Genomic DNA, 57671 nt, shown 5'->3' with positions numbered 1-57671 from the left:
TGAGTCGGATATATGACCCACTGAAACAGTGGAAGCTCTCACCGATGGATTTACAATCACGCCGACGCTGGGAAGACTACACCAAAGCAAAAGAGACCATGTTCGAGCGCACTCATATCCCTGAAGCACCATGGTGGGTAGTTGAGGGTAATAACAAGAAGCGCGCAAGACTAAACTGTATCGCTCATTTACTTGAGCAAATCCCCTATAAAGAAGTACCGCGCGATGAGATTGAGTTGCCCGAACGCAAGCGCGATGATGAGTATTACCGCGAGCCAATTCCCGATGATATGTACGTGCCACCGCGCTATTAGCCAAATGTATGCCTGTATAATCAAAATATTCTAAAAACGCGACGGTATTGCTGATATTAATTTTTTGTAGCCTCTGTCTGCGCAGGCACAGCAAGCAAGAAAAATTGATATCAGCAGTGCATGATGTATCGATATTACTTTTCACTCACTATAGTTGACAATATTGGATCATATATTGTCAACTATCAATCTCTTAAATGAATTTTAACATGAGCTATTGAGCCTTGAATTTCAATAGCTCTAGTACTTTATCCTCACCAAGCTGATCAATTAAAGCTTGCAGTTGGGTAGTGGAATCAGCTTCATCTTTAGCGTCCGCTCTAAACTCTGCTATATCCTTACCTTTCCTTAAAGCATCTAAATAGTCTGCCCACTTCTGCATCATATTGCTACGGTCATCAATGTACTCAAATCTCCCATAAGCGGCTCCGTTAGGGTCTTTAGTTGTATGACCTAATGACATCTCTACAAGCACAAGCGGATACTTTAAATGCTCTTGTAGGATGGTCTTCGCTGTAGCTCTAAAGCCGTGAGCACAATGAATGTCTTTGTAGCCCAAATCTTTTAAACGCTTATTCGCTGTCGCATCAGAGATGATCTGATGCTTTTTGGCTGTCTCACTGTAGAAGACAAATTTAGTATGACCATTGATTTGCTGCTGCGCGCGTAAGATAGCTACTGCTTGACGAGGTAGGGGCACGACCATGTCCTTGACCATATTTACCTTGCCTTGGCCTTTTAAAGGCTTTAACCGCCACCTACCAGCCTCTAGATCTAAGTCAGCCCAGCGCATACGGCGTAGATCACCATTGCGAACAAAGATTATCGCTAATAGCCTAAGGGAGTTGATAGTATTTGGATCACCTTCTATAGTCTCGATATCACGTAGTAGCTTAGCTAAATCTTTAGGCTTAGTGATGGCCGGACGATGACCATAGCTAGACTTAGCCAACTGGCTCTTAATAAGCGCCGCAGGATTGCTACTACAGAAGCCTCGTGCCCCAGCATAGACAAACACATCACTGGCAATGCCAGCACAGCGTTCAGCCTTGTCTGTGGGCTTACCATCTTTGTTTAATGAGTTGGCTTGAATGTCTAACAGGACTTCAAGCATTTTGGGAGATGTGATATCGCTGATTGGCTCATCACCAATATATTTGCATATAAGATCAAGACGACCTTTCTTACGAATGAGGGTGTTGCTCTTCTGAGTCTGATCTAAACTGTCAAAGTACTCCCAAGCAAAATGATTGAAAGAATTTTTAGTTTTACTAATAATACTTTTCTTTATTTCTTCACGATGGAGTTTTGGGTCAATACCTTTGCTTAACAGATCTTCATACTCACGCCAAACCTCACAGGCACGAGCATACGAGATACTCGGATATATACCGATGGAGATAATACTTTGTTTGGGGCTTGAAGGTGGGTAGTAGCGATACATCCATGATTTGGTTCCAGTAGGACGCACCATTAAGAAGAGTTTGGGATGATTTTTGATAGCAACGAAGTACTTCTTATCTTCAGGCTTATGACTGCTAATGCTTCGGTCTGAACTGATCGCTTTTCTTTCCATATCCTAGGTCTCCATGAGTAGACTCAAAACTCGGTATACTTGACAGTATACTCAAAGTGCATGGATTAGGATAGATTCATAGGACAGTATAGAACACCAGATACAACAAAGCCCCTGATATCAGGGGCTTTAGCTGTTCTATAAGATAGTATAGGACTATGTAATGGTACCCGGAGCCGGACTTGAACCGGCACGCTATTGCTAGCGAGGGATTTTAAATCCCTTGTGTCTACCAATTTCACCACCCGGGCAAAAATTGTTTTATCTTTAACATAAGCTAGCTGATAGACCGTCTAGTTACTAGATAAGTGCTCGCTATTATAAGCGGTTATGCTAATAATGCAAGCCAAAATTAACGTAAAGTTAATAAATAATTGGAGGCTGGAGTCGGAATCGAACCGGCGTTAACGGAGTTGCAGTCCGCTGCATGACCACTCTGCCATCCAGCCAATCAAGGTGGCCTATATTAGCAAAAATATAATAAATTACAAGTCATTTTTTTGATAAACGCTCGTTATTTATTAGATTAAGAGTATTTAAGCATTATTCATGTTTATTTGAACCATTTAATCAAGCATATGCGCGCCTCGACAAGCTATTGCTTAGCGAGGTGTGTATAAAAAATAATACAGTCTAAGCTGTTAAATAATGTCTTTATTATTACGTTGGGCTTTTTTGATGTCGCGATAGGTGGCGGTGCAAATCAATACCAGCACCCCCAAGGTAATCGCTGGCCAGACTAAAATATATAATCCGTAGATAAGCGTGCTATCCATGTTGTCTCCTTATAGTATTCATTGATAGGTAACACTTAGCAAGTGACTTGCTAGGTGTTACCAGATATCCGTCAGGGCTACTGTTATTTAGCTCTTTGTTATGGGTGCTACTTTGGGCTTTTTATCGTAGTCACCAACACGTTGTTTGATCAGATCAAAGTCGAAATGTTCATCACCCATGAGACTGACGACCACACAAACGATAGTACTGGCACCGTAAGCGGTCAGTGAAGCGAGTAGGATCATGTACTGGCGTAAGAATCCAGTCGCAAACATTAACATCAGCACCAAGGTAATAGCAGCCGCGCCCATGCCAATCTTACGACCTAAGAAACCAAATACCATCAGACCGATGACCACCGCGCCACCGACACTGGCTAAGATTTCAAAGAATAGGGCGGTGATGCCAACAATAGGTATCAACTCAAAACGCGCTACACAGAATAATAAAAGTCCGACAATCACTGCTGAGGTAAAGGCGACGTTGGTCACACGATTCCAGAATACACTGGCGATGACAGGGAAAACAATTGCACCCCATAAGGCACCAACAAATACCAGCATCACTAGAATATCAAGCTTGAAGCTGGCAAAGATGAGTCCCGCTGCCGTCGCGACAATCATCGTGCCACGACCGACGAGCATCATAGTTTTTGGCTTGATGCCACCTTTTTTGGCGATATTTTTGGCATAAACATCAGCCATCATGATGGTTGATAGCGCCGACAAATCCGAGTCAGCCGTTGAAGATAATGAACCAATGACCAAAATAAAGAATAAGGCAATAAAGACCGGATGCAGGTACATACTGACCATTTGTGGAATCAAGTTGTTCATATTGCCATCAAGTGGTTCGATGCCAATGGTCAAAGCCATTAAGCCAATCATACCAAGCCCAATGACGATACCGGCATAACCGACTGTGGCGGTAACAAATGTCGCCTTAATTTTAGTTTTATCAATGGCAAATAAGCGCTGGGTAATGGTTTGATTACCGATAGCATAGGCCAATACTGCGACAAAATAGGGTGCACCTTGCTGAAAAAAGGCTTCAGAGGAAAAGAAATCCTGCTGCTCTAAGGTCAAATTCGATAGTCCGCTGACCATCACTGCAGGACCACCCATGGAGAATAGTACCGCTGGAATGATGATGACACCAATGGCCATCAAAGCGACCAATTGGGCAAAATCAGTAAAGACTGAAGCACGAAACCCTGAGGTTAAGGTATAGCTCAATACCCCGACACCCGCGATAATTACCCCTGTTTGGAATGATAATGGTGACAATACTGACACCAATGCCCCAGCAGCGGTAAAGTTGACCATCAAGCTAATTAAGCTGCCCATAAGGTTGGATATGGCTAAAATTAATTGGCTTGATGAGCCGTGGCGGGCGTGGATAAGCTCACCTAAAGTGTGACCGTTGGGAGCAAGCTCACGAAAGCGCATCCCAAAAGGGTAGATGAACAAAATCATCAGCGCGCCCCAAAAGCCGTAATGTATCGGCCCTGATACGCCGTATTTATAGCCAGAGGTGGCAGCGGCATAAAAGGAAGCGGCCCAAATCCAGGTGGCGGTCATACTTGCCGCGCCCATACCGAAGCCAACACCGTGACCTGCAACCATAAAACCAGTGGTAGATTCTTTGTCTTTTTTGATTAATAAAGATAAGAGATAGGTACCGCCGTAAAACGCGACCAATAATAAAATAATGGTGAGCGCCGAAAATTGGAACAATGACTCAGTTTTCAAATTCATACCTCGCAATTGTTTTAAATGAGTAAAAGTTAAGCGGTATTGATTACCCCTTAACGGTTAGAAATAGATTTGTGCCTACTGCAGTAGGTGTTATGACAATAGAACTTATAAAGCACATTAATAGAGCGCATACGATTCGCGCATATCAATAGCGATGACACAAATTGTCATGACAAATTAATAATAAAGTGAGGTGCAGCTGCCTATGGTAGTGGGGGTTGTTGACCACACTAGTAATAAATAAAACAATAGCGGCAACTCTCAATATGCGTCTGTTAATGGCTTAGCCATTACGCTGTCAAGTATGCATACTCGATAGTAGCTGGATGCTAAAACAGACTCATATACCATGTCCGCTTAGCAAGATACAGATAAGCACGAGACCATAATATCTTGGCCTGAGCTAAATTTAGACAGCTTTATCAGCTGAAATAAGCAACGTTTTGGATAGCGTTTTATCCAATCATCGCATGTGACGCATTGTCCGTGTTCATCATCTCAAATAAAGTTATTCGTTATAATCAACGAAAATTACTTACTATTGATAAATAAAACTACAGCCATGTTAAATGTATGTAACATGTTCGTGCACTAAGAGTAACCTATTATTTACGTAATCTCAAATTTATCCATAGATAGACATGCATTAGCCATCACTAAACGCTCATGCTCATAGAGGGAGAGAGAGGGCAAACAACTGATTTTAATGGAATATATAAGATAGGGTCGTGCTAAGGAAGAGATGAAATTAATAGGATGAAGTTTGTTGAATTGGGAGGATAGAGAACCGCCATGTTTTAAAAACCAGAGTAATAAGTCACTCTATTATCACGTAAAAATCCTGCCAACCCCAAGCCATAGCGCTCTGCGACACACACGGCAGTGCTAGTGGGTGCAGACATACCGACCAACCAAGGTATTTGGCTACGAATGGATTTTTGTACCAGCTCGATCGATAGGCGCGAGGTCATCACTACACAGTCGACATCTACTTTGTGTCGTAGTTGCCAGCCAATGAGCTTGTCGAGGGCATTGTGACGGCCGACATCTTCAAAGAGATGTAAGTGTTGCCCTTGCATGGTTGCCGCCGCATGAACAGCGCCTGTTAGTTGATGGGTATGTTGGGTCGCATCTACTTGTGCGCGTATTTGCAATAGGTAGTCAAAACTTGGCATCGCAGCTTTGTTTCTAACACTATTTTCGGGTTGATTTTGACTTTTATCATGAAATCCACTTGCCAGATTAGTTTCTAAGTCACTCTTTAAGTCTCTTTCTAAGTCTCTTTGAAAATGCTCTTGTGAATGGTTATTTGATTTATAGCCACTTAGGTCAGGCAACGCTTGGGTCAAACCTGTGATACCGCACATACCGCACCCTGTACGCCCTGCCAGCTGCCGCCGTTGGGCTTGGATGCGCTGATGACTGCGCTGATTTAAAGTCAATTCCACCACATAAATATCGTAATCCTGCAGCTGTGCTAAGGTTTGCTCAAAGGAACCAGCCGTATCATTTTCATCCATTGAGTCTTGAGTAAATCTTTGATAGCTTGCCATATCTGTCAGCTGGGTCACTTCCCAGTCTAATAAGTCATGGCTGTGTTGAATCAAACCTTCGCTGAACAAAAAGCCTATCGCTAGATATTCTAGCTGATAAGGGCTTGCCATCAATACTGCATAATGAATGCCGTTAATGATAATAGAAATCGCTGCTTCTACGACCAAATTTGCTGATTGATCTTCAATATACGCTTGCTGGCTACCACCTGATTCTATAGGTGCATAGTAATATTTTTGTACCAAATGCGCGCGCGATAGTGGTGTCACAGTAGATTCTGCCGTCGCTTCAGACATATCGACAGCTGAAGCTTGAGTGTTTAATTTAGCCATTATAAGTGCTGACAGCCTTTTATCATTGTTGACATAACCCACCTTTCATCTTGCAAACTATCTTAGGCAGAAGCTGCCAACTCGCCTGCATTGACGCGCTCTAAGGCCACGGTAACAGACTTGTAGGCAGGGATATGAGAGTCTGGCGCATGCGTGTCCAAATCAAACAAGTCATTACATTCAGGATAATAGGTAGCCACAGCGTTGGCGGCGATATCCATGTCGGTAAGTATCAAAGGTCCCAATGTGCGTTGCTCACCATGGCTGTCTTGACGCGACACCATAACATGATCGCCTTTTTGCCAACCCAATCGTGTCATTTCATCAGGATGCATAAACAACACATCACGGCGCTTGGTCTGACGATAACGGTCTTGATAGCCAAATATCATGGTGTTGAATTGATCATGGCTCCGTACACTGGTTAACTGCCAGGCCTTTTGGCCCGAGTGGTGACTGTCATCAGTATTTTGCGCATTTTGGGCATCAATTTTAAATGCGGACGTTTTCTCTGACATTTGGCCTGCGACATAAGTAATCGGATACTTTGGTACTTCAAACTGCGCTTTGCCGCTATCGGTGTTCCACACGCGATGACGAGCCGCATGATATAAATGAAAGCCGCGCTCAGCCTCACGGATACGCACGTTGAAGTTCTCAAAGCCATCGATAGCTTGGGCGATATAATCACGAATCAAGTCAAAGTCTTCTGCCATCGCTTGCCAAGGAATGGCTGAGTCAGAGCCAAACATCTGGGTTGCAATATCGGCGACTATCTGTGCTTCAGATTTTAGCGTATCGCTGATGGGCTTGAGGCTACCTTGAGTGGGTACTATCTGACACATTGAATCTTCAATTGTGGCAAACTGCTCACCTTTAGCCGTGATTAAGTGTTCGGTACGACCGACACAAGGTAGAATGAGGTTATTTTCACCCGGATACAGCATGGTTTCGTTTAGCTTGGTGCCAACAAAGACGTTAAGCTTATTTTTGGTCAATGCTCGTTGGATGTTATTTGAGTCAGGCGCTGCAACCGAGTAGTTGCCACCCATACTAAAGAAAGCCTTAATATCACCTTGTATCATCGCTTTTGCCCCTGCAACGACATCAAGACCGTTGTCTTGTGGCATTGGGTGCTCGAACACACGTTCTAGGCTATCAAGTAAGCTTTGCTTGGGACGCTCATGAATACCCATGGTGCGATCGCCTTGCACATTGGAGTGACCCCGCACAGGTGACGCACCCGCACCGTCAATACCTATCATACCCATCAACAGTAGCAAATTGGTAATCATAGCGACATTGTCATCGCCCTGCACATGCTGGGTTATGCCCATACCCCAAGTGCAAATAGTCGCTGGACTGGCGGCCACCAGCTTAGCAAGATTAATAATTTCTGCTTGAGAAATACCGCAACCAAGCTGAATATCTGCCCATGATTGTTCGGTCAACCACTGTTTCAATGGCTCAAAACCAGAGGTATGGGTTGTAATAAAGTCAGTATTAATTTTATCATTCTCAATCAGCCATTTAGCCAAACCCGTCAGTAGAGCCGCATCACCACCGATTTGAATTTGAACGACCTCATCGACCATGTCATCACTCTGTCCTGCCGCCATATGAGTTGGTTTTTGCGGGTTTCTAAACTTACTTAAGCCTTGTTCACGCATAGGATTTATCGAGATGATTCGACATCCTTGCTCGTGAGAGTGGGCAAGCATCTCAAGCATACGGGGATGGTTGGTTGCCGGGTTTTGTCCAAACATCAATATCAATTTGGCTAGCTCAAAATCCTCTAGTTTCACCGTCGCTTTACCGATGCCTAATTGCTTGCCAAGCATGACCGAGGTTGGTTCGTGACACATGTTAGAGCAGTCTGGTAGGTTGTTAGTACCAAAACAGCGGACGAATAACTGAAACATAAAGGCAGGCTCGTTAGTGACGCGACCTGAGGTATAGAACAGTGCTTCGTCAGGTGAATTAAGCTGTTCCAACTGCTCAGCGACATGCTCATAAGCGGCTTGCCAAGAGATGGGTAGATAATGATCTTGCGTGGCATCGTAGTATAGCGGTTCGGATAATCGACCGATATGTTCTAACTCATACCCTGACCAACCTTGTAGCTCTGTGACCGAGTGCTTGGCAAAAAACTGTGCATCTGCACGGGTAGACATGGTTTCACTTGCCAGCACCTTGATGCCTGTCTCACAGACATCTAGCGCTTTGTGTGACTTGTGATCTGGCCATGCGCAGCCTGGACAATCAAAGCCACCCTTGGGTTGATTGCTGTTTAATACGCTCAAGCTACCACGCAAAAAAGCCTTATAATCCATGAGTTTGCGAGTAGAGGCAATCAGAGCAGGCCAACCAGCAGCAGGATGAGTATAAACAGGGATTTTGCGCATGGCAGACCTCATAGATAAATAGCGATAAGAATAATAAGTAGGTTTTGATATAGGTATTGATATAGCAACTATATAATGACTGACCAAAACTTGGTAGGATCATTAACTATTGATAACAAAAAACGCCTGCTATTAAACAGGCGTTTTTATATTTAGCTCCAAAGTATCTGCTAAATTATTTAACTCAATATTAAGCTATCATCTTCAACTTTTTCGCCGCGTGTTTGCTCAAACATATCAAGTAAATCATGCACTGTCATATCTTTACGAATATCACCAGCGACATCTAGTACGACTTGCCCTTGGTGCAGCATGACGGTACGTGTGCCATGTGCCAATGCTTGCTGCATTGAGTGGGTGACCATCATGGTTGTGAGCTTATTGTCAGTCACAATCTTATCCGTTAACTCTAAGACAAAAGCAGCGGTTTTAGGGTCAAGGGCAGCAGTATGCTCATCTAGCAATAAAATCTTAGAAGGCTGTAAAGAGGCCATGAGCAGACTGACTGCTTGGCGCTGACCACCGGATAGTAGACCCATACGGTCGGTTAGACGGTTCTCTAAGCCCAATTTTAAAACGGCCAGTTTTTCGCGAAACAAATCACGGTTATTCTGATTTAGCGCAAAGCTCAGACCGCGTTTGCCACCACGTTTATAGGCCAATGCCATGTTTTCTTCAATGGTCAGAGCTTCACAAGTTCCAGCCATTGGGTCTTGAAAGACACGCGCGACCCAATGAGCGCGTTGATGGGCAGTTTTCTTAGTGACATCAATACCATTTAATAAAATTGACCCACTATCGACGCGCGTGGTGCCGCTTACAGCGTTCAAAAATGTCGATTTACCAGCACCATTGGTACCAATGACGGTCACAAATTCACCATCAGCGATGTTTAGATTAATACCACGCAGTGCAGGGTTTTCGATAGGCGTGCCCGGGTTAAAGGTCAACCGTAAATCAGTGGCTTGCATCATAATCGTTATTCCTTATTGTCTCTTCAAGCTTAATACGGTTATTTACCGTCTGTATTGGCTGTCATTGAACGCGAACTTTGCGTGATAAAAACTTGGTTTTCGCTTTTGGTAATACCAAAGCCAATACCACGAGTAGAGCGGTAATCAAGTTTAAATCTTGCGGGCCAAAACCAATACTACGCAGCGTGTCGCTCGATAGCGCGACCTGAATAAACAGCTTGTATAGTACCGCACCGACGATGACCGCAAAGGTAATGAGCCAGATACGTTTGGCAGGAATGATAGTCTCACCGATGATAACGGCTGCTAGACCAATGACAATAGTACCAATACCGATAGAGATATCTGCGCCACCTTGGGTCTGCACAAACAACGCCCCTGCAAGTGCAATTAGGCCGTTAGAGACGGCCATACCGATAATGGTCATCCAAGAGGTATTAATGCCTTGCGCTTGGGCCATACGGAGGTTTGAACCAGTTGCACGCATAGATAGGCCAGTTTCAGTGCTATAAAACCAATCTAAGAATAACTTGGCAAGCAGTATGACCACACCAATAATCAGACAGCGCATCCAATAGCCGTTGCCATCTGTCACTAAGGTACTAAATACCGTGGTTTCACCCAGTAGTGGCAAGTTCGGCGCACCCATGATGCGTAGGTTGACAGAATATAGAGCGACCATCACTAAGATACTGGCAAGTAGTTGCAGGATGCCAAGTTTGACGTGCAACCATGCAGTGACGATACCAGCGACTGAACCTGCTAGCATACCAAAAGCGCATGCCAACCATGGATTGACACCAGCGACGATAGAGATGCCCGCGACGGCGCCGCCTAATGGAAAGCTACCATCAGCGGTCAAGTCAGGAAAGTCGAGGGTGCGGAATGAGATCAGCACACCAAGTGCCACTAGGCCATAAATCAGACCACTTTCAAGCGCACCAAAAAAAGCAATTAAAGACATAAGAGATCAATAAGTCATAACCAAGCGTTCAGCAATGCATGTTCTGATCATTAATTCATAAAATAAATAGCGTATAAACGCGCACTTATCTATAAATCTAACAGTCAGCTTTCGCTAAACGGCTAAGCGGTGAATTTAACAGATTAAGCAATCTGCGGTTAGGGTAAACCAAAACATATCACGATGAAAAACTATCATAAGCTACCTTGGTTCAAAGCTTTTATTCATAAATATTAGAGATTTAGATACTGCACAATGACTGTATAAGCAAACACGACCTTATAAGCAATGCCTTAAATAAAAAGCCATTAAGCAACAACCAGTCAAACCAGCACTGCTTAAACAAGAAGCCCAGCCTACTGACTCATAGCTGGGTTTCTTGTTTAAACATTTGGCATCATAGCCTGACGTTAAGCGATAAAATTTGATTATATTATATAGTCAAATTATCGTTTACCTAGCAGCTGCTAATAAAAGCCAAGTATAAAGGTGCGCTATTCTACCACTTCTTTTGCTTTATCGATAACTGCTTGTGGCAAAGTAACGCCTTGTTCTTTGGCATGATTTGGACTGACGTACAAATCAAGCATTTGCGGCGTATAGACAGGGATAGCGTCCGCTTTTTCACCATTTAGGATGCGTACCACGATTTTACCAGTTTCGCGGCCAAGATCGTAATAGTTTACGCCTAAGGCAGCAATCGCGCCGCGTTCAACCGAGCTGGTATCAGACGCAATCAGTGGGATTTTGCTTTCTTTAGCGACTTGATATAGTGACTCATAGGCCGATACGACATTGTTATCGGTTGAGGTATAGATCATATCGACCTTACCTTCGAGGCTACGAGCGGCCATGGCAATATCAGTACTACGCTGAGCAGGCGCTTCGAGGACATTGATACCTAGTGGTGTCAGTTTCTCTTTTAAGTTTTTTAAGATAATTGTTGAGTTAACTTCGCCCGGACTATAAACATAGCCGACGTTCTTTAAGCTAGGAATGATTTGACGCATCAATTCGATTTGTGGCTCATAAGGCAGTGCATCAGAGCCGCCAGTGACATTGGTACCAGAGCCATCTAGTTTTGTGACTAGTTTGGCTGCGATTGGGTCAGTGACTGCCGAAAATACTAAAGGAATGGTGCTAGTCGCCGCAGCTACTGACTGCGCTGATGGCGTACCAATCGCGATGATAACATCTGAATTGTCTGCGACGAATTGCTTGGCAATCTGTCCTGCAGTCGCTGTATTGCCTTGGGCGCTTTGGAAGTTCACCGTTAAGTTTTCACCGTCCTTAAAGCCGGCCTCATTAAGCTCATCGATGACGCCTTTGCGCACATCATCAAGTGCTGGATGCTCAACGATAGCAGTGATAGCCACCGTCTTCATTTCTGTGGCAGTATCGCCATTGGCGGCAGCATCAGTGCCGCTAGCATCTTGCGCTGGTTGATTACAGCCAGTCAAGATAGCGGTACAAACGCCGCCTAGTAGTAGCGCCTTACTAAAATTAAAACGTCCAAAATTTTGATACAACATAGGTCTCACTCCTGAAAATAATAATGTGTCCGTACATTATTTAATAATTAAAAATTAAGGGCAGCTGTCTATACAGATGGCTGACTGTTATTTGTCCGCACTCTGCGCTTTTTCGTCGACATTAATGGCATTTTTTAACAAGTCATCTGTCAAGCTCACCCCTTGCTCTGCCGCGTGTTTAGGGCTTGCGTACAAGGTTAAGGTATTCATCACTTCAGGCTTGATCGTATTGATCGCTTCGCCATTTAATACGCGATAGACCATTTTGCCCGTGGTACGGCCAAAGTCATAATCGTTGACACCTAGCGCCGCTGTCGCACCGCGTCTCACACTAAACTCGTCTGAGGCAATAACCGGAATATCAAGCTCATTGGCAGCACCAGCCATTGCTTCAAACCCTGACACAACGTTGTTATCTAATGAGGTATAAATGACATCGACGCGACCAGCAAGACTACGAGTCGCCATCGCAACGTCAGTTGGGCGATTGGCTGTCACATCTAAGATTTTCAGACCACGCGCTGGTGCGAGTTTTTTAAGCTGATTGAGCACCACTACAGAATTGATTTCACCTGGGCTATAGACGTAGCCAATGGTTTTTGCATTGGGTACAATCTTTAGAATGTTGTCTAACTGCGGCTCAATCGGTAACTCGCTTGATAGTCCTGTCACATTAGATTGGATAGGCACGTTGTTTTCATTAATGAGCTTCGCTGCGACAGGATCAGAGATAGCCGTATAAATAACCGGAACCGTTTTGGTTGAGGCCACAATTGATTGGGCAGAGGGCGTCGAGATTGCGACGATGGCATCGGGATTGTCTCCTGCAAACTGCTTGGCAATCTGTCCTGCTGTCGCTGTATTACCTTGGGCGCTTTGAAAGTTGACCGTTAGGTTTTGGCCTTCGACATAGCCATTATCAGCCAGCTCATCAATGATACCGCGGCGCATCTCATCTAATGAAGGATGCTCGACGATTTGCGTGATGGCCAAAGTCTTGGCGGGCTTATCGGTATCAGCGACTGCACTCTCACTATTGGAGGCAGTGTCGGTAGAGTTTGAGCAGCCAATCAATCCAAGGGTGGCGCTGATAGCAGCACCATAGAGGCTTAAGCGTAAAGTAGAAGCAATAGTCATTATTATAGTAACTCATCGGTTATATCAATCATAAAAACCACACCAACATTCTCGGATTCGTTAAAACTACTCAGGGTAGTGTTTGGATTCGTCTTCGCTGTGTTTGATTTTTACAGATAGTATTGGAAAATGCAGGTTAGCCGAGTCAATGCTATGTTGATGCCAAGATAGCAGGCTAACAATAAGGTAATCGTTCCGTCGATCATTATGTTCATATTATGACAGTAATGTAAGTTATCGCAATAAAAAATTAAAGCGTATTCGTCACCCGTATTATTCAGCCATATAAGGATGGTTTTACTGAGCAGCTTCTGCATCTTTATGCTAGGGTCTGTTGAGCATTCAAATATGGTACTGGTAATCGCTTGCACTTGGTTTGCTTGTATCGAAATTATTGCCATTCCACTATCTATATAAATGACATAAAAAAAGACGCTACTTAGGGCGTCTTTTTTTATATTTAATCTATCGCTTAACTGTCAATCGAAGACCCGCCATAAACTACGAAATAGCCAGCCAATCACATAAAGAGGAATCTCTAGTATGTCGATAAAGTACAACCAATCCCAGATACTCGAAGGCTCTGAACGACGGTTACGCCGTGACTGTTTGATATCTGTGGTGATAATAAATAACAACGCGCTGATAACACCACTAGCAATGGCTATAAATAGTGCCGTTATATCTTCGATAAAATACCAGTAAACCAGCAAGCCTACTGTTAAATAAAGGAGAATATCTGCTAACAATCTCAGCAATACCACTATCATTCTCCAATATTTCGTGCATCAGCCATGTTAATTAAGCAAGCACATCACCAATGACGCAATCATCAGGCAAGGTAACGACCGTTAAGCCTGTCTTTGGATTGCCAGTTGATAGCACCATGCCTTCTGAGACACCAAACTTCATCTTACGCGGCGCAAGATTGGTCACGCAAATGACCTTTTTATTCAGTAATTGCTCAGGCTCATAAAACTTACGGATACCGCTGAATACATTGCGCGGCTTGTCTTCGCCAACATCTAGGGTGAACTGCAATAGCTTGTCCGCGCCTTCGACATGGTTACACTCTAAGACGTGCGCGACTTTCATCTCAACTTTGGCAAAGTCTTCGATACCGATATAGTCAGCCTGCTCATTATCACTACCAGTATTAGCCTCTTTCGCTGAGGGAGTGTTTTTCTTTGCTGACGTATTATCAGCATTAGCAACTGGAGTCGCAGTTTGAGCCAAAGATTCCTTTGACGCTTCAACCATCGCTGCGACGTCTTTTTCTTCGATACGCTGCATCAACGGTTTAAACTTATTGATTTTATGACCAAGCAACCATTGGTTACGGCTAGCAAAGCTTAGATCGTCAATGTTCAAAAACGCTTTAGCGTTGGCGGTTAGCTCAGGCAATACTGGCGCAAGATAAACCATTAATTGACGGAAGATATTAATCGCGACCGAGCAAACATCTTGAACTTCTTGCTCTGCGCCTTCGACCTTAGCAAGCGCCCATGGTTTTTTCTCATCGATATATTCATTGGCTTTATCAGCACATTGCATAATCAAACGCATGGCACGCGAGAACTCACGGTTTTCGTACGCGGCGGCAATTTCATCACCCGTTTTGGTGATGTCTTCTAATAAGTCTGACTCTACGCAAACCTCCGACAGCATACCGTCGTATTTTTTCACTAAGAATCCAGCACTACGACTGGCAATATTGACCACTTTACCAACTAGATCAGAGTTAACCTTTTGCATGAAATCTTCTAAATCAAGGTTGATATCCTCGACTTTATCAGACAATTTACTAGCAAAATAATAACGCAAGTACTCAGGATGTAAGTGATCAGCATACGTTTCGGCTTTAATGAAAGTACCGCGCGACTTACTCATTTTTTCGCCATTGACCATCAAGAAGCCATGGGCAAAGACGCCGGTCGGCGTACGCAGCTCGCTACCCGCTAGCATCGCTGGCCAAAATAGCGCATGGAAGTAAACGATGTCTTTACCGATGAAATGATAAACCTCGGTCTTATGCTCGTTTTCTTGCATCCAATAACGATCAAAATCTAATTCGTTTTCAGTACCTTTGCGCTTATCACACAAGTTTTGAAAGCTCGCCATGTAACCGACCGGTGCATCGAGCCAAACATAGAAGTACTTGTCTGGCTCATCGCTTGGGGTATCTGGAATTTGGAAACCGAAATAAGGTGCATCACGTGAGATATCCCAGCTGGTCAGGCCAGCGTCAAACCATTCTTGCAATTTATTAGCGACCGATGTTTGCAAGCGATTGTCACTGCGCGTCCAATCTTTTAAGAATTGCTCAAATTCTGGTAAATCAAAGAAATAATGCTTAGAGGTTTTTAGAATGGGTGTGGCATCAGACAACGTCGAGTATGGATCTTTGAGATCTGTCGCGTCATAAGTCGTGCCGCACACTTCACAGTTATCGCCATATTGATCCAGCGCACCGCATTCAGGGCAAGTACCTTTGACAAAACGATCCGCTAAAAACAACTGCTTTTCAGGATCAAATAATTGCTCAACGTCTTTAGTACTGATATGTCCAGCACTACTAAGACGACGATAAATCAGCTCAGAAAAATGCTTGTTTTCTTCTGAATGGGTGGTGTGATAATTGTCGAAGTCAATCAAAAACTTAGCAAAGTCCGCTTCATGCGAAGCTTTAACCGAGGCGATTTGCTCTTCGGGTGTTACACCATTGGCTTCTGCTTTGAGCATGATAGCCGTACCGTGTGCATCATCCGCGCAGACATAAGTGACCTGATGGCCTTGCGCTTTCATCGCACGCGCCCAAATGTCGGTCTGAATATATTCTACAAGATGCCCCAAATGGATATAGCCATTGGCGTAGGGCAGCGCACTGGTTACTAGAATCTCACGCACTTTTGTCACCTATATTTTTATATAAACGGGTTGGTTATCAAACGTCTTGAGCGCTTTATGGCGAGCGGACGCGATATTATCAATACTAAAGCTTTTAAAATTTCTAAAAAAGGAAAAACCAAAAAAGTGTGCCTATGATACCGTAATTCGGCCAAATTTGTGACATTCCTCAGTAATTAATACGTTAATCAATATAATCATTGGCTCTATTATGCCGATAGATTTCTATGCATTTATCAGGTGTCAATAACCTATTTTATTTAAAGAACATAGTCGTAAAGCGGCGATAAAAAACCCACCAAGCAATCTGCCAAGTGGGTTTTGAATTTGCACATTAAAACTCATCGATATTCAAAGCTCAAGAAATTGCTTGAAGCTTAAACGGTTTCTAAAATGAGCCAAACATCGTCCCTAGAATAATAACCGCGACTACCGCAATTAATGGAATAATCATCGTGACCATCGCAAGATTCAAGTAGGATTGCTTATGGGTCAAGCCACAAATCGCGAGTAGGGTGATGACCGCACCACTATGAGGGAGCGTATCCAAACCACCCGCTGCCATGACAGCAACACGGTGCATCAGTTCTGGATCAATACCAGCGGCAACCGCCATTCTTAAATAATCTTCACCCAACGTCGATAGGGCAATACTCAAACCACCAGAAGATGAGCCAGTAATACCAGCAAGGGTGGTCATCGCGACCGCTTCTGAGATAAGTGGGTTATCAGGCGTTAGGTTTAAGATGCTGTCACGAATAATAAGAAAGCCTGCCAATGAAGCAATGACCGCGCCGTAACCCACTTCTGAGGCGGTGTTAAAGATGGGCAACATCGAATCATAAGTACCACGGTTGATGGTTTTTTGTAGATTATTCCAATGACCGATACGCATGACTATCAATACGATAATAGCCACTACCAATGAGATAATAATAGACCACAGCCCCAGCGAACCGGCGATATTTAAATCCGGAAACTGAGCTTGTAAGCCGCTAAAGTCTAGTGAAGGGAACACTGCATAAGTTAATAAAGCGTTTAAAGCGATGACCAGCACCAATGGAATCATTGCGACCATAAATGAGGTGTGATGCGTATTTAGCACTTCGGCTTCTTTTTTGGCTGCACCAACGCCGCCTACATCCTCTTCGTCATGCTGACCGTAGCCTTCACCCGCTGCATTGGCTTTTCTGGCCCGTGACTGTAGCCATAACCAACCACAAATAAACATAATCGTACCGCCGATAATACCCAAAATAGGCGCGGCAAAGACGTTAGTATTATAATAAGGAATCGGAATGGCATTCTGAATGGCTGGCGTGCCCGGCAATGCGGTCATGGTAAAGGTAAATGAACCTAAGGCAATCGCTGCTGGAATCAAGCGCTTAGGAATATCAGCGGCTTTAAACAAATCTTTGGCGATTGGATAGATAGCAAATGCTACGACAAATAACGAAACGCCGCCATAGGTTAAGATAGCGCAGACTAAGATAACCGCTAGAATAGCTTTGCTGGCACCGAGCTTTTCGACCACGGTATTGGCAATCGCTGTCGCCGCGCCAGAGTCTGCCATCAAACGCCCGAACAGCGCACCCAATAAGAAGATAGGGAAGAACTTAAGTAGAAACCCACTTAACGCACCCATAAAGACATCGGTATAGGCGGGAATACTACTTAAAAAATCCCCTGATAAAAATACCGCTAAGGTCGCCATAATCGGTGCTAATATCAGCACAGAATAGCCGCGATAAGCAAAAAACATCAATAGTAATAAAGTGATGACAATAGCAAATGTACTCATCATGATCCGCCCTCCTTGGCAAAGTTCAAGCATCGAGTATGCAGCGCATATTGACATGGGTCAATAAAATTAATCAAAATATGCAGTATTCAATATTTTATTAAACATAAATCTAGACTGCTGTCATAGTGAATGAGGATGTCTTAAATGACGGCGCTGGCGCGTAAGTTCTTACCGTTATTCTCTTCTCGCTAACACAATAATATGGTAACTTAGCATAAGTCTTTTAGTCATGATATATCGATAGGATGTGTATTAGTATAAAAGCGAAGATAAGGAGTGGTTTTGATAACGAATAATCAATGATGATTAACGTTAATAACAAAAATGAGACTTGCAAGGAGATAAGCATGAGTCAATCAAAAGTATATAGCAGTGCCGCAGACGCGATGAAAGGTATCATTAACGATGGACAAACGCTCGCTATCGGTGGCTTTGGTCTATGTGGTATTCCAGAAGCGTTAATTGAGGCCTTGCGCGACAGTGGGGCAAAGGATTTGACCTGTATCAGTAATAACGCTGGTGTTGATGAGTTTGGCTTAGGATTGTTATTGCAAACCCGCCAGATTAAAAAAATGATTTCCTCTTATGTGGGCGAAAACAAAGAGTTTGAACGCCAGTATTTAGCAGGTGAACTAGAAGTTGAGCTAACACCGCAAGGGACTTTGGCTGAAAAATTACGCTCAGGTGGTGCTGGTATCCCTGCGTTCTACACGGCGACTGGCGTCGGTACGCTCGTCGCCGAAGGCAAAGAAACGCGTGATTTCGACGGACGTACTTATATACTTGAACATACATTGCGCGCTGATGTATCGCTCATAAAAGCACAAAAAGCAGATAAAGCAGGTAATTTGATATTCAGTAAAACCGCGCGTAACTTCAATCCAGACTGTGCGATGGCTGGCAAAATTACTATCGTCGAAGTAGAAGAGATTGTAGAAACAAGCATGCTTGACCCTAATGAGATCCACCTACCTGGTATCTATGTGCAGCGTATCGTATTAAATAACAATCCTGAAAAGCGTATCGAAAAAATCACAACCAAGGCAGTCGAAGGCGCTTAGTTAAAGGTTTTATAGAAATAATTTTAAATAGTTAGATTAACAATAGAACATTGTCATACTATTGCTAAAAATTTGAGTAGCAAGGAAAACGAGTGAAAGTACTACCTCTAGTAGACTAAATGAGTTTGACACCGCCAATCATATTTTTTGGGGTAGTTATAAAAATAAGGAAGTTACCATGGCATGGACAAGAGAGCAGATGGCGCAGCGCGCCGCCAAAGAACTACAAGACGGTTATTATGTCAATCTAGGGATTGGCCTACCGACCTTGGTCGCTAACTATATTCCTAAAGGTATGGACGTTTGGCTACAGTCAGAAAACGGCCTGTTAGGTATTGGCGAGTTTCCAACCACTGATAATGTGGATGCAGACTTGATCAATGCCAGTAAGCAAACAGTGATTGCAATGCCTGGAGCCAGTTATTTTAGCAGCTCAGAGTCTTTTGCGATGATTCGCGGTGGCCATGTCAATCTTGCGATATTGGGCGCAATGGAAGTGTCAGAAAAAGGGGATTTGGCCAACTGGATGATTCCCAAAAAAATGGTCAAAGGCATGGGCGGCGCAATGGATTTGGTCGCTGGCGTGCAGCGCGTGATTGTATTGATGGAGCAAGTCAATAAACACGGTGAGCCAAAAATTCTTGCCAATTGTGAGCTGCCATTGACTGGTCAAGGGGTGGTCGATCGTATTATCACTGAACTTGCCGTATTAGACGTCACTGATAGTGGTTTGAAATTGGTCGAGCTGGCAGAAGGTGTGAGCTTTGATGAGCTACAAGAAAAGACGCCAGTGAGCATTGCTCAGTAGGAGTCTGTAATAAAGCTATTTAATAAAGGACTATAAAATATGGCGACCCAATTACATCAGGATTTGACCGGCAAAGTAGCGTTAGTTACAGGCGCTGCCAGTGGCATTGGCCGCGATATCGCTGAGACTTATGCTCAAGCAGGCGCCGCAGTGGGTATTGCTGATATCAATCTTGACGCCGCTCAGAAAACCGTCGATGCCATCGAAGCGGCTGGCGGGCGCGCCCTCGCTATCGAAATGGATGTCACCTCTGAGACTGCGGTAAACGCGGGCGTACAACAGTTGGTCGATAGCTTTGGCGGTATTGATATTCTCGTCTCCAATGCTGGTATTCAAATCATCGACCCGATTAACAAAATGTCGTTTGATGATTGGAAAAAAATGCTCGCTATTCATCTAGATGGCGCATTTTTGACCACCAAAGCTGCTGTACAGCATATGTATAAAGACGATAAAGGCGGTACGGTCATCTATATGGGCTCGGTACACTCGCACGAAGCTTCACTATACAAAGCGCCTTACGTCACTGCCAAGCATGGTCTATTGGGGCTGTGTCGTGTGCTAGCAAAAGAAGGCGCTGAGCACAACGTACGCTCGCATGTGATTTGCCCTGGCTTTGTCAAAACACCGTTGGTCGAAAAACAAATCCCGCAGCAAGCAGCTGAAAAAGGCATCAGCGAAGAGTCAGTGGTGAATGACATCATGTTGGTCAATACCGTCGACAAAGAGTTTACGACGGTTGATGATATTGCGCAGTTAGCGCTATTTTTGGCAGCCTTCCCAAGCAATGTATTCACTGGTCAATCTATCGTTGCCAGTCATGGTTGGTTTATGAACTAGGACGTGTCCTCAATTCCAGCGATTGTATCTAAATGGGCTAAAAATGGCTAAATTTTGCCAAACATCGTCAAATAGCTGATTAATATCCCGATATTATTTCCGCTATTTTCCTCACTTGACTGCAATTTATCTCATTTTTATGAGCATTTTTAAAATGAGAACACGCCTTAGCTGAATGACGGATTAATAGGTTTGTTCGGGCGCTTTGATTGGTTTAAGAATCATTGGCTTGCTAATAAAAGCCCATTGCCTTAGCATCTTGTTTATATTAATTGGAGCCAATTAGATTGGCTCTTTTTTGTGAGTATTTGCTGCACCGTTTTGGGTTGCACGGAGTAACATGATGAATAATAAAGACCTTGCAGAGACTTTTGCAACCAAACTAAGCCGTGCCATCGAGCAGCAGCAATTCGAGCAAGCGATTAATCAAGTGCAAGAGTTGCGCCCCATTGATATCGCGGATGTGCTTACGCTCATGGCATCTAAACTTGCTTGGCAGCTGCTAGAACGTTTGCCCAATCGTTCTACGGTATTTGCTTATTTAGAGCCTAATATTCAAGTCGCTATGGCGCATGAGTTTCCTCGCGAAAGTATGGCAATACTAGTGGGCGAGATGCCCGCAGATGAACGCACTGATTTATACAAACATCTAAATCAGGATCAGCGTGATGCCTTATTGCCAGCATTAGCACAGGCGCAGCGTGAAGATATTCGCAGGCTTTCTGCCTATGAAGAACGTACTGCTGGGGCGTTGATGACATCTGACTATGCAACGTTAGCGGCGCATATGACCGTCACTGAAGCATTAGCGGCGCTACGATTAGAAGCACCTGATGCCGAGACCATTTATCATACTTATGTAATTGATGATGAGCGTAAGTTGTCAGGGGTAGTGTCATTACGAGCATTAATACTAGCCGCTCCTGAACAATTAATTAATGACATTATGCTGAGCACTGTGGTCTCTTGCAATGTCAATGACGATCAAGAAGATGTCGCCAAAGTTGTGGCTCGTTATGACTTGATTGCCCTGCCAATTACTGATGACCATGGCGCTTTGGTCGGTATCGTGACCCATGATGATGCCATGGACGTTGCCAGCGATGAGGCTACTGATGACTTTCACAAGTCGGGTGGTGTCACGACGATGGTTGGCAGGCTTAAAGATGTCAGCATTAAAGTGCTGTATCGTAAGCGCGTATTCTGGCTAGTGTTTTTGGTATTTGGAAACTTGCTCTCTGGCTTTAGCATTGCTAACTTTGAAGAGGTGATAGCAGCCAATCTAGTGCTGGTATTTTTCTTACCACTACTGGTAGATAGTGGCGGTAACGCCGGCTCTCAGTCTGCTACGTTGATGGTGCGTGCGCTAGCGACGGGCGATGTCGTCATGCGTGATTGGCTCTCGCTATTAGGACGAGAAGCCATCGTCGCCCTGATGCTGGGTGCGACGATGGCCGTTGCTATCTCTATCATCGGTTATGTGCGCGGCGATGCTATTGTGTCACTGGTGCTCGCGCTTAGTATGATGTCCGTAGTCATGATTGGCTGCGTGATTGGCATGAGCTTGCCTTTTGTATTGAACAAAATAGGACTTGACCCTGCCACTGCCAGTGCACCGCTGATTACCTCAGTGTGTGATGCTTCTGGCGTGCTGATTTATCTGTTTATTGCTTCACAGTTTTTGTCTATAGGATAGCGCACGGCAAACGGTCGCAGTAGCGCAAATAGTAACACCTGATACCAAGCTCGGTCTTACTGGCGTTGTGGTTTTTTTATACTTGTAATTCAGCTACACTGTCACGATAAAAGGTTTGGCCAAAAAGCTTATGGGCTATAATATTTATCCTATGCGCTACAGTATTCACTGAGTTGTTTGACCATACCCACCCACTTGTATAGGCAGTAACGGTAGCTATGTTTAACTTTATGAAGAAAAAAACCACTCACAATGAAACCCCGCAGCAAAAAGCAGAACGCGATAGTGCCGTGGACAAGGTACTGCTCGGCTATGAAGTAGGCACTATCAGCATTGCCACTATGGTCACGGGTCTTGAGCGCGACGGCGATCAGCTCACTTTAGATTTGCGTCTACCTGTAAATAGTAATCCTGAAGCCATTCAACAAGAGCTTGGAAAGCTGCTCTATCCGCACGGTATCAAAGCGATCCATATGAACGTCCGTCTGCCAGCACCAGCGAAAGGGACAGGGTCAAGCTTACCGAAGGCCATGCCCAAGACCACCAATGCAATGGACGCCCAGAATCAGTCAGCATCAAAGCCTGATAGTGGCACTAAAACTGATACTGCTGCCGAACCGCCGATTACCAAAGCCGCGCCGACACAAGCATCATTGACAGCGCATCCGCGTATTCGCCATATTATCGTGGTGGCGTCGGGTAAAGGTGGTGTTGGTAAATCAACGACTACCGTGAATATCGCTTTGGCATTACAAAAGCTAGGCAACCGTGTTGGCGTGCTCGATGCTGATATTTATGGTCCTAGTATGCCAACCATGCTGGGCGTAGATAATGTCAGACCTGAGCTAGAAAATGAGCAGTTTATTCCTATCAATGCGCATGGCATGGCGATGTTATCGATTGGTAGCTTACTCGATGGTGACAATACGCCTGTCGCGTGGCGTGGACCAAAGGCTACTGGGGCGTTGATGCAGCTCTATAATCAAACCAATTGGCCGCAGTTAGATTACTTGGTCATTGATATGCCACCGGGTACCGGTGATATTCAGCTCACGCTAGCCCAGCGTATCCCCGTGACTGGTGCGGTGATTGTCACGACGCCGCAGCATATCGCCTTACTTGATGCGCAAAAAGGCATTGAGATGTTTAACAAGACTAATATTCCGGTACTTGGTGTGGTTGAAAACATGGCGCTGCATACCTGTAGTAATTGTAATCATACCGAAGCCATCTTTGGTACAGGTGGCGGTGAAAAAATCGCTGAGCAATACCATGTGCCGCTATTGGGACAACTGCCGCTTGCCAGTGGTATTCGTGCACAAGTAGATAAAGGTGAACCAAGTGTTTTGGCAGATGATGAGTTTGCGCCGTACTATCTAAACATTGCTAAAAATATCGAAGCCAATATTAGTAAGTTTGCAAAGCCTGTCGATGATAAGCGTATTTTTTAATGGTTTTCTAATGGCTCTTAATAGTGCTAATGGCTTTTATTAATAGCAAAATAGCCTAAGCATATAAAGTTTGAAAGGCTTGAATTTTAAACGGGGAATAGTATGAGCTTATTGATTTATCAACGTCATTTAGATGATACTCCAAAGCAATACAGGCTCTTAAAATTATTCCGCCCGCCGATATACGTGATTGAGCTCTCTAACAATCAAGCGAGTGCCGTTTGCTACTATAAAGATGGCAGTAGCAAACGCTATGAAGTCCATGCGGATTTCAGCAATCGCCGACTGGTGATTGCTGATTTTTTTAAAGCGGTACAAGCGATGACTGATCTACTGCTTAAATTTCCCAAACATCCATTTGGCATCAGTGCTTTTGCCATAGAAAATGTGACTGAGGAGCTGGCAGATGGATTGACATTCATAGAGATTAAAGCCATTAGAGAAACAGTTTGGGCAGCATCAGGACAGGCAAAAAGAAGGATTATAGGTACCACCGTCAGCTACCAAGGACAGGTAGTCTCTCAATGAACCATGGCTAGGATGCCTCAATCATGAATCAAAGTCGCAACGACCAAAACCAACAAGACTCATCAGCCAGCTCAAAACCAATGATACTTGATCAATTGATCCAAAACGGTCAGCCTATTTTTGGCATCTTTGCTCAAGTCAAAAGCATCAATTATCTGGATTATCACAGTTATCTTATTTCGCAAAAGTCCTTATCCAATTGGCGCAAAGAACTAAAAGCCAATCAATTCTGCTTTATTCAAATTATTCAGCCGCCGTATCGAGTCTGTTTAGCAGTAGCGACCATTAAGCTGGCGACCAGTGCCTTTGTATACCTTTATAACGATGAGACTGGTGAGCTGGAGGTATGTGAAGCCTTGCAACCTTTGACTCGCCATACGCAACTACAAGGTGATTGCTATCAAGGGCAAATGGTATTTACCCATGCCAAACTGACCGTTACTTTAGATTTTATGCCTGCACAAGTTAAAGTAGTGCTGGACAGCCAATACCTTGCACTCCATGCAACATTAGCACGGCAATCACAGCCACTTGCTATCTGTACACCAACGGGCAGACGCGGCTGGACGTTTACCCAAAAAGAGCCATTAACCGCTGTATCTGGACATATACTCGTTAAGGGCAATTCAAAATTTAATGCTGATGCTGTTGGTGCTTCCGACACTCAGGCTCAGCAAATAGACTTTACTGACACCACTATAGCCAATCTAGATTGGACACTTGGCTATATGCGCCACGAGACCAATTGGTTTTGGAGCTGTATTAATAGCTATTTGCCAGACCGTCGTCATTTTGCCCTAAATCTAGCAATGGGCGTCAATGAAACAGGGGTTAGCGAAAATGCGTGCTGGCTGGATGGGCATATTTATTATTTACCGTCTGTGATGTTTGTCCGTGATGGTTTAAATTTGCCAGCTAATGAGCAAGATGATAATGCTAAAACCATAGATAATACGCGACAGCCTTGGCGTATTTATCATCAAAACCTCGGTTGGAGTAATGTAGATATTGATTTAACCTTTACACCGATTAGCGTCTATAAGAAAACCGATAACTTTGGTATGCTTGCCAGTATCTTCGAGCAATGGCTAGGCTTTTATAGCGGTGAGATTCGCATCAAAGATGAGGTGATTAAGATTGATAAGGTAATGGGGTTAGCGGAAGACCATTTTGCTAAATGGTAGATTGTAAAATATAAGGTGAGGATCATTAGGTTATGGAACGTATTCATTTTAAAGTCGCCATTGCTCTATAAATTGAGCCTTCAATTCCGTATAATCGTCGCTATCAAAATACGATTCATATCATAAATTTTATTTTATAGCTGCTAAGGAACAACAATGTCTATCAAGTCTGACCGCTGGATTCGTAAAATGGCTGAAGAACACGGCATGATTGAGCCGTTTGAAGCGGGTCAAGTACGTTTTAATGATGCAGGCGAACGTTTGGTTAGCTACGGCACCTCAAGCTATGGTTATGATGTACGCTGCGCGCCTGAATTTAAAGTTTTTACCAATGTTCATTCAGTGATTGTAGATCCAAAAAACTTTGATGAAAAAAGCTTTATTGATGTCATTGGTGACGAGTGTATTATTCCACCGAACTCGTTTGCGCTAGCACGCACCATGGAGTATTTTCGTATTCCGCGCGATGTATTGACCATTTGCCTTGGTAAATCAACGTATGCGCGCTGCGGTATCATTGTGAATGTGACGCCGCTTGAGCCTGAGTGGGAAGGGCACGTGACTTTAGAGTTTAGTAATACTACCAATTTGCCAGCGCGTATTTATGCGGGTGAAGGCGTGGCACAGATGTTATTTTTTCAAAGCGATGCCGATGATGTTTGTGAGACCAGCTATAAAGATCGCGGTGGTAAATACCAAGGTCAACGCGGTGTGACACTGCCAAGAACATAATCGCCAAGAGCTAATTGCCAAGAGCTAATCGTTTGAAAGCTATTAATCTTTTAGACTGACAATAAAAAAGCTGGACGTATTCAATACGACCAGCTTTTTTATGCGTTACGGTTTATTCACTGCATCTTTATTTTAAGACTTTTAAGCCCGCTTTATTATCACGCTTTGGCTTGGGTGCGGCTGTTGGACTTTTCTTAGCAGCAGCAGTCGAATCTTCTTCAGGCTGATAGTTGTCATATTCATTCGGATCAAAAAACATCCCTTGCGAGTTCTCTTTAGCATAGATACCGAGCACCGCTGTCAGTGGTACCCAGATCTCTTGTGACACACCGCCAAAACGCGCACTGAAATGTATATAGTCATTTTCCATACTCATATTACCAGTGGCGCGGCTGGCGATATTTAAGACGATACGACCGTCTTGCACGTGTTCGGTTGGGATTTGCACATTTTCAGCTGTCGCATCGACCATCAGATAGGGCGTCAGAGCATTGTCTTCTATCCATTGGTATAGCGCGCGTACCATGTAGGGACGGGTTGGCGTAATAGAGGTGGTTTCGCTCATCTGATGATTTCCTATACTAATGATTTTTTATAATTAAAAAATAGTTATTTCAGCAATTTATCAGAGGATAAATGCTACTGAATGTCTGTTTCACTGGTACCAATTTTAGGACAGTTTTTTAGACTTGTCTAATTAACGCACGCTTTTTTTAAAACTCTCACGCTCAAAGACACGCGTTTGATAGTCAAACAACGGACGACTGATAGCGCGCGGCAGTTCGATATCCATCTCCTCAAGCCGCCATAATAAAGGAGCGAGCAGCACATCACACCAGCCAAACTCATCCGCCATAAAGTACGGCTTATGAGCAAACAGTGGGGATAAGGTAATCAATGAATCAGCCAATTGTTTTTTTGCCAATGCGGCTTGTGCTTTGTTAAAGCTGTCTGGATGCGTAAGCAGTCGCTTACCGAGGACCAGCCAATCGCGCTGAATACGCCAGGCCAGCTGTCGAAACTGTGCTCGCTCTTGCGGGGTGTCAGGTAGCAGTTTGTTGGCATGATAACGTTCTTCAAGGTATTCAAAAATAACGTTAATCTCATAGAGTGCAATCTCACGCTGTTGCAGGACAGGCAAGGTATGATAAGGGTTGAGCTCGGTCAGATCTTCAGGACGCTCAGAATGCAAACGTGATAAATAATAAGCGAGCTTCTTTTCTTCAAGCAATAGGCGCACCACATGACTGTCGTAGCCGTCATCAGCATATAAAATCAGCTGACTACTTGGAATGTCATTCGCATCAATCATGAAAGCCTAATGTTAATAGTGAAGGCTGTCATCGTAAACAAAGTCGCTGTGTTTATCAAGGCAACTCGCGTAAATGTTGCTGTTGAGCGCCTTATTTGTCTGCTTTCTTGAGGTTTTATTAGGATAGTAAAACAGTAGTGCATAAAAAAGCACTACCGAAGTAGTGCTTTATATCATGCTCAATTTTTATACCATCAACTTCTATTTATTTTACGTCTTTCCAGAACTCTTTATTGAGCAAGTAAACTGGGATGAGTAGGACCAATAAGAAGATAATGACGAAGAAACCAATCACTTGACGGTCGTGACGAGCAGGTTCGCCCATCCACGCCATAAAGTTAACCAAGTCACCAACTTCAGATTCAAACTCTTCTTGGCTCAACTCTTCTTGCATATTATGCAATACGTGAGGCATCGCTGCATTGGCCAGTACTAAGTTGTTTGCACCCCAAGGACGGCTTGGATCTTCATAGAACGATAGTAGGTAAGTATATACCCAGTCGTCGCCACGTAGACGTGTCTCAAGTGATAGATCAGGAGGCGCTGCGCCAAACCAAGACGCTTGAATCTCAGGATCTATCTCAGCAGTAATGTGGTCACCGATTTGATCGGTAGTAACCATCAAATACTTTTCAACCAACTCAGGCGGTATCTCTAAATCTTTGGCAATGCGCGAATGACGAACGTACTTGGCTGAGTGACACCCAGCACAGTAGTTCATAAAGATCTTCGCGCCGTTTTGTAGTGAGCCCTTATTGGTAAAATCAATAGGAGCTGTACTACAAGCCAGGTGTTCATCAACGCCATCTGCATTGGTGAATGTACCGCAGCCACTGCCTGAAGCCATTGCCGTACCAGCAGTCAAGGTTAATGCCGCGCCTAAGCCTAGACCAGCTAGGGATTTAATTAGCGTGTTCATTAGTGACCTCCGGTAACGCGTTCTGGTGGCTGTTTACACTTCTCAATCGCAGTGTAGAAAGGCATCAGTAAGAAGAACAAGAAATATAGAATCGTGAATACACGAGCCATGATGGTTGCCGTTGGTGTAGCAGGCGTCGCACCCAAGTAGCCCAATACAACAAAGCTAATAGCAAAGACGGTCAGCGCAATCTTAGATAATATACCTTTGTAACGTATAGAGCGCACAGGAGACCTATCAAGCCATGGGATCAAGAACAGTACGGCAATCGCACCACCCATCGCGATGACACCGCCAAGCTTGTCAGGAACCGCACGTAAAATAGCGTAGAACGGCGTGTAGTACCATACTGGTGCAATATGTGCTGGTGTTTTCAGTGAGTTCGCTGTCTCAAAGTTTGGTGGCTCAAGGAAGAAACCGCCGCCTTCTGGGAAGAAGAATACCACTGCAAAGAAACAGATAAAGAACACTACGATACCAACCATGTCATGCACAGTGTAGTACGGATGGAATTCGATACCGTCTAATGGCACACCATTTTTATCTTTTAGCTTCTTAATATCGATGCCATCAGGGTTGTTCGAGCCCACATGATGCAATGCTACAATATGCATGAATACTAAGCCTACCAGTACTAATGGAATAGCAACAACGTGTAGCGCAAAGAAACGGTTTAGAGTAATACCAGAGATGATATAGTCACCACGTACCCATTCAGCAAGGCCATCACCAATAACAGGTAGAGCTGCAGGTAAGTTCAAGATAACCTGAGCACCCCAGAATGACATGTTGCCCCAAGGTAGTAGGTAACCGAAGAAACCTTCTGCCATAAGTGCTAGGTAGATACCCATACCGATGAGCCAGATAAGCTCACGAGGTTTTTGGTATGAACCATATAGCAAGGCTCTAAACATATGCAGGTATACAACGACGAAAAACGCAGATGCGCCGGTTGAGTGCATATAGCGAATGAGCCAACCACCTTTTACGTCACGCATGATGTATTCAACAGACGCAAATGCCCCTTCGGCACTTGGGTTGTACATCATCGTAAGCCATATACCAGTCACCAATTGGTTGACCAGTACGACCATAGATAACACGCCGAAGAAGTACCAAAAGTTGAAGTTTTTTGGTGCGTAGTACTTGGACATGTGGTATTCATAGGTTTCGGTCGCAGGAAAGCGCGCGTCCACCCAGTGCATGATTTTTTTACCCATACTCATATTAAGCCTCCCCAACCGTCAAGATGGTACCATCCATGTTATATTCTGGGATAGGTAAGTTAAGCGGTGCTGGAACGCCACTAAAGACGCGACCTGCTAAATCATACTTAGATCCGTGGCAGGGGCAGAAAAATCCGCCATACCAGTCATTACCGCCTAAATCAGCAGCACCAACATCAGGGCGATAGTTCGGCGCACAGCCCAAATGCGTACACACGCCTTCAACAACCAACACAGCTGGTTCTAAAGAGCGCGTAGGATTCGCACAGTATTCAGGTTGTAATGATGCACTAGAGTCAGGGTCAGACAGCATTGGCTTGACTGACTCTAATCCTGCGATCATCTCTTCGGTGCGCTTAACCACATAAATAGGTTTACCACGATATTTGATGACAATCATTTGTCCATCTTCGATAGAACCGATATCTTGGGTAACAGCCGCCCCTGCAGCTTCAGCTTTTGCGCTTGGCGTCCAAGAACGGACAAAAGGTGTCGCCACTGCAGCTACCCCAGCTGCACCAATCGCGGCAGTCGAGGCAATAAGAACTCTACGGCGTTGTACATTAACGCCTTCGGCATGGCTCATTAATACTTCCTCCAGGTGAATGAAATGGGATTATCCCACACTGGGTTTGTGGCTTAGAGAATATTGGCTTAAAAATATAGATACAATATCAAGCCACTTTAGCTGTGCCTAATTTTGCTAATTGTTGCTATTCTAAGCTATTTTGGTCATAAAATAAATTATTGCGTTAAAAATAAAGCAACCTTGATAGGGCATACTATGCGGTTGAAGCGGATGATTCGTGCCAGATGGCGTGAATATCGACGTGTCATTACCGTTTTTATACCAGCAAGGTGAGTCAGTGTGATGACCTTATAATTAATAAGGGTATTCAACAATAGCGAATGATACTTGAAATTGAGGTAATGTTCACTAACTTTCAGTCCCTAATCTCTATGTAAGTAGTCGTAAAGCAATTATCACCACACTATTAATAGCATGTAATAGCATGATGATAATTTTTGTTCCCTTAAAGACCAACGTCACAATGAAAATTTAATCTCTCTATCCATTGCGTGTGTTTATTAAAGCATCTATTAAAGGTAGGCTTTAGCGATTCACATTAGCCTTCAAGTGTGCTCCAACGCTCAAGCTTACTCATCATCTCATCTTCAATCACCAGTAAACGCTCACTAGCCGCTGTTGCCGCATCGAAGTCTTTAGTAAACCACGAGCCATCAGCCAATTTTTCTTGTAGCGCATTTTGTTCAGCTTCAAGCGCCGCAATCTCTTTTGGCAAATTGTCCAACTCACGTTGTTCATTATAGTTGAGCTTTTTAGCAGCTGTATTGGGTTTGGCAGCTTGAGTAGGCTTATTAGCAGGTTTATTGTTCGTGGCACTGTTATTTGGCGACCTAGCAGCACGTGTGGCTTCTTCACGGTTTTTTTGTACCAGATACTCTTGATAACCACCGACGTACTCTTTGACGATGCCTTTGCCTTCTTCATCAGTATCGAACACCCAGGTAGAGGTGACGACATTGTCCATGAACGAGCGGTCATGGCTAATCAGCAAGATAGTACCGTTAAAGCTGCTAACCGATTCTTCTAAGAGCTCAAGGGTGGCCATATCCAAGTCGTTGGTTGGCTCATCAAGTACCAAAATATTGGCAGGCTTTAGCAACTGCTTGGCAAGTAGGACGCGGTTACGCTCACCACCCGACAATGCTTTGACTGGCGTACGTGCACGCTCTGGGGCAAACAAGAAGTCTTGTAAGTAGCTCATGATGTGAGTTTTGCGGCCACCCACTTCGACGAAGTCAGAACCTTCAGAGACGTTTTGCGCGACACTGGCTTCTAGATCTAACTGATCACGTAGCTGATCGAAGAAGGCGATTTTTAGGTTAGTGCCTAGCTCAACGCTACCTGTTTTGGTCACTTCATCGTCAGACATATCGAGTAGGGCTTTAATCAACGTGGTTTTACCAGCACCGTTGGGACCAACGATACCAATCTTGTCACCACGCATAATCATGGTACTAAAGTTATCAACCAGTACGTTGCCATCATATTCCAGATGCAAGTTTTTAACCTTACAAACCAGCTTGCCACTTTTTTCGCCTTCACCCATAGTGATGTTAACGTTACCGACTTGCTCACGGCGACCGCTACGCTCTTCACGCAGTGCTTTTAGCTCACGTACACGGCCTTCGTTACGGGTGCGACGGGCTTTGATGCCTTGGCGAATCCAAACTTCTTCTTGGGCCAGTTTTTTATCAAAGTTGGCATTGTTTTTTTCTTCAGCGAGTAACTGTAGCTCTTTTAGTTCTTGATAGCGTGCATAACCTTTAGCACCTTGAGTGACGTCATAGCTTGTCAGCTGACCACGGTCAAGCTCAACAATACGCGTCGCGAGCTTATTGACGAATGCTCTATCATGGGTCACGAATAACAAGGTCAATCCTTGCCAATCTAACAAGAAGCGCTCTAGCCATTCGATACTTTCGACGTCCAAATGGTTGGTCGGCTCATCTAGTAGCAAGACATCAGGCTTGGTAACCAGTGAGCGCGCGAGTAGCACACGGCGCTTACGACCACCAGATAGCGACGATAAATCATCTTCTGGATCAAGTCCCATGGTCGTAATCAGTCGCGTGGCATCACGCTCTAGATCCCAGCCATGTACTGCATCGATATCATGCTGCAAGTTCGCCATATGCTCACAAGCATCCATATCGCCATCGGCACACATATCGACCTGCTTATTATAGTCAATCAGCAGATCCGCGGTGCGACGGCTACCACCCATGACGATATCTAATATACGGCCACTGGTTTCGGGGACGTCTTGTTCTAGCATAGCGACACGCATACTACTGTTGGTAATAATCTCACCGCTGTCAGGCTGCAACGAGCCATTGATTAACTTAAACAGCGTGGATTTGCCTTCGCCATTGCGACCAATCAAACACACGCGCTCGCCAGCATCGATTGCAAAATCAATACCATCGAGGACGGGAGCGACGCCAAATGCGAGGTGAATATCTTTTAGATGTATCAGTGCCATAAAATATCTTAAGCTTATATAATAGTGAGGTAGGGGTTGTTGCAAAATTGGCAGCAGTATAACATGCCACCACCTGACTGTAGTGCGAGTAAATGCTTTATCAGCACTATTTTTCGCTTCTATCAATAGCAAATAGGCTGTCAATGTTATCGCTATTTAACGGCTACTATTTAACGGTCATCAATCACTAATATATATTCCTTCAAACACCTCACATAAATACAATCACTTAGAGAAAAATATGGATCAATCTGTACCACCAACGAAACCGTTACTCGACTCTCAAGGCGATACATCTGCCGACCAAAGCGAGCTACATGCTCAAGTGATCGAATTACAGATGAATATGTCTCATTTGGAGCTGACGGTAGAGCGGCTCGATGAAGTAGTCGCTCGGCAAGATAAGCATATCCAGACCCTGCAACGTCAGCTGCAGCTTATATATAAACAAGTTGAAAGCCAAGATACTGAAGGGGGGATTGCGCCGTTTGATGTGATGGCTGATAGACCACCTCATTATTAAATACCTATGAGCCTTTAAAGGCCACTAATTATATCTGTATATTTCAAGCTAAAATTATATCCACATTTTTAGATACAGTTACTAGTCGATGACTGTCTAGTCATAATTCGGTAATAATGTATTTTTACAGTTGTCTTAAGGTGAAAAAGCCATTAGTATCCTTCCCCTTAGCTGCTGCCTACTTATCAATCCCTCGGTATGGCGGTAAAACAATGCGGATGTTTGGAGATACACAATGCGGGCCACTTTTCACCTAAAAACCCTTACGGTAGCTGTTGCTGCTCTTTCTGTTGCTAGCGTCGCTAGTGCTGCTGGTCTTGATCGTTCAGGTCAGGATATCACCGCATTCTTACAAGATGGAACCTATGCCGAAACCGTTTATACTTATATCGATGCCGATGTGAGTGGCAAGGATTCATCAGGCAATAAAATTGATGACATCGCAGAAGATTATGACTTTTTTCGTTATGGCGTAAAAGCAGATATCAATGATACATTCAGTGTTGGTATCTTATACGACGAGCCTTTCGGTGCTGCTGCTGATTATAGCGGCGACAACAATTTTATAGATGCAAATGGTGAAGGTACCAATGTAGAAGTGCGTACTGAAAACATTACTGGTATTATCGGTGCAAAATTTGGCGAAAATAAAAGCTTTCAAGTCTATGGTGGTCCAGTAGCCCAACGTGTAAAAGCTGACGTAAAATTACGTGGTACTGCTTATAGTGCTGCTAACGGTTATACCACTCACATTAGTGCCGATCAGGACTATGGTTATCTTGCAGGTTTTGCTTACAGCAAGCCTGAAATTGCATTGAAAGCCGCCTTAACCTACCGTTCAGAAATCGAACATAATGCACAATCAGCAGAAATTTATCCTGTTGTCGGTTCTGGTCTTATCCCAGCTCCTGTTGTAACTGCATTGGGTCTTTCAACAACTAGAAGCGAAAGTATTGAAATTACCACACCTGAATCAGTCAACTTTGATTTTCAAACGGGTATTAATCCAACGACACTAGCAACGGCTAAAGTGCGCTGGGTACCTTGGAGTGACTTTGCTATCGTACCCTCGTTATACAACGATGTGAGTAAAGTTTCTACACAAGACGATAAAGGTTTGGCATTAGTTAGTTATGATGAAGACCAGTGGCAGGTTGAGTTAGGTCTTGCTAAGCGTCTAGCCCCACAGTTTGCAATTAGCGGTACGGTTGGTTGGGATAGTGGTGCAGGTAATCCTGTCACTTCACTTGGCCCAATTGAAGGCTATTACAGTGTCGGTCTAGGTGGTAAATATGACATCACTGAAAACTGGGCAGTGTCTGCTGGTGGTAAATATCTGTGGTTCGGTGATGCTGAAGGCCAAATCCCAACTAAGCAAGTTGTCAGCAAGTTTGAAGACAACGACGGTTTTGCACTTGGTGTAAAAGTATCTTATCAAGCGAAGTAATAGCAAACTGAGCATTATATAGTTTGGCTATTTATTTGGTAATTTAACAACGATAAAAAAGCGATCCTGAATGGGTCGTTTTTTTATGTTTGTAATAAAGAAAAATACAATAATCAATATCTTTTAATTTAAGAATAAAAACCTATGTTTTTCCATTTAAGTTCGCCAATAGTGTTAATTAGGAATTAATGATTGTATATTTAGCAAACTATTGTTTATTAAATTAATTTAATTTTTTGTACCGCTCAGTCATTAACAAGAAATAAAGCGTTTTAATTGTTGTTTTAATGTCAGAAAGTCATTACTATTCATTTTAGGACATCGTTTACATAATCATATATTTTGCGTAACAATGCTAAATGTTGATTATTACAACGATTAAACAACGAGGATGTTTGGAGATATACAATGCGCGCTACTTTTCATTTAAAAACTCTTGCTGTAGCGATAGCTACTCTTTCTGTAGCCAGTATGACTAACGCTGCAGGTCTTGATCGTTCAGGTCAAGATATCACTGCATTCTTACAAGATGGCACTTATGCCGAAGCTGTATATACCTATATCGACGCTGATGTTAGCGGTTATGATAATCAACGTGTTGCCACTGATGATGCCGGTTATGTCCAAGGTAGGAGTACGGGTGAAGTTGCTGAATCTTATGATTTTTTCCGTTATGGTGTAAAAACTGATATCAATGATACGTTTAGTGTCGGTGTTCTATACGATGAGCCGTTTGGTGCTGCTGCTGCTTATAGTGGAGATAATAACTTTACGGGTGCTCCAACTGCAGCAATAGATGGGCTTATTTCGCAGCAAAAGATACCAGGTATTACTAATGCTGGAAGTTTAAATGCTTATGTAGAGTCTATTCAAGATGATCTCGCCGCAGGAAGAGAAGAAGTTAGACAAGGTGAAGCGGCAATTGCAGCAAATCCTGCGCTAGAACCAGTTTTGCGTCCTCAGATTGAGGCTGGTAAAGCGCAAATTGCTGCTGGTGAAAAATTAGGAGCGCTAAATGATTATGCTATTGAGCAGCTTGCTAATACCGAAGGTACGAATGTTGAAGTGCGCTCTGAGAGTCTGACAGCTATTTTAGGAGCTAAGTTCGGTGCTAATAAAGAGTTCCAAATTTATGGCGGCCCAGTCGCTCAGCGTATTAAGGCAGATGTAAGATTGCGTGGTAGTGCATATGGTCCTGCGACAAATTATACTTCTCATGTTAGTCCTGATCAGGATTATGGTTGGTTGGCAGGTGTATCGTATAGTAAACCAGAAATTGCCCTAAAAGCTGCTTTGACATATAGATCTGAAATTGACCATAGTATGAATATTTATGAAAGCTATCCTATTGCTCCTATTGCAAGTGGTGGCAAGCTTCCTTCGACTCAAACTACTAACATGGAGATTACTACTCCAAAATCAGTAAACTTTGATTTCCAAACTGGTATTAACCCAACGATGTTAGCCACTGCAAAAGTACGTTGGGTACCGTGGGGTGATTTTAAAATTACGCCGCCTTTATATAATGAAGTCAGTAAAGGAAGCTACGGTCCTGACGGTTTAAACTTAGTCGATTATGACGATGACCAATGGCAAGTAGAGCTTGGTCTTGCCAAACGTTTAGCACCAGCCTTAGCGGTTAGCGGAACCGTTGGTTGGGATAGTGGTTCAGGTGATCCAACAACGTCATTAGGACCAATCGATGGCTATTATAGCGTCGGTCTTGGCGCTAAATACAACGTTACTCCTGAGTGGGCGATATCAGCAGGCGGTAAATACTTATGGTTCGGCGATGCTAAAGGACAATTACCTACTAAGCAGATCGTAGGTGACTTCCAAGACAATGACGGCTATATCCTTGGTATGAAATTGTCTTATCAAGGAAAATAAGAATTTATTGTAAGTCATTAAAGCATTAACAGAAAAGCGATCCAGTTGGGTCGCTTTTTTTATTGTCTCCAAAGAAACCTTTGAGGATGACAGCAATTCAAACCGTGAAACAGATGGTCAGTTCTTAGGCTTAAATGCTTTTTATATTAAAGACGCGAAAGAGTACTTTTATGGCGGTGTAGGCACTTATCAGAACGATGTTCCTAAATCGAATATCATTAGCTACGATCGTAGTTCAGTAAATGTTGGTTGGAGCCGTGAGTGGAAACGCGGTCTTTCCACACTTGCGACAGTAGGCTATGGTATAAAAAAATATGATGATCCTGCCGATGCATATCCCGCAGGAAGCGGCGCATGGAAAGGCTATTATAATGCCGTAGGCGGCGTGCCCGGCTCGACCAGAGAAGACAAAACTGCCTCATTGGGCTTGCAAGTATGGAAGCGAGATTTTACGTTACTAGGACTCACGCCACGTTTGGTGTTTGATTATGAAACCACATCGAGCAATTTTGCTTACTATGATGACCGAGATGAAAAATCAGCGACAGTATTACTAACCAAAACTTTCTAATAAGATATAAAACGTTGATACTAAAAGACCTCGCTACGATTAGCGAGGTCTTTTTATTAACAGCATTATTAACAGAACCGTAAACAATAATGGCTTATTTATCTAAGTTCATTTCCATCTCTTTATACTTAGCAGATACTGACGGTCTTGGACCACCAGTCATGATACTGACAGCAAAGATAGCGATGGTACTTAAGATAAAGCCTGGAACGATAGCGTATAACCAATTGTTTAGTGCGACGCCATTCATCTCGAACGGGCCATAGACCCACAGGATAACAGTCAATGCACCAACTACCATGCCAGCGACAGCGCCATTGCGGTTCATGCCGCGCCATGTCAGACTGAAAATAACCAAAGGCCCGAATGCGGCACCAAATCCTGCCCAAGCATTAGAAACTAAGTTCAATACTGAGCTGTCGGGGTCAGAGGCGAGCAAGATAGATACGATAGCTACGGCTACAACCGAGATACGACCGACCAATACTTGGCGGGCTTCAGGAGCATCTCTATCAAAGAATAGCTTATAGACATCTTTAGTCAGCGAGCTTGATACCACCAATAGTTGCGAGGAGATGGTACTCATGATCGCGGCTAAAATAGCGGCTAATAAGAACCCTGAAACCAACGGTGTAAATAAAAACTGTGTAAAGACTAAGAAAATAGTCTCAGGATCATCCAAGGTCATTGCGGTTTTTTGTACATAAGCACGACCAGCAAAACCCGTCATTAAAGAACCAATTAAGCTGATAACCATCCAGCTCATACCGATGTTACGTGCCGTTGGGACGTCTTTGACCGAACGTATCGCCATAAAACGAACAATGATATGCGGCTGACCGAAATAACCTAAGCCCCACGCCAGTAATGAGATAATACCAAAGATAGTCATGCCACTAGTGACATTTAATAAACTTGGATCAATGTTTCTAACGGCTTCAGTCGTTGCTGATATACCGCCAAGATCGGTGAAGGCTACGACAGGTACGATCACCATTGCAAATAACATGATGACACCTTGTACAAAGTCAGTCATCGATACCGCTAAGAAACCACCAAATAAGGTATAGGCAACGACGACACCAGCAGTCACCCAAAGACCCGTACTATATGATAAGTTGAGCGAGCTTTCGAAGAGTTTACCACCACCTACTAGACTTGCGGCGGTATAAACGGTAAAAAATAAGATGATAACGATTGCTGATATGACCCGCAACATGTGCGACTTATCTTCAAAGCGGTTGGCGAAATAGTCCGGTAAGGTAATGGCGTTGTCAGCGACTTCGGTATAAACGCGAAGGCGCGGTGCCACAATGATATAGTTCAGTAAGGCACCGAGTGTCAAACCAAGTGCGATCCACATACTTACGACGCCATCGGCATACATATAGCCTGGTAGGCCAAGGAGCAACCAACCTGACATGTCCGACGCCCCTGCTGATAATGCAGTGACTGCGGGACCTAAATTACGTCCTCCTAACATATAGCCTTCGGTATCATTGGCTTGCTTAAAATAAGCGTAAACGCCAATCCCAATCATCACTAAGAAGTAGGCGCCCAACGATATCAGCACGCCACTAGAAATCCCATTCATATAAACTGTCCTTAACCAACGTTGTTGGCTGTAATTATTTTTAACTATATAAGATTAAGTCTCACAAGATGATGTTTGCAAACAATATCGAAAGACAAAAAAAGCCATTAAGTAGGACATAATGGCTTTCGACTTTTAGTCAGTATTTTCTGTTAGTTTTATATGATTGATACTGTTTTAAGAATAATATTCATAAAATAGTGATTAGAGGACAACAAGTATTGCTTCGTCGAAATCTTGTCTATAGCCCTTATCTGCTAATTTTTCACAAATGCTACTCACTTATAAAATCAATCATTTAAAACCATTAAACCTACTGTTTACCATCATATATTACTCTAAGCCTTCAATATATGACTATCAGTGCTATTATGGTAAATTTATGTTATAAAAAAGCCACACGTATTATAACGTATGGCTGTTTAAAATGCGAACGGCTGACCTAGAGTTATAAATTAATGACCTTTATAAAGCCCGCTAATTTTAGAAATAACTATTCAACATCTATAAAAAATTATTTAATCAATAGGAGCAAGCAAGTCTAACAATGCGGTTACGCTGCTTGATTGGGTAAGCTTTGGATTAATAACCACCCCCAAATAACGCTGCAATTCAATATTATCCGCCATATCTATACGTTCTAAATCTTGACTGACCATCGTTTGCGGCAGTACTGACCAGCCAAGTCCCACAGAGACCAACATCCGGATAGATTCTAGCGGGTTGGTACTCATCGTCGCGTATGGTTTTAGATTGTGCTTGGCAAATTCCGCTAAGGTGATCTGACTGGTAAAAGTATTGGCAGAGGGCAAGATAGCAGGGTAGCGCGCCAATTGCTCGAGCGTCACATTAGATTTGGTCGCTAAAGGCGATAAAGTGCCGGTCATAAAATAGAGCGGATCTGACCATAAGGTATGATAGGTCAAACGCTTATCGTAGACGGGCGGCAAGGTTAAAAATGCGAGTGATAAATCGCCATCGAGCACGGCCTTATGCGCGGTTTCTGAATCGACAAAATGCACTTCTAGTTGTACCGCAGGATAGGCTTGAATAAAATGCTTGAGCACAGGAGCAAGGTGGTGCAAGCCGATATGGTGGCTGGTGCCAATAACGAGTTTACCCGACACAATATGCTTTGAATGCTGGAGGTTTATTTTAAAGTTTTCATAATCTTCAAGCCAACGTTTGGCGTGCGGCAACATTTCACTGGCGGCTTGAGTCGGTACAATACCGCGCCCGACTGTATCAAATAAGGTGATGTTAAATTCATCTTCTAAGTTTTTGATGCGCTTACTGACCGCAGGCTGAGTGATAAACAGCTTTTCTGCTGCGCCTGAGATGCTGCCTGTGTGCATAACAGTGACGAATGTCGTCAAATTCGTGGTATTCAAACCGGTTTCCTTAGCTACGTAACGAGCTATAAATAAAAGTTGGCTAGCCTAATTATAATGAATTAGAAATAAAAGTTTGTGACTATGCAAAAATCATCAATTATTATTATAGGATTAGCCTGCTATAATCACAAGACATCAAGACGTATTATGACATATTTATTATATTAACTTGGTAATTGACCGTATAACGCCTATATTGACGACCAATTTTATTGATTTACCCAAAGACCCCTCAAGTAGTATTGATATAGTTGCGTGAGGGACCAATTTAATAGACAGTGCTTTTTAATGGCTTTCCATAAAAGTGCCTTTGAAGAACAGGTTTGATAAATAGTCTTGATAGACAGTAAATTGAATTTAAAAAACGGCGGTAATACAATGCCACGTTATCGATAGAGTGATTGATTAGACAAGTATGACAATTAGATAAAAGCCTCTAAAACCTAGCTCGCTGTGGTGTGAGCAGGCGTATAGAGTCAGTAATTAGCAACTAATAAAGGATAGCAACATGGCCGGTCAAACGTTATATGACAAACTTTGGAATGCTCACGAAGTCACCAAGCGTGATGACGGTTCGAGCCTGATTTATATCGACCGCCATCTATTGCATGAAGTGACGAGTCCGCAAGCATTTGAAGGTCTGGAGCTGGCCAATAGAGCGCCATGGCGTCTGTCGGCTAACATCGCTAGTCCCGATCATAATGTACCAACAGTGACTAAAGAGCGCTCAGAAGGCGTGGCTGGTATCAAAGACAAAGTATCGCGCTTACAAGTACTCACCTTGGATGAGAATTGTGCGAAGTTTGATATCGCTGAGTTTACTATCAATGATGCGCGTCAAGGTATCTTGCACGTGGTCGGTCCTGAACAGGGTTTGGTATTGCCGGGTATGACGGTGGTTTGTGGTGATTCACATACTGCCACCCATGGCGCACTTGGCTGCTTGGCACACGGTATCGGTACCTCAGAAGTTGAGCATGTATTGGCGACTCAGTGCTTGATTCAAAAGAAATCCAAAAACATGCAGATTCGAGTCACTGGCAAATTGGGTGCTGGCGTGACATCAAAAGATGTGGTACTTGCTATTATCGCCAAAATTGGCACCGCTGGCGGCACGGGGCATGCCATTGAATTTGCTGGACAAGTCTTTGAAGACATGAGCATGGAAGGTCGCATGACCGTCTGTAACATGGCCATCGAAGCAGGTGCACGCGTGGGTATGGTCGCAGTTGATGATACGACTATCGATTACGTCAAAGGTCGTCCTTATGCGCCAACCGCTGAGCAGTGGGAGCAAGCAGAAGCTTACTGGCGCACTTTATACTCAGATGCTGATGCCGTATTTGATACTATTATTGAGATTGATGGTAGCGAGATTGCGCCTCAGGTTTCTTGGGGTACGTCACCTGAAATGGTCGTCGATATCACGCAGTCGGTACCGACACCTGAGCAAGCCGTGGATGAAGCGCAAGAAGAAGGCTGGTTGCGCGCTTATACCTATATGGGTCTAACAGCAGGTCAGAAAATTACTGATATCCAATTGGATCGTATCTTTATTGGTTCGTGTACCAACTCGCGTATCGAAGATTTGCGTGATGCCGCCGCTGTTATCAAGGGTCGTAAGGTGGCGGACAATATTAAAGAAGCCATTGTCGTGGCGGGTTCTGGGCAAGTGAAGTTGCAGGCTGAAGCAGAAGGCTTAGATGCCTTGTTCACGGAAGCGGGTTTTGAGTGGCGCGAGCCGGGCTGCTCGATGTGTTTGGCGATGAATGCAGATAAGCTTGAGCCGCAAGAGCATTGTGCCTCGACGTCTAATCGTAACTTTGAGGGTCGTCAGGGTAATGGCGGTCGTACGCATTTGGTCAGTCCAGCAATGGCAGCAGCGGCAGCATTAGCGGGTCACTTTGTAGATGTACGGACGTTTTAATTTAGAACGGCTGAGAGAACAGAGATGAAAATACTGCTCTTTTTATTTTGCATACTGGGTAGCTCTCAGCTAGCGATGGCTCGTGATTACTGTAATGGAAGATTTGCCTATTGTGTCGATGTGCCAAATCAATTGCAATGGTTGCCTGAAGCAGATAATGGTGACGGTCGTCATTTTAAGTTGCCCAACTCCAATGCCGATATTTTGGTCTTTGGCAGTAATACACCAAGTGTCTTCTTTTATACAGATAGTGATTATCTGAAAGAAAAGCAGCATCGATATAAAACAGGCATGACAGTTACTTATGAGCGGTTAAAAGATAAAACCTATACAGTAAGTGGTTATAGAGAGGATGGTCAAGTTTTCTATCATGTTATTAAGGTTAATAATGGTCAGGAAGTAGTATTACATCCGAACTATCCTGAGAGTGAAAAAACTAAAATGACAAGTATTGTTAAACAAATGGCACGCTCTTTTAAGCTTCATTAAGCAGCTAGAAAATTTACGTTAGTAATCGATATTTTAAGGAAAAACCATGCAAGCTTATAACACCCAAACCGGTATCGTTTGCCCACTCGATCGCGCGAACGTCGATACCGACCAAATTATCGCCAAACAATTTTTAAAATCCATTAAACGTACGGGCTTTGGCGTCAATTTATTTGATGATTGGCGTTATCTCGACGAAGGTTATCCGGGTCAAGATAACAGCACTCGTGTAATTAACCCAGATTTTGTCTTAAATAAGCCCCGTTATCAAGGCGCTACTATATTGCTGGCACGCAGAAACTTTGGTTGTGGCTCNGCTCGAGCCGTGAGCATGCACCTTGGGCACTTTCAGAATATGGCTTTCGTACTATCATTGCCCCAAGCTTTGCCGATATCTTTTATAATAACTGCTTTAAAAATGGCATGCTACCAATCGTCTTGGATGAAGCCATTGTTGATACCTTGATGAAAGCAACGCTTGCCAATGAAGGCTATGAGTTGACCGCCGACCTCGAGCGTCAAGTGGTTATTACCCCAAGCGGTGAAGAGTATGCTTTTGAGGTCGATGAGTTTCGTAAGCATTGCTTGCTAAATGGTCTTGATGATATCGGTCTTACTTTGCAGCAAAGCGATGCGATTAAAGACTATGAGCATAAAATGATGCAAAAAACGCCTTGGATATTTAATGACGTTAGAGCATAGAGCGTGACTGATAGACCAGTGGCTATAAAAAACCGATGAACAATAGTAATGCAGCGTTGAGTTATGCTGATGAACTGGCTAGAATGAAGGGTAACTTATCTTCCATATTAAATAGTAGCCGTCATTATGAATAAACAACGTTATGCTGTCTGGACAAGTATGGCTGTCGCTGCAAGTTTATTGTTAACAGGCTGTCAATCATTGACGGGCTATAAACAAATAGACAAAGCAGATAGTGCTAAGGTGCGTGCAGGGAACATCCAACCTGTTGCGGGTGAGGTGAATATTTCTTGCCTAGGTACTTATCATTGTGAAATTGTGCAGATTGACAAAACTTTAGTCATTGCTCCGGATACCCACGAGCCGGTCAGTCCTGACATGCTGGTTACCATGCCCGTTATCGAAGGCGATAAGTCGGCACAAGAACAGATGAGTATTGATATGGCACCGCTGCTGAATAATAATGCGGTCAAAATCGTTCCACTGTCTAAATCTGGTATGCCAGGATTGACCAATTACTACGCACGGGTCAAACCTGCAAAACGCGAAGTACAGGTTAATTTCTATCCAGAAAATAACGTCGGCTATGTTGAGCGTTTTGCGATTATTCATGATTTCGTCGAACCAGGCACTTATCAGTTGCGAGCTTATCAAAAAAAATCTAGTGACAATTCAGGCAGTCTGTTAGACACAGCATCACCCGAGCCTTTATGCATCGAGCTGTCGCAAGATAAAAGTTTGCAGCGTCGGTTCTGTAAGCAGTTGGGCGCTGAGCATCAAGGAGAGTTTGTAGAGACCAGCATTGTTGAGCAAAAATCTACGCAAGCAAAAACGGTGGCTTGATAGTGATGGCTAGCCTCTCGATTTGATTATTTTGCAACATTTAGCTAAATAAGAAACAACGACCTCTTGAGTACTGACTACCATTGATAATGGTGGTCTATTATTGCATTTGTCGCTAGAGGTCGGTTTTGTATAAAGCGGCAATACAGCTTTAGCACTACCAATCAATAAAAAACTATTTACCCAAAAGGATCTGTATGGCAACGATTTTAACATTAGCGGGCGATGGTATCGGCCCTGAGATCATGACTCAAGCGGTTGATGTGCTCGAAGCGGTTAATAAGAAATTTGCGTTAGGTTTGACCCTTGAATCTGGATTAATTGGTGGTGTGGCGTTTGATGCCACGGGTGAACCATTGCCAGAAGAAACGCTACAACGTGCGCGTGCAGCAGATGCGGTGTTATTGGGTGCGGTGGGTGGTCCTAAGTGGGATGGTATTGAGCGTAGCAAACGTCCTGAGCGTGGTTTACTTAAAATTCGTAGTGAGCTGGGTTTATTTGCCAATCTGCGCGTAGCCAAACTTTATCCGCAGCTTGTTAATGCCTCAAGTATCAAGCCTGAGATTATCTCAGGTCTGGATCTACTGATTGTCCGTGAATTGACGGGCGGTATTTATTTCGGTGAGCCACGCGGTATCCGAACCTTAGAGAACGGCGAGCAACAAGGCTATAACACCATGGTGTATAGCACCAGTGAGATTCAGCGTATCGGTAAGGTTGCTTTTGAATTGGCAAAAACACGCGCACAGGCTGCAGGTACGCCAGCCAAGGTTTGCTCAATCGATAAAGCCAATGTCTTAGAAGTCACTGAGCTGTGGAAGCAGACGATGATTGAGATGCAGCAAGCGGATTATAATGACGTAGCGTTATCGCATATGTATGCTGACAATGCTTGTATGCAGCTGATTAAAGATCCTAAGCAGTTTGATGTCATGGTGACGGGCAACATGTTCGGCGATATCTTGTCTGATGAAGCCGCTATGTTAACGGGCTCTATCGGTATGCTACCGTCTGCCAGTCTTGATGCTGCCGGTAAGGGTATGTATGAGCCGTGTCATGGTTCAGCGCCCGATATTGCTGGCCAAGACAAAGCCAATCCCTTGGCAACGATATTGTCTGTGGCGATGATGCTACGCTATACCTTTAAACAAGAACAAGCTGCACAAGCGATTGAGCAAGCGGTCAGTGAAGTGCTCGATGATGGCTTACGTACCCTTGATATCTTGGACAGCACTGAGGCAGGCTTGAAGCAAGTAGGCTGTCAAGAAATGGGTCAAGCAGTATTGGCTAAACTGGTATAAATAAACTGCGCTAATAGCTCCTTTACAATATATTTTAATCGTCTGATTTTTCTACTAAAACCCATAAATTGCTCAGCAGTTTATGGGTTTTTTATGCGCCGACGATTCGACATTACTGATGAGAACAATTCAGTCGTAAAATTCAGGATGCGGCACTTACAATACTGATCAGGCAGGCGTTGCATTAACACAGACACCGTAGGATAAGGCGTTTAGTAACACAAAGCCGTTATATGCTCACAACGGAATATGGCAATATTGGTAACTTCCAAATAAGCAGTAATAATGTTATTCCTCCAAAGACTGCTCATTAGCAATGTAAACGATAGATGTAAATAGTGGGTAAGAATAATAAGTACTAATAACGAAATTTCTAGAGCGTGTCCTCATTTTTAGCCTATTTATTTCAGATTGAGGACACGCTTTAATAAAACAAAAAATAATTTTAGGAGCATTACATGTATCAATTGACAAAAATAAGCACTGCGTTATTGGCGATTGGTTTATCAACCACTGTTTTCATAGGTCAAAGCGTAGCAGCAACCACTGAAAATATGACAGCGACCGATGAAAGCACGGCAGCAACCCCTGAAGATACGCAGGCAACCAATGAGACTACGACGACGAATACTGCTAATGTCCCTAACCAAGTCGCCACCAACAGAGATATCATCAACGGAGCTATTCCCAACAAACCTAACCCGAACATGCTTGGTAAGGCCGTGATAGATGATGCTACTGATATGAGTCCAGTGACCAATGGGGTTAGCCAAAAGCTGACGGGCAACAGTAAGACCGCCGTATCGCTGAATAAATTTTTACCCACGATTAAGTACAGTACAGAAAATCTGCCAGCGACTGCTCAAAAAGTGAATGCAGCCAATTGGCAGGCGGGGGCAGATATCGATCGTAATACGGGCACAAAGTTGCAAGCATTATTAAATTGGCAGCACAGCGGCGTTGGTCCTGTGGATGGCTATTGGGGTAAAAACACCCGTAAAGCCATGCAAGCGTTCCAAAAAGCCAAGGGCTTGACGGTCACAGAGACATTAAATAACGAAACGTGGCAAGCATTAACCAAAAACGACAAACTGCTGGCGCAACCCGTATTGGTCAGCTATCAGTTGAGCGAGGCGGATGTCAATATCAAAACCACGACCATTCCAGCAGCAGCAAAAGAAAAAGCAAAGCTCGAGGGGATGTATTACGAAAGCGTGATAGAAGGACTGGCGGAAAAATTCCATATCAGTGAAAAGTATCTTAAAGCGCTTAATCCCAATGCCAGTTTTAGTGCTGGCGAAACCATCATCGTCTACAATCCGGGTAATCCGAACACCAAGGCTGTCAGCCGCGTGGTCGCTGATAGAACGACTGAAACGCTCTACGCTTACGATGCGCAAGACAATTTGGTCGCCAGCTATCCAACCACCGTAGGCAGCACGGCAACGCCATCGCCCACAGGCACGCACACCGTAGCAGTCAAGGTGCATGAGCCTAATTATACTTATACTGCTGATGATGGTAGTAAGGCGATTATTCCACCTGGCCCTAACAACCCTGTAGGAATGGTATGGATTGGACTAAGCAAGCCCTCGTATGGTATCCACGGTTCGCCAGACCCTGCTCGTATCAGTCGCCAAGCCTCGGCAGGTTGCGTACGTTTGACCAACTGGGACGCGTTAGCGCTGCTAGGCGTCATTCAAAATGGGGCAACCGTAACATTTAAATAACGGTTCAGTATTAGGGCGTGTCTTCAATTCAAGCGCTTGTATCTATATGGGCTAAAAATGGCTAAATTTTGCCAAACATCGTCAAATAGCTGATTAATATCCCAATATTATTTGCGCTATTTTCCTCGTTTGACGGCAATTTATCTCATTTTTATGAGCATTTTTAAAATGAGGACACGTCCTAGTAAATCTTAAAAGCCGGACAAAAAAATACCGCTGTTGAATAGCGGTATTTTTTTATGATAAAAACCAATAACTAGCATATGATAGGCAATAATGAGTAGGTTAGCAATATCATTATTATTATCCGTTAAACCACTCAAGAATTTATATCAGTGCAAACCGTTTATTAATAAAACGTCTCGATACAAATGCCGTTATAACCATTCTAGGAAATAATAATTTAGTTTTTGCCACGATAAGTGATACGACCTTTAGATAAATCATAAGGTGTCATTTCGACCTTCACTTTATCACCCGTCAAGATACGAATGTAATGCTTGCGCATCTTACCTGAGATGTGTGCAATGATTTCGTGTCCGTTTTCTAAACGAACTTTAAACAATGTATTTGGAAGGGTGTCAATGACTTCGCCTTCAAATTCAATAATCTCGTCTTTTGCCATAATTTGTATCAATCAATTAAAAATAAGCCGATATTATACGTAAGTTTGCTGATTAAAGCAATACAGCCCTAGGTTTTTACTTGACAGTCTGTAACTGTTATGTATGTCCATTGAAGTTCATTCAGTCGGGCAAATTTAGCCAAATGGGCGTTAAAGGGGCGTTAGGTAATAGCTGCTGAAAGCGTTCAGGATAGTAGGCGTTAATAAAATACAAGCCATCACCAGAGGCGGTAGGCGGTGCAATGGTACGGTCTTTTTTGGCTAAAATATTTAAAAAATCGCTTGGCTCTAAGTCATGTCTCCCAATAGCATATAATGTGCCCATCAAGTTACGCACCATGTGATGCAAAAAACCATCTGCTTGGATATCAAAAACAATAAACTGACCATGAGCAAATAACCTAGCATGGCTAACGGTACGTACCGGCTGATTAGACTGACAAGCCGCCGCGCGGTAGCTGCTAAAATCGTGAGTACCGACGATATCGGCAGCCGCCAATTGCATCGCCGCCAAGTCGAGTGGCTCATAGATATGCGTTACTTGATGATTTAAAATAGCAGGGCGCTGTGCTTGATTGAGGGTGATATAACGATAACGGCGGGCAATGGCACCGAAACGCGCATGGAAGTCCGCTGGCATCGGTTGAATCCAGCGCAGGGCGATGTCATCAGGCAACAAGCTATTGACGCCGCGCAACCAGTTTTGCGTAGGCCGATAAGCATGGGTAGTAAAATGGGCAATCATATTGCTGGCATGCACACTGGCATCGGTACGACCAGCGGCAATCACTTCTACCGGTTCATTGGCGACCTTACTGATGGCAGTCTCTAGCGCTTGTTGGACACCGAGCACTTCTCGTTGACGTTGCCAGCCATGGTAATGAGTACCCAAAAACTCAACTGCAATCGCTAAGGTATAAATGGGTGAATCGTCAGACGCTATATGCTTAATCTCAGTCATGGTGTGTTCAAAATATATACAGTTGAGTAGGAGGTAGTGGTCTGTTAGCGTTTTTTAATGGTTGTACCAGCTTGGGTGACATTATTCAGCCAGCGCTGTCGACGCCTTGCAGGACTGTCATAGCGCAGCAGCAGCCATAATAAGCGAGCATAAATAGCGGGGATCGTTAAGCGCCCGCCGGCTATTACATGATAATCATACTGCCAACTACCAGCAGCGTAACTATCGCTCACCCCGCCAAAGGGCGATTGGCTGGCACAGATCACCATGTGGCCGCGCTCATAAGCCAGTTGTAGAGCAGCTGCCAGCGCGTCCGAATAGGGGACATTGCCTGCGCCAAATCCTAGTAGCATAATGCCAGAGGGTGGCTGCGACAATAATGCTTGTAGCTGATTGCTCATCACCTCGGTGTCATTAGGCAAACAGTATAAAGCATGGATGCGCACCTGCTCAGCGCGACCTTGAATAGCATCAATTATATCGTATTGGTCATCAAGCCAATGCTGTCGCCGCGTGTCTGGTAATGCTCTTATATAACTATTGGCAGGATAAGCGGCTCGAGAATGTCCGGTAAATGCCATTAGATCATGACTGTGTATCTTTTGCACCGTTTGTGCTGGCCATGACTCACCACCAAAGCAAATTTTAATGCCTGATTCGCCAGCCGCTGCGAGTTTTAAGGCGTCAGTCAGATTGTCCCATGCGTCACTATTGGCATCGACACTATAGTCATGCAACACTTCACTGTCTAGTAACGGGCGCATACTGCCAGTCACAACGATACTAATATCGCTACCGGCGAACGCTTCTGCTAAAAACGCCCCTAAATAACTTAAGGTGTCAGTACCAGTGATTAAGACAAAGCGTCTGTTACCTTGTGCATAGGCGCTTAATAGGAGTGTATAAAAATGTACAAAGTTGCTAGGAGTCAATTGGCTGCTGTCTTTAATTAATGCATTGTCAAGCCATGAAATCTTAGGTAGATGGCTCGCATTATCTTGCTTAGCCAACAGTTGTTGCAATGTAGGCAAAAATATTTCAGCAGATAAAGGTGCTAAGGGTCGTCCGTAGCTACCAAAAGTACCACCAGCATAAATGAGGTGAATAGGGTCGGATAAGTTTTTTGTCATAACAGAGGATGGCATAGTATGGACGCAGTCAATGAATGTGAAAAAAAGAGAGGAAAGCTTAGGAATGATAGGTAGTATGATAATAGATATTATAAAGGTTAAATGCAAAAAAAATCAGCAAGTATTTATTCTAAATGATATAGAAAATACTTGCTGATACGAGAAGAGGTTATTGACTATGCGGTGCGGTCGAGTAGCACTTGAGCTTGCTGCTGCTGTTCGCTAGTACCTTGAGTGATGACTTCATTTAGCAAACGTTTGGCACTATCATATTCACCCAACTGTAAGTATTGACCAGCTAGATCTAAAGTGACTTGATTGCTATCCAAGGTTTTAACAAAGTCAAAGTCTGCGGCGAAACGTGAAGAGAAGTCTTCAGTTATTTCGACCTGATTGTCAGTAACAATCTCACTGTCTAGCGCGCTTAAGTCAGGTTCAGCTTCAACGGGTGTCGCTGCCGTTGGTGCATCTGCTAGCGAGTCAAAGTCAAAATCATCACCTATCAAAGTATTGTCATCGAACATCAATGGCATAGTAGGTGTAATGCTAGACTCTTCACGAGTATTTTCTACGTTATTATCATCGAGCTGAAACTCTTCAGAACTATTGTCTTCAAAGATGCTGTCTTCAAAGCTGTCACTTTCAAGGTCATTGTCTTTAAAGTTGTTCTCTTCAAGGACAAAATCACCAAGATCATTATCTTCCACAAGAGCAGGTTGTTCACTCTCTAAGACATCATCGGTAGGCAGTGATTCATCGATGTCATCTAACGATAAGGTAAGGTCATCTTCGCTATTTTGAGGTGCATCTATAGTGGCTTCATTAGTCGCTTGCTCAGCATCTGCCTCCACAGCAGTCTCTAAGTCTGCAAAATCTAAGACAAAGTCTTCATCTTCTAGCGTGATGTCTTCAGACGCGCTATCAATAACAGCGGCATTGACAGAAGGCTCGGTATTATTATCGGCTTGTGCAGGCACATCAAGGCCAAAGTCGAAGTCGCTGATATCATCGTCTTGAATAGTAGGCGTAGCATTGCTAGCGTCTAGAGCCAGATTTTCTTCTTCAGCGATATCGACCTGACTGACCGGCATAATACTAGTAGCAGTTGGCTCGTCAACATCATCTTCTAAGTCACTAAGTGTTAGCTCAAAGGTGTCATCGACGTTTTCAGTGGTAGCGCTGACATCATTAAAATCATCAGATACTGCGGGTTTTTCAGTAGGCGTATCGAGTAAAGAAATCGCACTATCTTCGGAAGAAACGGTATCTTGGACAGTAGGTGTATTATTGACTTGGCTGGCAGGTAAGTCAAAATCTAAACTTTCAAAGTCAGTATTTTGAGTATCTTGCGCCGCGACTGCATGTTGTGCTACTTGATTCTGCTCTTCAACTAGCAAGGCTTTTAGTTCGTCAGCTTGTGCAATGCTTTTTGCATCACTATGACTTTTGATACCGTCATAAACTCTATAAAAGTCATCTGTTTGATTGATGGTCGCGTATATACCCAGCAGCTTAAGTGATAGCTGGCTGTCATTGGGTTTTTCTATGAGACCACGATTGAGGGTTTCGATGGCTTTGTCGTAGCGCTGTTGATCGATAAAACGCTGAGCAACCGACAGATTATCAAACTTGCCTTCGTTACTCGCGTTTTGCTGCGTAGGACGATGCTGATTGGCTCCAGAAGTGGTTGCTGGGGCATTGGCTGCCAAGTTTTTACCAGCCTGTATAGGCGCGCGTGCCGATGGTTTTTGCGCTTTATTTTTGCGCATTACCAAGACAGCTATTAGTAAAATAAGCACCAGTCCGGCGATGATATATAGCATATTGTCCATAGTTACTCCCACGCCTACGATCACTGTTTGCAGTACACTGCGCTGATCAGTCAGGCAATTATTGATTGCGTAATTTTTTGAGACGAGCTTGAAGCTCCGCCAGTTTTTGGTTTTGTAATTGCAGTTTTCTAGTATAGCTGTCGAGTGTACTGTTGGTTTTTGACAGGCGCTGCGCTTGTGATGCCGCTTTCTGCCTAGAGGCTTTGAGCGTCGCTAAAGTTTCTGTACTGAGACCATTACCCGTGGTGGTTGCTGCTTTGGCTTGAGTCCCATCGGCGTTGCCATTTTTATTGGCATCGTGACCGGGCGCGAGTACAGAAAAGCGCGCTGTTGGCAATGTCTGAGTATTAGTAATGGCTGGCTTCTCAGGATTTTTGGCTGCTTGAGTTGTCTTAGATGGTTGCTCAGGCGCTGTCTTAGGCATTATTTTTGCCGCTGGTTTTGCTGCCGCTATTTCCTTACCGCTAGGGGTGTTTGCGCTCATTCGATATCGTCTTTGAGCATCAATAGCCGCTTCTAGATTTTGCTGTGATGGCACAACCTCATAGTCGGGTAAGCTCAGCTTAGCGTCTGCTTTGAGTTGATCTGCGTCTTTATTGATAAAAGCATTCGGGTTTTGGGCCTGAATCTGTTTCATGACCGTTTGAACGTCTAGATTGTTTTTCTGAGCAACCTGCTGGGCAATGACCCACAAACTATCGTTACGCTGTACTTGATAGTCAACTGGCGTGCTACTAGCGTTGTTAGTTCCTGTACCATTTGTAGCTGCGACATTGCTATTTACTGTTGGCGTAGCTGAAGCAATCTCGCTAGAGGGGATATGGCTTGGCGCTGTAGTAATAGCGTTGCTAGTATTTGCCGCGGGTATAGCTGCAGCGTTTGCAGCATTGTTACTTGGTAGCGGCGATGTAGACGAGTTGACCATGATGCCATTATTGCTCTTATTACTAGGCTGTATCTGTCTTGTGATTTGAATATTCAGAATATCGAACTGTTTGTCAGTGATTTCAGCCGTCGTCTCATTATTTACCGCGACATTGTTAGCCATTACTTTATTAGCCATTACTTTATTAGCGATTACTTTGTTTTCGGTAGAATTGTTAGCTGCCTTGACTATAGCGCTGGTATCGTTACCACTAGCAGCCGTTGTCATAACGCTGTTGTCAGTATTTGCACGACCATTGTCCAAATGACTGACCGACTCACGGCTATTATCATTAGCGCCAACCAAAGCAACGCTATCATTGATACTAAAACTGCCATTCAAACGGCCATTATCCAAGCGGCTAGGGGCATAAACAGGGCTATTGCTTTGTAGCGTAGACGCAGTATTTTCCGGCAAGTTTGGCGTAACGGTTGGGGCTTGAATAGAGGTTTGAGCAGTGCGCACAGGCATTTTAGCCGCTGACAATGTTGTTGCAGTTGCTTTTGTTAATTCTGTTGCTTTAGGTGTTGATATCAGTGGTGGCGGCGCACCTCTTCTAACCGTCAACGGTTTGGCATTGGTGGCTGACACGACAGGTAAATTAGGTTTTTTTGCCCCTGTCACGATGTTTTTGGCGGCTTTAATCGGTACGCTCTCATCAAGAGGCATGAGTAATGTCTTAGGAATGACATTACGTTGACCCCCGTCATTAATGGCTAAGACCACATCGGCAAAAGGCTTAGAGACGGGCTGCGTGGTATTGATCAAAACCTGACCGCTGGTCGCTGATGTTGGTCTAAAGCTAACCGTCATCGAATCTGTTGGCGTCAGCCCCATTTGTTGATAAATAACAGGATTGGCCAAGCTGGCTGAAAAGTCGGCGGCTTTAATATCAGTGACCACAATGCTGGCAGTCAAGGGTTCGTGCTGTGCAGAGGTGACAACAGTCTTACCGATCGTTGCTGCTTGCGCGCTAGAAGATATAGCCACATAGCCTATGGAATAAAGTAACGCCATCGACACCGCACAATTTACAGTAGTCAAGCGATGAGATAAATGACAAGACATGTGCAGCCCTTAGAATGTGAGTTACCTGTGCTGTTATAACAAAATACGGTTTAGTTTACCAGTTTATTTCATAGACGTTGTTTTTTAGTAGCTACTGTACAGTAATGCTGACTGATAATATTTTAAGTAAAGAATATTATTTCACTTTTTTATCAAGGAGCATCGCATCGCCATAGCTAAAAAAGCGATATTCAGCTTGGATAGCATGTTGATACGCTTGTTCGATAGCGCCCTTACCTGAAAATGCTGATACAAGCATCAATAGTGTGGACTTGGGCAAGTGAAAATTCGTCAGCAGTCGGTCTATGACGCCAAACTTAAAGCCAGGATATATAAAAATATCGGTGTCGCCTGACCAGCTAGAAAGCGCGTTGCCGTCAACTGCCGTTTTTTGATACGCAGTTTCAAGGACACGCGTCACCGTTGTACCAATAGCGATGACTTGCTTGCCATTCGCATGGGTTTGATTAATAAGATCGGCGGTTGGTTGTGGCAGATGTGCGTATTCGCTGTGCATGGTGTGGTTGAGTAAGTTATCCGTTTTAACAGGAGCAAAAGTACCCGCGCCAACGTGCAAGGTAACAAACGCTGTATGAATGCCTTTTGCCGAAAGCCTATTTAATACTGTCTCATCAAAATGTAGGCTGGCTGTGGGTGCGGCGACGCTGGCAAGCTTGGCTGGATCATGAAAGACCGTTTGATAACGCGTATTGTCTGTGTCATCAGCATGACGCTCAAAGTAGGGCGGAATGGGCAACTCACCATAAAGCTCTAAATGAGGCAGAATAGACGCATCAAAGGCTAAAATAAACAAATTGTCTTGGCGACCAATCATCACGCAGCCCATGTGACCATCAGCGAGCGCTAATCGCTGCCCCAGTTTTGGCGCTTTACTGGCTTTGACATGGCAAAGGGCCACATGCTCTCTAATAACTGGTTGCTCGTCCGTCGTCACTAAGTGCAGAGTCGCTATATCCAAATCCGAGAGTTCAATCAAACGCTCAATCAATACCTCCACCTTGCCGCCGGTATCCTTTTGACCAAACAAGCGCGCTTTCATGACTTTGGTATCGTTAAATACGATCAAATCGCCCGCATTTAACAAATCAGGTAATTGCGCAAATAAACGATCCTCTACTGGACTGACCTTATCATTACTGTCGGCAGGCAGGTATAACAATTTTGAGGCTGAACGCTCTGACAACGGGTAACGAGCAATCAAGCTATCTGGCAGCTCATAATCGTAATCATCTACGCTCAAATAGTTTAAGCTATCATTGTTTCCATCAATATGAATGGCAGTATTACTATCGGCAACTACAGGGTGAGAATTGGTCATAATCAGTCTTTGAAAGGATAGAATTTTGGCGTAATTGTAGCAGAAATCAGAATATGAAAGGATAATTACTAAGGCATGTCCTCAATCTAAACGTAAGCAACTAAATGTTTAACACACACTACCATTCATCTCATTTTTATCAGTATTTTTAAAATGAGGATACGCTCTAAAGGGTGATTTCGCGTAAAAGCTATTTTGGTTACCCAAATAGCCTAAGCATTTTTATCAATCATAATTAATCCTATAGTTGTTCCACCAAAGAAATATTAGGGTCTGTTGAACATTCAAATGTGGCACTGGCAGTGGCTATTTTTTAGACAATACGCAGTGAAATTTTTGACGCCTAGTCATTCTAGGTTAGATAATTTCGCCATGTATTGGCAAAAAATAGCCCTGCCCTGAAAGGCTGATACTAAAATCACCCCAAACGTTGTTGTAAACCTAGCTAAGGTCTCGACATTATCGTCGGTTTACGCCTGATTTGATAAAAGGTTTGGGACGATTTTAGCAATCAGTAGTCCTAATATTTGAATGTTCAACAGACCCTAGGTTATTCAAATAAATTTAACTGTGGTAATAATTGTGTGGCAGGGGTCAATGAAGAATAAGTCACCCCAACCAGCCTAATAGGCAGCTCGCGTGGAATGTCTAAAAACAGCTTATCTAACCAGTAGTGAGCATCTATAGCATTCACAAATGCAGTCGATAAGGTGTGTGAGCGCGTAATTTGAGTAAAGTCTGCGTATTTAATCTTCAGTGTAATGGTATAAGCAATCAATTGCTTCTTTTGCATTTGTCTAAATGCATCGTCATTTTGCTCGTAGATTTGTGCTTTTAGTTCGTCGTTATTGTTTAGATTGTCTCTAAATGTGGTCTCAGAGCCTACCGATTTATGCGTGCGCTCAGATTTGACAGGGCGCTCATCACGACCATGAGCAATGTCATGATAAAACTGGCCACGCTTACCAAACTCCTGCACCAATATAGCGGCTGGCGTGCGTCGAAGGTCGGCGCCATTGCTCACACCCATCGCATGGAGGCGCTTGGCAGTTGCTTTGCCAATACCATGAAAGCGCTCGATAGGTAGTGTACTAATAAAAGCATCAGCATCAGCTGGGGTGATAATCGCTGTACCGTTAGGCTTATTAATATCAGAAGCAATTTTGGCTAGCATCTTATTAAATGACACGCCTGCAGAGGCTGTTAATCCAGTTTGTTCTAAGATTTGCGCCCGTAACCAATTTGACCCCTGCCGTCAAATCCGTACAGTTAAACTTGGGAGATTTAATTACGCAGCTTGACGATAATAATCAAACCACACCTGTCTTGGCGATTTATAGCCCAAGCTCTTTTGAGTTCTCGTTTGGTTGTAATATAGTTCAATATATCCAATGATATCGGTAATGGCGGCAAATCTAGTTTTATAGTCTTGGTGATACACCAGCTCGTTCTTTAATATGCCCCAGAAGCTTTCTATGGGTGCGTTGTCAAAGCAGTTGCCTTTAGCACTCATTGAGCCTGTAAACTGATGCTGCTTGATGATTTTGTGATAAGCGTGGCTACAGTACTGACTGCCTCTGTCAGAATGCACAATCAGCCCTTTGCCTGGTCGTCTGTTCTTGATTGCCATATTTAGTGCACGACAGACTAAATCAGCAGTCATGCGTTTATTAATGGCGTAGCCAACCAGCTCTTTGGTGTATAGATCTTTGACCCCTGCTAAGTACAGCCAGCCCTCATTTGTCCAGATATAAGTAATGTCACTGACCCAAGACTCATTAGGACGCTTGGCATCAAACTGCTGATCGAGCACGTTTGGATAAACCAGCTTGTTGTGATTAGAGTCGGTGGTCACTTTAAAGCGCTTATGACGTCGGCATTTGATGCCGTGCTCTTCTTTGATGCGTCTCACCATGTATAGGCTAATGTCATGGCCTCGCTCACTTAGATGCGCATGCAGACGCTCATATCCATAGCGCTCCTTTGTTTCACTGTGCGCGGCTTTAACCAGCAGCTCAGACTGGTTGCGATGTATCTGTTGATCGCTGATATCACGACTCAGCCAGTCGTAGTAGCTAGAATGCTTAACCTTTAGTACACGGCACATAGCTGTGATACTAAATATCTGCTGGTTATCCTTAATAAAGGCGTACTTTACTAACTGTTTTTCGCGAAGTACGCCGTGGCCTTTTTTAATATCTCTCGCTCCTCCTCGGCAACTTTAAGTTGTCGCTTGAGCTGCTTTATTTCTTGAAGCGCTGTCATAAGATCAGGATCATATTGTTCTGTGCCGATAAGCTTGCCTTGATTGGCTTTGTTATGCCAATTTGATAGCGTTTGCATGGCAATGCCAAGCTGCTTTGCGGTAGCCGAGATATTGCCATTATTGTCTGATATCTTCTTGACAGCTTCTGCTTTAAATTCGTCACTGTAGGTTCTTACTTTCTTGGTCATGATAAACTCCGATTAATACGCTTAGTTTACCAAGTTTATCTCTACGGTTTCTTCAGCATAGCTCA

At 43.8% G+C, this 57671-nt stretch carries 46 protein-coding genes, 2 tRNA genes and 2 pseudogenes (1 of these 50 running past the window's edge); 19 read left to right on the top strand and 31 right to left on the bottom strand.

The genetic code is table 11. The annotated features are described in order from the left end of the window. Window positions 1–314, top strand: the end of a protein-coding gene (gene ppk2, locus W293_RS0105110) for a polyphosphate kinase 2 (RefSeq protein ID WP_228706493.1). It extends 766 nt beyond the left edge of the window; 314 of the gene's 1080 nt are visible here — the last part of the coding sequence; the start codon falls outside the window, past its left edge; it ends in the stop codon at window positions 312–314. 214 nt (window positions 315–528) lie between these two features. Here the strand turns inward: ppk2 and W293_RS0105105 are convergent, their stop codons facing one another. The 14 genes from W293_RS0105105 to W293_RS0105035 form a co-directional block, all read right to left on the bottom strand. Further along, entirely contained in the window at window positions 529–1890 is a 1362-nt protein-coding gene (locus W293_RS0105105; RefSeq protein ID WP_025651422.1) for a tyrosine-type recombinase/integrase, read from the bottom strand. 164 nt (window positions 1891–2054) lie between these two features. Further along, window positions 2055–2141: transfer RNA gene (locus tag W293_RS0105100), tRNA-Leu, on the bottom strand. Window positions 2142–2265: 124 nt separating this feature from the next. Continuing rightward, a tRNA-Cys gene (locus W293_RS0105095) sits at window positions 2266–2339 on the bottom strand. A 192-nt stretch (window positions 2340–2531) separates the two neighbouring features. Further along, window positions 2532–2666, bottom strand: coding sequence for a putative transporter small subunit (locus tag W293_RS17410; RefSeq protein WP_217271599.1), 135 nt, complete (start codon window positions 2664–2666; stop codon window positions 2532–2534). 87 nt (window positions 2667–2753) lie between these two features. Next, complete coding sequence (locus W293_RS0105085; RefSeq protein ID WP_198015420.1) at window positions 2754–4403, bottom strand: sodium:solute symporter family protein; 1650 nt, start codon at window positions 4401–4403, stop codon at window positions 2754–2756. 818 nt (window positions 4404–5221) lie between these two features. After that, the gene (locus W293_RS0105080; RefSeq protein WP_025651420.1) at window positions 5222–6310 is read right to left on the bottom strand and encodes a formate dehydrogenase accessory sulfurtransferase FdhD; all 1089 of its coding nucleotides are present in this window, start codon (window positions 6308–6310) and stop codon (window positions 5222–5224) included. A 62-nt stretch (window positions 6311–6372) separates the two neighbouring features. Further along, the gene (locus W293_RS0105075) at window positions 6373–8715 is read right to left on the bottom strand and encodes an FdhF/YdeP family oxidoreductase (protein ID WP_025651419.1); all 2343 of its coding nucleotides are present in this window, start codon (window positions 8713–8715) and stop codon (window positions 6373–6375) included. Window positions 8716–8894: 179 nt separating this feature from the next. After that, window positions 8895–9689 carry an ABC transporter ATP-binding protein gene (locus tag W293_RS0105070; RefSeq protein ID WP_025651418.1) on the bottom strand — a complete coding sequence of 265 codons (795 nt, stop codon included), beginning with the start codon at window positions 9687–9689 and terminating at the stop codon, window positions 8895–8897. 61 nt (window positions 9690–9750) lie between these two features. After that, a complete protein-coding gene (locus W293_RS0105065; RefSeq protein WP_025651417.1) occupies window positions 9751–10653 on the bottom strand; it encodes an ABC transporter permease in 903 nt (300 codons plus the stop codon). Window positions 10654–11147: 494 nt separating this feature from the next. Then, window positions 11148–12185 (bottom strand): ABC transporter substrate-binding protein, encoded by a 1038-nt coding sequence (locus W293_RS0105060; RefSeq protein ID WP_025651416.1) that lies wholly within the window; start codon window positions 12183–12185, stop codon window positions 11148–11150. A gap of 87 nt (window positions 12186–12272) precedes the next feature. Beyond that, window positions 12273–13322, bottom strand: coding sequence for an ABC transporter substrate-binding protein (locus W293_RS0105055; RefSeq protein WP_025651415.1), 1050 nt, complete (start codon window positions 13320–13322; stop codon window positions 12273–12275). A gap of 479 nt (window positions 13323–13801) precedes the next feature. Beyond that, entirely contained in the window at window positions 13802–14086 is a 285-nt protein-coding gene (locus W293_RS0105045; RefSeq protein ID WP_025668361.1) for a hypothetical protein, read from the bottom strand. 37 nt (window positions 14087–14123) lie between these two features. Then, window positions 14124–16229 (bottom strand): methionine--tRNA ligase, encoded by a 2106-nt coding sequence (gene metG, locus W293_RS0105040; protein WP_198015418.1) that lies wholly within the window; start codon window positions 16227–16229, stop codon window positions 14124–14126. 388 nt (window positions 16230–16617) lie between these two features. Next, complete coding sequence (locus tag W293_RS0105035) at window positions 16618–18033, bottom strand: GntP family permease (protein WP_025651411.1); 1416 nt, start codon at window positions 18031–18033, stop codon at window positions 16618–16620. A 347-nt stretch (window positions 18034–18380) separates the two neighbouring features. Between W293_RS0105035 and W293_RS0105030 the strand changes: the two genes are divergently transcribed. The 8 genes from W293_RS0105030 to dcd all read left to right on the top strand — a co-directional run bounded on the left by W293_RS0105030 (window position 18381) and on the right by dcd (window position 26333). After that, window positions 18381–19094 (top strand): CoA transferase subunit A, encoded by a 714-nt coding sequence (locus tag W293_RS0105030; RefSeq protein ID WP_025651410.1) that lies wholly within the window; start codon window positions 18381–18383, stop codon window positions 19092–19094. A 178-nt stretch (window positions 19095–19272) separates the two neighbouring features. Continuing rightward, on the top strand, window positions 19273–19902 hold the full coding sequence (locus tag W293_RS0105025) for a CoA transferase subunit B (RefSeq protein ID WP_025651409.1): 630 nt from the start codon (window positions 19273–19275) through the stop codon (window positions 19900–19902). Between the two features lie 39 nt (window positions 19903–19941). Further along, window positions 19942–20742, top strand: a complete 801-nt coding sequence (locus W293_RS0105020; protein ID WP_025651408.1) for a 3-hydroxybutyrate dehydrogenase — start codon at window positions 19942–19944, stop codon at window positions 20740–20742. A 343-nt stretch (window positions 20743–21085) separates the two neighbouring features. Then, complete coding sequence (gene mgtE / locus W293_RS0105015) at window positions 21086–22438, top strand: magnesium transporter (protein ID WP_025651407.1); 1353 nt, start codon at window positions 21086–21088, stop codon at window positions 22436–22438. Window positions 22439–22656: 218 nt separating this feature from the next. After that, window positions 22657–23889: an iron-sulfur cluster carrier protein ApbC gene (apbC, locus tag W293_RS0105010; RefSeq protein WP_025651406.1), complete on the top strand. Its 1233-nt coding sequence runs from the start codon at window positions 22657–22659 to the stop codon at window positions 23887–23889. Between the two features lie 102 nt (window positions 23890–23991). Then, window positions 23992–24417, top strand: a complete 426-nt coding sequence (locus W293_RS0105005; protein ID WP_025651405.1) for a hypothetical protein — start codon at window positions 23992–23994, stop codon at window positions 24415–24417. 23 nt (window positions 24418–24440) lie between these two features. After that, complete coding sequence (locus W293_RS0105000; RefSeq protein WP_025651404.1) at window positions 24441–25601, top strand: DUF2804 domain-containing protein; 1161 nt, start codon at window positions 24441–24443, stop codon at window positions 25599–25601. A gap of 156 nt (window positions 25602–25757) precedes the next feature. Beyond that, the gene (gene dcd, locus W293_RS0104995; protein WP_011513914.1) at window positions 25758–26333 is read left to right on the top strand and encodes a dCTP deaminase; all 576 of its coding nucleotides are present in this window, start codon (window positions 25758–25760) and stop codon (window positions 26331–26333) included. 127 nt (window positions 26334–26460) lie between these two features. Here the strand turns inward: dcd and W293_RS0104990 are convergent, their stop codons facing one another. The 6 genes from W293_RS0104990 to W293_RS0104965 form a co-directional block, all read right to left on the bottom strand. After that, window positions 26461–26898: a ClpXP protease specificity-enhancing factor gene (locus tag W293_RS0104990; RefSeq protein ID WP_025651403.1), complete on the bottom strand. Its 438-nt coding sequence runs from the start codon at window positions 26896–26898 to the stop codon at window positions 26461–26463. Between the two features lie 132 nt (window positions 26899–27030). Beyond that, the gene (locus W293_RS0104985) at window positions 27031–27645 is read right to left on the bottom strand and encodes a glutathione S-transferase N-terminal domain-containing protein (RefSeq protein WP_025651402.1); all 615 of its coding nucleotides are present in this window, start codon (window positions 27643–27645) and stop codon (window positions 27031–27033) included. A gap of 205 nt (window positions 27646–27850) precedes the next feature. After that, window positions 27851–28564: a cytochrome c1 gene (locus tag W293_RS0104980; RefSeq protein ID WP_025651401.1), complete on the bottom strand. Its 714-nt coding sequence runs from the start codon at window positions 28562–28564 to the stop codon at window positions 27851–27853. Then, window positions 28564–29784 carry a cytochrome b N-terminal domain-containing protein gene (locus W293_RS0104975; protein ID WP_025651400.1) on the bottom strand — a complete coding sequence of 407 codons (1221 nt, stop codon included), beginning with the start codon at window positions 29782–29784 and terminating at the stop codon, window positions 28564–28566. The genes W293_RS0104980 and W293_RS0104975 overlap by 1 nt, the downstream gene beginning before the upstream one ends. Before the next feature lie 7 nt (window positions 29785–29791). Continuing rightward, on the bottom strand, window positions 29792–30376 hold the full coding sequence (gene petA / locus W293_RS0104970) for a ubiquinol-cytochrome c reductase iron-sulfur subunit (protein ID WP_025651399.1): 585 nt from the start codon (window positions 30374–30376) through the stop codon (window positions 29792–29794). Between the two features lie 541 nt (window positions 30377–30917). Beyond that, a complete protein-coding gene (locus W293_RS0104965; protein ID WP_025651398.1) occupies window positions 30918–32861 on the bottom strand; it encodes an ATP-binding cassette domain-containing protein in 1944 nt (647 codons plus the stop codon). A 241-nt stretch (window positions 32862–33102) separates the two neighbouring features. Here W293_RS0104965 and W293_RS0104960 point away from each other — a divergent pair, with 241 nt between their 5' ends. The 4 genes from W293_RS0104960 (at window position 33103) to W293_RS16100 (ending at window position 37292) form a co-directional block, all read left to right on the top strand. Further along, window positions 33103–33384 (top strand): SlyX family protein, encoded by a 282-nt coding sequence (locus W293_RS0104960; RefSeq protein WP_025651397.1) that lies wholly within the window; start codon window positions 33103–33105, stop codon window positions 33382–33384. A gap of 235 nt (window positions 33385–33619) precedes the next feature. Beyond that, complete coding sequence (locus W293_RS0104955; RefSeq protein WP_025651396.1) at window positions 33620–34831, top strand: OmpP1/FadL family transporter; 1212 nt, start codon at window positions 33620–33622, stop codon at window positions 34829–34831. Between the two features lie 408 nt (window positions 34832–35239). Next, complete coding sequence (locus W293_RS0104950; protein ID WP_025651395.1) at window positions 35240–36721, top strand: outer membrane protein transport protein; 1482 nt, start codon at window positions 35240–35242, stop codon at window positions 36719–36721. Between the two features lie 16 nt (window positions 36722–36737). After that, window positions 36738–37292, top strand: a complete 555-nt coding sequence (locus W293_RS16100) for a surface lipoprotein assembly modifier (RefSeq protein ID WP_319802576.1) — start codon at window positions 36738–36740, stop codon at window positions 37290–37292. A gap of 94 nt (window positions 37293–37386) precedes the next feature. On the opposite strand, the gene putP is transcribed toward W293_RS16100, so the two are convergent. Both putP and W293_RS0104935 read right to left on the bottom strand, forming a co-directional pair. Beyond that, window positions 37387–38886, bottom strand: a complete 1500-nt coding sequence (gene putP / locus W293_RS0104940) for a sodium/proline symporter PutP (RefSeq protein ID WP_025651393.1) — start codon at window positions 38884–38886, stop codon at window positions 37387–37389. A gap of 518 nt (window positions 38887–39404) precedes the next feature. Then, a complete protein-coding gene (locus W293_RS0104935) occupies window positions 39405–40277 on the bottom strand; it encodes a LysR family transcriptional regulator (protein ID WP_025651392.1) in 873 nt (290 codons plus the stop codon). Window positions 40278–40788: 511 nt separating this feature from the next. Here W293_RS0104935 and leuC point away from each other — a divergent pair. The 6 genes and pseudogenes from leuC to W293_RS0104905 all read left to right on the top strand — a co-directional run bounded on the left by leuC (window position 40789) and on the right by W293_RS0104905 (window position 47272). After that, a complete protein-coding gene (leuC, locus tag W293_RS0104930; protein ID WP_037025077.1) occupies window positions 40789–42207 on the top strand; it encodes a 3-isopropylmalate dehydratase large subunit in 1419 nt (472 codons plus the stop codon). Between the two features lie 24 nt (window positions 42208–42231). Continuing rightward, window positions 42232–42696: a hypothetical protein gene (locus tag W293_RS0104925; RefSeq protein WP_025651390.1), complete on the top strand. Its 465-nt coding sequence runs from the start codon at window positions 42232–42234 to the stop codon at window positions 42694–42696. Between the two features lie 46 nt (window positions 42697–42742). Beyond that, a pseudogene (gene leuD, locus W293_RS16095) lies at window positions 42743–43398 on the top strand (3-isopropylmalate dehydratase small subunit). A gap of 126 nt (window positions 43399–43524) precedes the next feature. Further along, window positions 43525–44241: a hypothetical protein gene (locus W293_RS0104915; protein WP_025651389.1), complete on the top strand. Its 717-nt coding sequence runs from the start codon at window positions 43525–43527 to the stop codon at window positions 44239–44241. A 197-nt stretch (window positions 44242–44438) separates the two neighbouring features. After that, window positions 44439–45542 carry a 3-isopropylmalate dehydrogenase gene (gene leuB / locus W293_RS0104910; RefSeq protein WP_025651388.1) on the top strand — a complete coding sequence of 368 codons (1104 nt, stop codon included), beginning with the start codon at window positions 44439–44441 and terminating at the stop codon, window positions 45540–45542. Window positions 45543–46000: 458 nt separating this feature from the next. Continuing rightward, window positions 46001–47272 carry a L,D-transpeptidase family protein gene (locus W293_RS0104905; protein ID WP_025651387.1) on the top strand — a complete coding sequence of 424 codons (1272 nt, stop codon included), beginning with the start codon at window positions 46001–46003 and terminating at the stop codon, window positions 47270–47272. Window positions 47273–47675: 403 nt separating this feature from the next. On the opposite strand, the gene infA is transcribed toward W293_RS0104905, so the two are convergent. The 9 genes and pseudogenes from infA to W293_RS0104860 form a co-directional block, all read right to left on the bottom strand. Continuing rightward, window positions 47676–47897: a translation initiation factor IF-1 gene (gene infA / locus W293_RS0104900; RefSeq protein ID WP_010199824.1), complete on the bottom strand. Its 222-nt coding sequence runs from the start codon at window positions 47895–47897 to the stop codon at window positions 47676–47678. A 121-nt stretch (window positions 47898–48018) separates the two neighbouring features. Further along, complete coding sequence (gene truA / locus W293_RS0104895; RefSeq protein ID WP_037025074.1) at window positions 48019–48858, bottom strand: tRNA pseudouridine(38-40) synthase TruA; 840 nt, start codon at window positions 48856–48858, stop codon at window positions 48019–48021. 44 nt (window positions 48859–48902) lie between these two features. Then, window positions 48903–49988 carry an asparaginase gene (locus tag W293_RS0104890; protein ID WP_025651385.1) on the bottom strand — a complete coding sequence of 362 codons (1086 nt, stop codon included), beginning with the start codon at window positions 49986–49988 and terminating at the stop codon, window positions 48903–48905. Between the two features lie 176 nt (window positions 49989–50164). Then, on the bottom strand, window positions 50165–51820 hold the full coding sequence (locus W293_RS0104880) for a FimV/HubP family polar landmark protein (protein ID WP_025651384.1): 1656 nt from the start codon (window positions 51818–51820) through the stop codon (window positions 50165–50167). A 58-nt stretch (window positions 51821–51878) separates the two neighbouring features. Beyond that, window positions 51879–53813, bottom strand: a complete 1935-nt coding sequence (locus W293_RS0104875; RefSeq protein ID WP_025651383.1) for a FimV family protein — start codon at window positions 53811–53813, stop codon at window positions 51879–51881. A gap of 136 nt (window positions 53814–53949) precedes the next feature. After that, on the bottom strand, window positions 53950–55152 hold the full coding sequence (gene queA / locus W293_RS0104870; protein ID WP_025651382.1) for a tRNA preQ1(34) S-adenosylmethionine ribosyltransferase-isomerase QueA: 1203 nt from the start codon (window positions 55150–55152) through the stop codon (window positions 53950–53952). Between the two features lie 550 nt (window positions 55153–55702). Further along, the gene (locus W293_RS0104865) at window positions 55703–56182 is read right to left on the bottom strand and encodes a hypothetical protein (RefSeq protein ID WP_264673010.1); all 480 of its coding nucleotides are present in this window, start codon (window positions 56180–56182) and stop codon (window positions 55703–55705) included. Between the two features lie 3 nt (window positions 56183–56185). Continuing rightward, window positions 56186–56380 (bottom strand): annotated as a pseudogene (locus W293_RS17510) (DNA polymerase IV); the annotation flags it as partial. A gap of 60 nt (window positions 56381–56440) precedes the next feature. Beyond that, a protein-coding gene (locus tag W293_RS0104860) for an IS3 family transposase (protein WP_156915601.1) occupies window positions 56441–57606 on the bottom strand; the annotation gives its coding sequence in 2 pieces (ribosomal slippage) (window positions 56441–57348 and window positions 57348–57606; 1167 coding nt in all). Window positions 57607–57671: the final 65 nt, after the last annotated feature.

It is taken from the genome of Psychrobacter sp. TB67, from assembly GCF_000511065.1.
Taxonomy (GTDB): Bacteria; Pseudomonadota; Gammaproteobacteria; order Pseudomonadales; family Moraxellaceae; genus Psychrobacter; species Psychrobacter okhotskensis.
The sequence above is the reverse complement of the archived record's forward strand: the minus strand, read 5'-3'. Positions and strand labels throughout refer to the sequence as shown.

Excerpts from the sequence above, each read along its gene's own strand:
- W293_RS0104950 (WP_025651395.1), top strand. The coding sequence starts at position 35,240 with ATGCGCGCTACTTTTCATTTAAAAACTCTTGCTGTAGCGATAGCTACT.
- infA (WP_010199824.1), bottom strand. The coding sequence starts at position 47,897 with ATGGCAAAAGACGAGATTATTGAATTTGAAGGCGAAGTCATTGACACC.
- W293_RS0104890 (WP_025651385.1), bottom strand. The coding sequence starts at position 49,988 with ATGACAAAAAACTTATCCGACCCTATTCACCTCATTTATGCTGGTGGT.
- truA (WP_037025074.1), bottom strand. The coding sequence starts at position 48,858 with ATGACTGAGATTAAGCATATAGCGTCTGACGATTCACCCATTTATACC.
- W293_RS0104965 (WP_025651398.1), bottom strand. The coding sequence starts at position 32,861 with ATGGCACTGATACATCTAAAAGATATTCACCTCGCATTTGGCGTCGCT.
- W293_RS0105005 (WP_025651405.1), top strand. The coding sequence starts at position 23,992 with ATGAGCTTATTGATTTATCAACGTCATTTAGATGATACTCCAAAGCAA.
- W293_RS0105020 (WP_025651408.1), top strand. The coding sequence starts at position 19,942 with ATGGCGACCCAATTACATCAGGATTTGACCGGCAAAGTAGCGTTAGTT.
- apbC (WP_025651406.1), top strand. The coding sequence starts at position 22,657 with ATGTTTAACTTTATGAAGAAAAAAACCACTCACAATGAAACCCCGCAG.
- W293_RS0105065 (WP_025651417.1), bottom strand. The coding sequence starts at position 10,653 with ATGTCTTTAATTGCTTTTTTTGGTGCGCTTGAAAGTGGTCTGATTTAT.
- leuB (WP_025651388.1), top strand. The coding sequence starts at position 44,439 with ATGGCAACGATTTTAACATTAGCGGGCGATGGTATCGGCCCTGAGATC.
- W293_RS0105055 (WP_025651415.1), bottom strand. The coding sequence starts at position 13,322 with ATGACTATTGCTTCTACTTTACGCTTAAGCCTCTATGGTGCTGCTATC.
- W293_RS0104990 (WP_025651403.1), bottom strand. The coding sequence starts at position 26,898 with ATGAGCGAAACCACCTCTATTACGCCAACCCGTCCCTACATGGTACGC.
- W293_RS0105030 (WP_025651410.1), top strand. The coding sequence starts at position 18,381 with ATGAGTCAATCAAAAGTATATAGCAGTGCCGCAGACGCGATGAAAGGT.
- W293_RS0104865 (WP_264673010.1), bottom strand. The coding sequence starts at position 56,182 with ATGGGTGTGAGCAATGGCGCCGACCTTCGACGCACGCCAGCCGCTATA.
- W293_RS0105035 (WP_025651411.1), bottom strand. The coding sequence starts at position 18,033 with ATGATGAGTACATTTGCTATTGTCATCACTTTATTACTATTGATGTTT.
- W293_RS0104960 (WP_025651397.1), top strand. The coding sequence starts at position 33,103 with ATGGATCAATCTGTACCACCAACGAAACCGTTACTCGACTCTCAAGGC.
- mgtE (WP_025651407.1), top strand. The coding sequence starts at position 21,086 with ATGAATAATAAAGACCTTGCAGAGACTTTTGCAACCAAACTAAGCCGT.
- putP (WP_025651393.1), bottom strand. The coding sequence starts at position 38,886 with ATGAATGGGATTTCTAGTGGCGTGCTGATATCGTTGGGCGCCTACTTC.
- leuC (WP_037025077.1), top strand. The coding sequence starts at position 40,789 with ATGGCCGGTCAAACGTTATATGACAAACTTTGGAATGCTCACGAAGTC.
- W293_RS0104880 (WP_025651384.1), bottom strand. The coding sequence starts at position 51,820 with ATGGACAATATGCTATATATCATCGCCGGACTGGTGCTTATTTTACTA.
- W293_RS0104915 (WP_025651389.1), top strand. The coding sequence starts at position 43,525 with ATGAATAAACAACGTTATGCTGTCTGGACAAGTATGGCTGTCGCTGCA.
- W293_RS0105070 (WP_025651418.1), bottom strand. The coding sequence starts at position 9,689 with ATGATGCAAGCCACTGATTTACGGTTGACCTTTAACCCGGGCACGCCT.
- W293_RS0104925 (WP_025651390.1), top strand. The coding sequence starts at position 42,232 with ATGAAAATACTGCTCTTTTTATTTTGCATACTGGGTAGCTCTCAGCTA.
- W293_RS0104955 (WP_025651396.1), top strand. The coding sequence starts at position 33,620 with ATGCGGGCCACTTTTCACCTAAAAACCCTTACGGTAGCTGTTGCTGCT.
- petA (WP_025651399.1), bottom strand. The coding sequence starts at position 30,376 with ATGAGCCATGCCGAAGGCGTTAATGTACAACGCCGTAGAGTTCTTATT.
- W293_RS0105060 (WP_025651416.1), bottom strand. The coding sequence starts at position 12,185 with ATGTTGTATCAAAATTTTGGACGTTTTAATTTTAGTAAGGCGCTACTA.
- W293_RS0105105 (WP_025651422.1), bottom strand. The coding sequence starts at position 1,890 with ATGGAAAGAAAAGCGATCAGTTCAGACCGAAGCATTAGCAGTCATAAG.
- W293_RS0104985 (WP_025651402.1), bottom strand. The coding sequence starts at position 27,645 with ATGATTGATGCGAATGACATTCCAAGTAGTCAGCTGATTTTATATGCT.
- W293_RS0104905 (WP_025651387.1), top strand. The coding sequence starts at position 46,001 with ATGTATCAATTGACAAAAATAAGCACTGCGTTATTGGCGATTGGTTTA.
- dcd (WP_011513914.1), top strand. The coding sequence starts at position 25,758 with ATGTCTATCAAGTCTGACCGCTGGATTCGTAAAATGGCTGAAGAACAC.
- W293_RS0105075 (WP_025651419.1), bottom strand. The coding sequence starts at position 8,715 with ATGCGCAAAATCCCTGTTTATACTCATCCTGCTGCTGGTTGGCCTGCT.
- W293_RS0105080 (WP_025651420.1), bottom strand. The coding sequence starts at position 6,310 with ATGGCTAAATTAAACACTCAAGCTTCAGCTGTCGATATGTCTGAAGCG.
- W293_RS17410 (WP_217271599.1), bottom strand. The coding sequence starts at position 2,666 with ATGGATAGCACGCTTATCTACGGATTATATATTTTAGTCTGGCCAGCG.
- queA (WP_025651382.1), bottom strand. The coding sequence starts at position 55,152 with ATGACCAATTCTCACCCTGTAGTTGCCGATAGTAATACTGCCATTCAT.
- W293_RS0105000 (WP_025651404.1), top strand. The coding sequence starts at position 24,441 with ATGAATCAAAGTCGCAACGACCAAAACCAACAAGACTCATCAGCCAGC.
- W293_RS0104875 (WP_025651383.1), bottom strand. The coding sequence starts at position 53,813 with ATGTCTTGTCATTTATCTCATCGCTTGACTACTGTAAATTGTGCGGTG.
- W293_RS0104980 (WP_025651401.1), bottom strand. The coding sequence starts at position 28,564 with ATGAACACGCTAATTAAATCCCTAGCTGGTCTAGGCTTAGGCGCGGCA.
- W293_RS0105025 (WP_025651409.1), top strand. The coding sequence starts at position 19,273 with ATGGCATGGACAAGAGAGCAGATGGCGCAGCGCGCCGCCAAAGAACTA.
- W293_RS0104975 (WP_025651400.1), bottom strand. The coding sequence starts at position 29,784 with ATGGGTAAAAAAATCATGCACTGGGTGGACGCGCGCTTTCCTGCGACC.